We start from the raw sequence: 57671 nt of genomic DNA, 5'->3' as shown, positions 1-57671 counted from the left end.
TTTCAACGCCGTCAACCATGCCCTGACCACCGTATCCACCGGGGGCTACTCCACCTCGGACAGCTCCATGGGGCAGTACGACCAGTTGTCGATACTGTTCGCCTCATCGATTTTCATGATGCTGGGCGCGGTGCCCTTCTTCCTCTTCGTGCGGTTGCTGAACGGACACGCCCAGCCGTTATTCCGGGACCAGCAGGTTCGTTTCTTCCTCAAGGTGCTGGTGGGCGTGGCACTGGTGATCACCCTGTACCGGGTCTACAACGAGAACGCCTTTCCCGTGGACGCCTTTGTGCATGCCCTGTTCAACGTCACCTCGGTGGTCACCACCACCGGGTATGCGTCCCAGGACTATTCCCTTTGGGGGCCCTTCGTGGTGGTGATCTTCTTCTTCCTGACCTTCGTCGGGGGCTGTTCCGGGTCCACCAGCGGGGGCATGAAGATGTTCCGCTTCCAGTTGTCCATGTTGCTGCTGCGGGAGCAGGTCATACGACTGTTGCACCCCAACGCGGTGATTGCCCGGCACTACAACGGACGTTTGATCAGCAATGAGATCGTGTCGTCCAGCGTCGCCTTTTCGTTCATCTTCCTGGCGACCCTGGCGGTGGTGGCGGCGATACTGGCCCTGCTGGGCCTGGATCTGGTGACCAGCCTGACCGGCGCGGCCACGGCACTGGCGAATGTGGGGCCCGGGCTGGGCACGGTCATCGGCCCGTCGGGGAATTTCCAGACCCTGCCGGATGCCGCCAAGTGGGTGCTGATGGCCGCCATGCTGCTGGGGCGTCTGGAACTGCTGTCGGTGTTCGTGATGTTCTCGCCCCACTTCTGGCGGGGATAGGCGGGTCGATTGGAACGGGGCCACCGCCGCCCTGGAGCGACGATGGCCACTGGCAGGATCAGCCCTTGTTGTGGGCTTCCATCAGATTGGTGATTTCCTGCTGGCCCTGGGCACCGCCCATGCCGGGCACCTGGTCGCCGGTGCGGTCGGAAATCTCGGCAAAACGGGCGGCGATCTGGTCTGCCGCATCCTCGCCATCGCCGATGTAGACACCCTTGGTCAGGGTGATGTGAGCGGTTTCAAAGGAACCGGCGCCGGCAGCCAGGATGGTGCGGGTCGGCGCATCCTCGGAGCACAGGAAGACTACCCCCGGGGACACGGTTTCCGGCTTCAGCTTGTCCAGCACTTCCTGGGGCATCAGGCCTTCGGTCATCTGGGTGGCGGCGGTGGGTGCCAGGGAGTTTACGCGGATATTGTACTTCTGGCCTTCCAGGGCCAGCGTCTGCATGAAGCCCACCAGCGCCAGCTTGGCGGCACCGTAGTTGGACTGGCCAAAGTTACCGAACAGGCCGGAGGACGAGGTGGTCATCACGATGCGACCATACTGCTGGTTGCGCATGATTTCCCACACTGCCTTGGTGCAATTGACGGACCCCATCAGGTGCACGTCCAGTACGGTGGAGAAGTCGTCCAGTTCCATCTTGGCAAAGGTCTTGTCCCGCAGGATACCTGCGTTGTTCACCAGAATGTCGATCCGGCCCCACTGGTCCATTACCTTGCTGACCATGCTTTCCACCGCCGCAAAGTCCGACACGGAACAGGCGTGGCTGATGGCCTCGCCGCCAGCGCCACGGATTTCCTCGGCCACGGCTTCCGCGGGCTCGGCGCCCAGGTCATTGACGACAACTTTGGCGCCACGGGCCGCCAGGGCAAGGGCATGACAGCGGCCCAGGCCACCGCCGGCACCGGTGACGATGGCTACCTGGTCGGTTAGTTGGATGGTCATATCGGAGTCTCCTGCAATGTTGTGTTTTTCGGGTTTCCGAGAGAAGAGAGAGTATACAGAGGAAGTTTGTCTGCTGCCCTATCCGGTGATCACAGCCGCATGGGAACAAACTGGTGCCGTTCCACAGCTCGACGCCATATTGCCTGGAAAGGGGGAGTTGGCAGGGCGACGGCAAGCGCTCTATCTGAGATCAGGATGATGCCCGGCAGGTGCCTGCGACAATCATTAAGTGGTTTCGGCGAGCAAGGCGACCTGTCGGCGAATGCCCTCAAGGATGCTATGGCTGATCGCCGAGGGAAAGCCAACCGATAACCGGCTTTCAACGGCCTGAATAGCCGGTTCCGACTGCTCGATGACCTCCTGGATCAGCGAGGTCGCCCGTGCCCGGGAAAAGCCCACCTGTTGGGCCGTGCTCAGGAAATGCCGCGGCTGGATACGAGCCCAATGGTAATGGCGGCTTTTTCCTTTGAGGGACATGGCCATTTTGGCCCTGTTGGCCGGCAGACTGCCTTGGGCCATTAACGGATAGGCGGAGATTACGTCGTAGAGGGGCGTCATGCGATAGGCTGAACCGGGTTCGATAAACAGGCTGAAGTTCTTGGCGTGGCCATCGATAGCCGCCAGTAGCCAGAACAGGATCTGGGTCTTGAAAAAATGCGCCCGGTCATCGCCGGCTTGCTGGGAGCCCAACAGGAGTTCCATGCCGTCACGAATCCCCGGGCCGCCTTCGCTTTCATACTTGAGCGCTGGTGCAATGCCAAGGGCCTGACAAAAGTCCTCCTGCGGCAAACGTACCAACCATGAACCGTCGGCAGACCACCGTCGGTCAAAGCGATCCACGATCAGGACGGTCTGCCGGCCAAACTGTGCCAGGTTGGCCCTGGCTGTCGGTAAACCGAAGGCGGCGAGTAACTGGAGGCATAGCCACTCGTTCTCACTGCTTTCCCGCAGGTCGATATTACTGTGTTCCAGGTAGCCGATGGGCAACTTGAAGATATGGCTGGTTGGCGTACTGCCGGTAGGGCGGTGCCACTGCTCGTTGTGCCACAGCAGCGCTGTTTTTTCCTGGGCACCGGCCAGGGAGATGCGGAAATCGTGGTCCCTCTCCATTCCCAGAGGTGCGGCCTGATAGCTCCCCAGTAGATACTCAATCTCCAGGTCATTCACCGGCTCGGCTGATACAGTTCTCACGTCAGGCACTGCCTGGTTTTCGGGATAGAGCTGGATCGCGCCAATGCAGTCACGACCAACGCTGGCCAGCAGGTCGAAAGGATGGCTAGTGGGCGTCTGGAACCGAGCCTGCATACGGGCCCGAATGGCTTCGGAATCCGGCAACAGATTGTCGAAAAAGTTGTATACCCGCTCGCCCTTATACGGTTTGGAAGATAACGGCAATGACAGGGAAATAGCCCGGGCGCCGGGCTGCTCCACCCAATCCGGATGATATTGAAAGGTCATGGCGCCAGACCTTTCCAGCGTCAGGCGGCCAACCTCCATGCCGTTCATGGCAACGGTGAGACTCGACATTCGCTACCACTCCTGTTCCCAGCCGGTGCCCTGGGGCGACTTGTTACGCTCGGTAATACTCAATTCGAGGTTGAGGGCAGACAGCAATCGGAACAGGGTCTCTACCCTGCTCTTCTCCGGATGATTCTCGAAACTGGATACGGTGTTCTGTTTGATGCCAACCAGCTCGGCCACGGATTGCTGACTGAGTTGATGGTCTATTCTGGCATTCTTCAGGACCTGGGCCAGCAGGTCCGGCGATGTAATCTTCATGTTTACCCCCTATAGCGGATAAAGATAAGGTTATCCCCTGCAGGGGGTAAAGTAAAGTTTATCCTCTGTGGAGGGTAAGTTCGATTCTATCCCCTGTAGGGGGGGAAACATAGGGCCGACCTGGACTGCTCACTCCCACAACCGCTCCGCCAGCCCGGACGCCCGCACTACCCGCTGCGCCACGCTCTCCTTCAGCACCACTTCATCCCCGGCGATCAGGCTGAACCAGTGCCGTGCCCGGGTGATGCCGGTGTAGACCAGCTCCCGGGTCAGCACCGGGCTGAGGCGGTCCGGCAGGATCAGGCAGGTGTGGGTGAACTCCGAACCCTGGGACTTGTGCACCGTCATGGCGTACACGGTTTCCAGTTGCTGCAGCCGGCTGGGAGAGATCCAGCGGATATCGTTGCTGCCGTCGCTGGTGGGGAAGGCCACCCGCAGGGTGTGCCGGGGCTGGCTGTGGTCGTCCTCGTCCCAGGGCAGGCTGAAGGTGATGCCGATGTCGCCGTTCATCAGGCCCAGGTTGTAGTCATTGCCGGTGACCAGTACCGGTCGCCCGGCGTACCAGCCTTCGGCCCGGGGGATCAGTTTTTCGCTTAACAACTGGTGGGCAATGCGGTCGTTCAGACCTTCCACGCCCCAGGGGCCCTTGCGCAGGGCGCAAAGCACCTGGAAATCGGCAAAATCTGCCAGTACCTGCCGGGCCAGGTCGTCCCAGTCCTCGCGGGAACTGGCGGCATCCAGGCCATGGTCCCGCATGCGAGTCAGGTAGTGCTGGTAGCCGGTGGGCGGTGGCAGCGTTCTACCGTTCATCGAGCGCCCTTCACCCCGATCGTGGAAGGCAGCGGGGGAGCCGGTCATGGCATGGTGGCAGATCAGGCGTTGGGTATCCTCGGGCGCCGGGCCGGCGGGCAGTATGGCCACATCCTCGAACCCGCCACTGCGCGCTTTCGCCAGCAGGGCGTCATCCAGGGCGTTGCCGTTCACCGCATCCGCCAGCTTGCGGATGCCGCTGTCTTCGTGGAACCGGTAGCTCTTGCGCAGCATGGCCACGGCCTGGTCCATAGCGCTGCCGTTCTCATCCCGTAAAGATTCCGTCACCTGCATGCCGGTGACGGCTGTCAGCCAGTCCGTAGTCGCGGCTGTGTAATGGGCCGGTCCGGCGCGCTGGCACAGTTCCCCGAGCACCGCGCCGGCGTCCACCGAGGCGAGCTGGTCCCGATCCCCCAGCAGGATCAGGTGGGCGCTGGCAGGCAGGGCGTCGATCACCGATGCCATCAGGTCCACGTCCACCATGGAGGCCTCGTCGATCACCAGGATATCCACCAGCAGCGGGTTGTCCCGGTTATGGCGGAACCGGCGGGAGTCCGGGCGGCTGCCCAGCAGCCGGTGCAGGGTGGTGACCCGGGTGGGGATGTCGTCCTGGCCGACCTGGCCGGGCAGTTTTGCCAGTGGCAGCCGGCTGGCGGCACCGCCGATGGATTCGTTGAGCCGGGCCGCGGCCTTGCCGGTGGGGGCGGCCAGGCGGATGCGATATTTACGGCCCTGGCGTTGCGGCGAGGTGCCGGCCACCGCCTGCAATGCCGCCAGCAGGTTGACCACGGTGGTGGTCTTGCCGGTGCCGGGGCCGCCGGTGATCACGGCAAAGCGGTTACGGGCGGCCAGGGCGCAGGCCAGCTTCTGGTAATCCACGTCATCCCGGGCCGGGAACAGGGTGTCCAGGGTAGTGCGCAGGGTCTGGGTCTCCGGGGAGGCGGGGTCCGCCAGCGCTGAGGGTTGCTCCAGCCGCTGCCGGATGCCGTCGGCAATACGCTGTTCGTAGCGCCAGAAACGGCGCAGATAGAGGCGGTTGCCATCCAGCACCAGCGGCGTGGGCTGGTCGCCCTGGCTGGCGGCGCCGGATAAGGCCAGCGCCTGGTGGCATTCGTCCAGGGTGATCCGGGCCAGCAACTGATCTGGCTTTGGCAGTGCTGGCAGTTCGTCCCCGGTACCCCTGCTGACGGATTCTTCCGGTGGCAGTGACAGGGTCTGGCTGGCATCGTCCAGCAGTGTGCCGAGATCAATGCAGACGTGGCCCCGGCCGACCTGATGGGACACCAGGGCCGCCAGCAGGATCAGTAGCGGTTGGGGGTGTTCCCCCTGTTCCTCGCTCAGGGTGCGGATCAGGTGGGCGAACTCCCGGTCCAGGGGGCGTATCCAGTCCTGCGCCTGCCAATTGGCCAGCAGGTGTTCCATGGCGTCCAGGTTGGCGAAGGGGGTTGTGACATCCATGGGAGGCGTAGTTTCCTGGATAGCGTCTTTGGTGGTCTCGGCCTGCTCCCGAACGGTGGCTTCCGTGGTTTCGTCCAGATCCAGGGAGAACTGCTGGTCGTGGTTGCGCTTCCGACTCATGCCGCTTCCCCCTTGTCCGCATCGCCATCGAACAGGGCGTCCAGGGAGTCGATCAGTGCCCGGGGTGGCTTGTCGGCGAACACCCCGGCGGAGGGTGCCTCGATGCCCCGTAGGAACAGGTACACGGCACCGCCGATATGGGTGTCGTAGTCGTAGTCCGGCAGCCGGGCCTTCAGCAACCGGTGCAGGGCCAGCAGGTAGAGCACGTACTGCAGGTCGTAGCGTTTCTCCAGGATGACTTCCCCCATGGCCTGGCGGGTGTAGGCGCTGTCGTCCTCCCCCAGGGTGTTGGACTTGTAGTCCAGCACGTAATAGCGGCCGTTGTGTTCGAACACCAGGTCGATAAAGCCCTTCACCATGCCGTTGAACGGCTGGTCGTCCACCGCCGGTCGGTCAGCGCCGTTGAGGGTGTGGCGGGTCACCTGGGCGTCCAGCCGTCGGGTGCTGACGTTGCGGCTCTCGAACCAGAATTCCAGCTCCGGGCGCAGGCTGGCGAGGTCGGCCAGGCTGGCGTTTTCCCGGCCGTCCCGGTCCAGGGGCAGCGGCTGGCGGATAATGGCCAGCAGCCACTGCTCCAGGGGTTCGACCCACTCGCTCCAGCCCCGGGTGCGGCAGCGTCGGGCGAGTTGATCCCGCAGCAGCGCCGGGTCGGCGGCAAGTTCAGCCATGCCTTGGGCGGTACACCATTCCAGCAGTTCGTGGAGGAAGGTGCCGGGGCCGGCCCCCTTCGGGAAGTGATGCTGGTTGAGGGCTGTCGGTGGCGTACTGGTTTCTTCCGCTGGCTGGCGGCTCTCCTCCAGCAGGTTCTGGGCTTCGGCGTCTTCCACCTCGTCCACAAAGGGGATGCCGGTGCCGCTCAGGCCGCCGTATTCGATGGAGGAGTAACTGGCAATCCACCAGTCCTCCCGGGCCTCGCGGGTGGAGACCAGGGCCGGGCCGAGGGTTTCCGGGGATTCCTCGGTGTAGTGGGTTTCCTCCGCCTGCGGCAGGGGCGTGACGGTGATTTCCGGATGGTCTTCCGCCAGGGTGTGCAGGCGCGGGCCCAGTTCGCCGCTGGCCTCGCCCTGCGCATCCAGCAGGTAGCCCAGGCCGCTCAGGTGCCAGTCGGACAGGGCGGTGGCGCCCACCCAGGTGGCGTGGCGGGCCCGGGTCAGGGCCACGTAGAGTTTGCGGATGTCCTCCCCGAGGCGTTCCCGGTCGGCCCGGTTGACGTCGTCCGGTTCCGGGTCGAACACGGTGATTAGCTGGCCATTGTCATCGTGGTAGCGAACGAAGGCCTGCTTCTGGTCCTCGGCACGGAACGCGGTGCCAAAGGGCAGGAACACCAGCGGGTATTCCAGGCCCTTGGACTTGTGCACGGTGATCACCTTCACCAGTCCGGCGTCGCTCTCCAGGCGCAGGGTACGGTGCTCGTCCTCGGTGTCGGCAGCCCGCAGGATCTGGGTGTAGTGGTGCACCAGGGCGTGTTCGCCGTCCAGTTGCAAGCTGTCCTGTTGTAGCAGTTCGGCAATGTGGAGGATGTCAGTGAGCCGACGCTCACCATCCGGGCGTTGTAGCAGCCGGCCCGGCACCTGGAAGTCCATCAGGAAACGGCGCAGGGTGGGCAGAACGCCCTGGCTCTGCCATTGCTGCTGGTAGCCCATGAAACGCTCGATTTCCCGCTCCAGGGCGATTTCGTCGGTGAGCAACTGGTCCAGTTTGTGCCACGGCAATCCCAGGGTGGGCGTTGCCAGGGCAGCCCGGGCCAGGGCCAGTTGCCGGGGCTCGGCGAAGGCTCGCAGCCAGCACAGGATTTCCTGGGCTTCCGGGGAGGTGAGCACCGAGTCACGGTCCGACAGGTAGACGCTGCGGACACGCCGCTGGCGCAGGGCATCGCGAACGGCGGCGGCCTCGTTACGGTTGTTGACCAGGATGGCGATATCGCCGGGGCGCACGGGGTCCAGGTCCGCGGGGTTGTCGTTGGCGGCAAAGCCGGCCTGTCCCGCCTGACCCAGGGTGAGCAGGCGGGCGACCTCGCTGGCGCAGGTGTCCGCCACCCGGTCCGTCGCCGTGCCCTTGGCCGGGTGCTTGCCGTTGTCGTCCTCGCTTTCCAGGGTCCAGAAACTCAGGCTGGGCCGGGCCTCGCCGCTGACCGTCCAGGCGCGTTTGGTGCCATTGGCCTGCACCGGCTGGAAGGGCAGCGGGGTGGTGTCCCCCTTGCCGAACAGGAAGGCGCCGTCCCGGGCATGCTGGTCGCCGTACTGGAACACGCGGTTGACTGCCTTCACCATGGCTTGCGACGAGCGGAAGTTGCGGCCCAGTGTGAAGGTACGGTCCTGCACGCCCCGGCGGGCCTCCAGGTAGGTGTAGATGTCCGCGCCCCGGAAGCCATAGATGGCCTGCTTGGGGTCGCCGATCATCAGCAGGCAGGTGTCGGCATCGTTGTCGGCGACCTGATAGATGCGATCGAAGATACGGTACTGCACCGGGTCTGTGTCCTGGAATTCGTCAATCAGCGCCGCCGGGAACTGACGGCGGATGGTGGCAGCCAATTGCGGGCCCCGGGGGCCTTGAAGGGCGTCGTCCAGCCGGGTCAGCAGGTCGTCGAAACCCATTTCCGAACGTTTCTGTTTTTCCGATTCCAGGCGCTGGCTGACCCAGTGGCTGGCGTGGCGCAGGATATCCGCCCGGGCGCTGGGCAGGTCGGCGCTGAAGGCCATCAGTTCGGTAATGGCGTCAAAGGCCGGATGTTCGGGCAGTGGGCCGTCGCCTTTCACTTTTTCCGCCAGGCCTTCCGGGGTCTGGTTCTTCAGGCCGGCCTTGTCCAGCCCTTCCGGCAGCAGGTCGTCCGAGTCTACCCAGGCCAGCAGGGTGTCCCAGGCGGTGACCATGGATTTGCGGCTGCTGCCATGGAGACGCTTGCCCAGGCCTTCCAGCAGGGCAATCACCTCGTCTTTCCACTGCGACCAGGGCCGGACCTTGAGGTCATCGGAGCGTTCACGGCGTTTTTTAACCGCGTATTCAATGGCGCCCTGGATGTCGGTTCCCGGTGAGTGCAGCCGGTGACTGTCGTTGAGCAGGTTGCGGACGGACTTGCGCAGGTCCTCCGGGGTTTTCCAGTGGCCGAGGATTTCCTCCATCTGTGCGGGCGGCAGCGGGTAGGCAAAGGTGCGCCAGTAGTCCCGCACCACCTCGTCCAGCAGCTCGGTCTGGTCGGTTTCCAGGGTCAGGCGGAACAGGCTGCCACTGTCGAAGGCGTGCTCGCTGAGCATGCGGTGGCACCAGCCGTGGATGGTGGACACGGCGGCCTCGTCCATCCATTCCGCCGCCAGCAACAGGCGCTTGCGACAGGCGGGCCAGGTGGCCGGGTCCGGGTAGCTCTCGTCCCGCAACTGGTAGATCAGGGCGGTTTCCGGTGGTGGATTGGTGTCGTCCGCCGCGTCCGAGAACACCTCCGCCGCCTGGGTCAGGCGGGCGCGGATACGGTCCCGCAGCTCCTTGGTGGCGGCCTCGGTGAAGGTGACCACCAGCAGGTTGGGCGGGTCGATGCCCTGGCTGAGTGGTCCGTCTGCTGGCTGGCCATGGCCCAGCACCAGCCTCACGTAGAGGATGGCAATGGTGAAGGTCTTGCCGGTACCGGCACTGGCCTCGATCAGGGTGCTGCCGTTGAGAGGCAGGGACAGCGGGTTGAGGGTGGTGCTGTGCTGGCTCATGCTTCTCCCCCGATCTGTTCCGCAGCGGCCTTGTCCTGCTCCGCTTCCCACAGCGGCAGGTAGATCTGGTGCAGCCAGCCTTCGAAGGCCTCGCTCACCAGTTGTTCCGGTGTTTCAAAGGCGCTGCGCAGGTAGCCGGTGTCCCGTTGCAGGGCGATGTCATAGGCCGCGAGGGCATCCTCGATGGCCTTGTCGTGGTCTGCCCGGTACTTCTTGCTTTGATAGAAACTGTAGATCCAGGCAAAGGCGGCCTCGCAGTGCAGGGGCAGGGTCCGGGTGGTGGCCTGCATCCAGCCGGTGAGTATGTTGTCCAGATGCTTACGGGCCTGCTCCGCTGGCAGGGGCGCGAAGGTGATATTTCGCTTCTCTTCCTTGCCCAGGATCAGGGTGGTGAATGGTGTGTCGGTGAGCTGGCCGGCCAGGTGGATCACCCAGTCGGTCATCAGGTTGGCATAGCGCACCTTGCGGGTGCTGCCGGAGCCGGACAGCAGGCTGGAACGGGACACCACCAGCCGGCAGAAACCACCATCGGGGCCGGTTCGCAGGCCGTCGATCAGGTCCAGAAGCTCCACGGAACCCAGGTCGCCGGTAGCGGTATGCTGGAAGGTGACGGGCTCCGCCAGTGCTTCCGGCCACTCACCCAGTGCCTGTCGATAGCGGCCGTGCAGGTCCGGCAGACGTTCGGATAAATCCGAGCGCAACCGATGCTCGGTCAGGCCCATGCCCAGGTCGCCCCGGCGGGCCATGCGGTCCAGGGTGGTGTGGATACGGTCCTGCAGTTCATCGTCGCCATCGGCCTTGAGTACTGCCTCGCCAATCAGTTCGTTGTCCAGGCGCCAGCGGTCCAGGCCGTTGAGGTCGAAATTCTCGTTATCCGTGTCGTCTTCCTCCACCCCTTCAAAGCGCACCTGTAGCCGTCGCTGGAAGAAGGTCTCGATGGGGCGTTTGAGGAACGCGGCCAGCTCCGCGAAGGTGATGGGTTCCTCCGGCGGCTGCCAGGGCAGGGCGGCCTGTTCAGACTCGTCCGGGCGGCTGCCATGGGCACTGCGCCACTCCTGCTCATAGGTGAACAGGTGTCGTTCCCGCAGGATGTCCTCCAGGGGGCGCGGCAGGCTGTCCGGCTCCGGTTGCAGGCCGTTGGCCTGGGGGAAATAGGCCCGGCTGAACGGCTGCAACGGGTGTTCGGTGGTGAGGGCGCGGGTGACGTGCTGGTCCGGGTGACCGGCCACCTGCCACAGGCTGTCGAGATGGTCCTGCAACTGGCTGACCAGTACCGAGGGCGGTCGTTCCGAGTCGTCCTTGATACTGCGTCCCACCCAACTGATGTAGAGCTGCTCCCGGGCGGAGAGCAGTGCCTCCAGGAAAAGGTAGCGGTCGTCCTCCCGCCGTGAGCGGTCCCCCGGCCGATAGTCGTTGGCCATCAGGTCGAAGTCCACCGGTGGCCGGGAACGGGGATAGTCACCATCGTTCATGCCCAGCAGGCACACCTTGCGGAAGGGAATGGCCCGCATTGGCATCAGGGTGGCGAAGTTGACCTTGCCCGCCAGGAAGCGCTGGTTCAGACCGCCCTCATCCAGCCCGTCCAGCAGCACATCCCTGACGATGTTCAGGGGCAGCGGGGTGTCCTGCAGGCCGGCGGCCAGGGCATCCTCCAGCCACTGCTCCAGGTGCCGGCGAAAACGGTTCAGCAACAGCAGGTCGTGGCCTTCCAGGTCCTTGAAGAACTGCTCCAGCATATCCGAGAACAGGGCTTCCCACCCGGTGGGTGTGCGGGGCTGTTGCAGGGCGTTCCACAGGTTTTCGAGCCGGGAGACAAAATCCGACAGCCGGCCCGCCAGGCTGGCCTGCAGGCCGCCGATTTCGGCATAGGGTTCGACCCCGGCCCAGGGCTCGTCGTCCCCCATGCCATAGCCCAGCAGCATGGCCCGCAGGCCCGACTGCCAGGTGTTGCGGGCCAGGTCGCCGGGCAGTTCCAGGGTCTCCCGCTGCTGGCGGTTCAGACCCCAGCGGATATTGGCGCCTTCCACCCAGCGCCGGGCCAGGGGGATGTCGTCCTCGCCAATGTTGAAGCGCTGGCGGATGCCCGGCACTTCAAGCAGGCTGATGATCTCGCTCACCGCAAAGCGGCTGCGGGGCAGGCCCATCAGGGTTTCCAGGGCGATCAGCACCGGTTCGTGGTGGCGCTGACCCTGGTCGGAAATGGTGAAGGGGATATAGCGGGTGCTACCCGCCTGGTAGCGGCTGAAGACCGCCTGGATATGGGGTGCATAGACGTTGATATCCGGTACCATCACGATCACGTCCCGGGGCCGCAGGGTGTCGTCCGCGTTGAAGGCGGCCAGCAACTGGTCGTGGAGGATCTCCACTTCCCGCTGGGGGCTGTGGGCATCGTGGAAGGCTAGGGAGTGGTCGATAGCCGGGTCCACGGTTCGCTGTTGTTCGCGGATTTCCTGCAGGGGCGTCAGCTGGTAGATGTCATTCTGCAACTGGTGCAGCAGGCGGCGCAGCTCCGGATCACCGTGCTCGGAGAAGATGTCGATCTTCTGGTCCGGAGTCTGGAACCGGTGCTGGTATTCGTCCGGATTATCGAATTCGTCCAGCAGCCTTATATAGTCGCGGCCCTGTTTGCCCCAGGCAGCCAGCAGCGGGTTGGCGTGCTGGTGCAGTTGTTCCGGGTCGGCGACCTTCATCAGGGTGGGGTGTTCACGACCCCGGCGGCGCTGGGCGTTGAGCAGGTCCCGGTCGCTGATGATATCGGCCCAGTAGAACTGGCTGGGGTTATGGACGCACAGCACCACCTGGCAGAACCGGCTCAGTACATGCAGGGCCTCCAGCGCCTGCCGGGGCAGGGACGACACCCCGAACACCACGATGCGTTGAGGCAGCCGCCCGGGGTTGGCGGGGCGTTGCAGGCGCTCGCCTTCTTCCATGAACCGGGTGTGGATGCGTGAACGGCTGGTCTGGGACAGCTCACCCACATCCGCCACCAGCGCCCTCCACAGCCTGGGCTGCCAGAGGGTTTCGGCATCCAGAAGCTTTTCCTCGCCCCGGGCAGTGATCATCACCTCGTGGCCCTGCTCCCAGGCACTGAGCCAGTCGGCCCGGAATACCTGGTACTGATCGAACAGGTCGGCCACCTTCTCCGCCAGTTGGAAGGCCCGCAGGTCCGGGTCGGTGCCTTCCAGGAAACGGGCCAGGGGGGCGAACACCTCGTCCGTGGGCACCAACTCCGGCAGCAGACGGTACAGCCGCCATACCAGCCGCCGCTTGTCGAAGGGGGACTGCTCCGGCACTTCGCCGTCCGGCAGCACGGCCCGGTAGGCCTGCCAGATAAAGCGGGCCGGGAACAGGAAGTCCATGCCGGCGGCAATACCCAGCCCACCGTCAACGCCGTCGTCGGAACGCTTCTCCGCCAGGGCCAGCTTCAGCCATTGCGCGATGCCGTTGCTCTGCACCAGGAAGGTCTCGCTGTCCAGGGGTGGCACCGGGGTCTGACGGCACAGGTACACCACCGCCCGGCGCAGGTCCTCCAGGTGGTTGGCGTGGATGGCGTGGAAGCCGGGCTGTAGGTGGGCGGTCTGGGTCATCTTGCTCCCGGTTCGGGTACGTCGTTTGATCCTGTACAGGTTACCGCAACTGACCCCGGAAAACCGATCCGGCGATCGACCCGGCTATTGGGTGACGGGCGAAATCTGTCCTGGCGGTCTACAATTGATTACTAAGTAGTCAGTTTGGTCCATCCATCGTCGGCTCACGACCGTATCCACCGGTAGTGTCGGTCCCTGCGGAGGGCTCCAAGATGGCGAAAAGACGACGAACTGTCCATGTCGGGCTGCCGGTTCTGCTGGTGGCCCTGGGGCTGCTCGCCCTGGTCTCCGTTTCGCCGCTGGCTGACGAGACGGACGCGGCCATCCGCGATGTCATCCTCACTCAGATCGAAGCCTTTGCCAACGATGACGAACTGGGCGCCTGGGTCCATGCCTCCCGGGGTATCCAGAGGCGTTTGCGTTCCCCCGAAATGCTGCTCTATGTAGTACAGAACGCCTACCCACCGGTACACCGGGCTGCGTCAATCCGTTTTGGGCAACGCATTCCCCACGACGAGTTCGAAATCCAGGTGGTGCGCCTGGAAGGGCCGGAAGGCAAACTCTGGGATGCCTATTACCGCATGGTCCGCAAGGACAGTGAATGGAAGGTGGGCGGTGTCACCCTGCAGCGGGCGGATTTTGGCATCTGATCCTCAGGGACACCAGATGCCTTGAGCCCCGCCTGGACTCATCGTAGAGTTGGGTCCTCGATGCCATCCGCCACAGGTTGCTTTCGTCAGTGATGAACACCCCCGACAGGCAGGATTCGCGACCACAGGCTGCGGACCTGACCAACCCCCTGTACTACCTGGAAAACATGGAAACCGTGGTGAACTGGGTCGACGATCACCACGGCGACCTGCTGACGGCCGACGAGCGCCGTCGGCTGGCGGATTTCCGCCTGCTGTCGGTGTCTGCCCGGGCCCTGCTGACCCGGATGATTATGCGTACCGGTGAGCTGTTCCGTGCCGACAAGCTGAGTTACCCGGAACTGCCGGAGCCGGAACCGGTTGCCCTCGCGGAACTGGCGGCGGGTGGATGGGTGCAGACAGCGGATCTGGTCCGCCTTGATGACCTGTTCCGCCTGTTCACCCTGGCGGAATTGCGACCGGCGTTTGCGGCCACCCTGTCGGATCTCGGATATACCCGGACGCTTCCCAAGGCTGGCATGAAAGCGGTGCTGGCGGGTCAGCTGGACGATGCTATCCGTCTTTCGGACTGGCTGCCGGCGCATCACGATAACGTGGTCCACCTGCCCCATATGCCACTGTTCGACCGTATCCGCCTGATGTTCTTTGGCAACCTGCGCCAGAACTGGTCGGATTTCGTGCTGGTGGAACTGGGCTACCAGCAGTACGAACAGGTCCCCTTCACGCCGGAGTCCCGGGCGTTCCAGCACCGGGAGGAGGTGGACTGTTACCTGGTCATGCACCAGTGCCGGGAGCAACTGGACGAGGGCGTGCCCGCTGCGGATCTCTGGCCGCAAGTACCTGCACCCACTGAAAATACCTGGCTGGCCAGCCGCCGTGACCGGTTGCTGCTGGAGCTGGGCCGGCAGGCGGAACGCCAGGGCGAGCGGGAACTGGCGCTGGAGGTGCTGGCACAAAGCACCCACCGGGAGGCGCGGCTGAAACAGCTGCGGTTGCTGGAGCGGATGAAGCGCTTTGACGACGCCTGGGCCATTGCCCGGGACTGGCATACCACGGAACTCAGCGATGCCGAGGCCCAGGGCCTGGCTCGCATCCTCAAGCGGGTGGCCCGCAAGGTGGGGCAGCCGGTTCCGGAGCTGCCCGCCGAGCCCGCGCCGGACGACTTCCTGCTAACCCTGCCCCACACGGGCGTGCCGGTGGAGGTGGCCGTCCAGCAGCACCTGTGGCAGGACCACCAGCCAGTGTTCTACGTGGAAAATACCCTGATCAACGGCCTGTTCGGACTGCTGTGCTGGGACGTGGTCTTCGCCCCGGTGCCGGGGGCCTTCTTTCACCCCTTCCATATGGGGCCGGTGGACCTGACCCGTGAGGATTTCGTACCCCGTCGTCGGGAACCGCTGGAAGAGTGCTTTGCCCACCTGGAGGACGGTGATTACGGTGACATCATCCTGGCGAACTACCGGCGCAAGCAGGGGCTCGCCAACCCCTTCGTCAACTGGCTGGTGGTGAACGAAGACCTGCTGGAACTGGCACTGGACTGCATCCCCGCCGACCATCTGGAGGTGCTGTTCCGGCGGCTGCTCCACAACCTGAAGGAACACCGCAGCGGTTTCCCGGACCTGATCCGTTTCCTGCCCCATGAGGCGGCCCCGGCCCGGCGCTATGAGATGATCGAGGTGAAGGGCCCCGGTGACCGCCTGCAGGACCATCAGCGGCGATGGCTGGCGTTCTTCCACCACCAGGGCATCGCGGCGCGGGTCTGCTACGTGCGCTGGCAGGGTGACGGCACGTGAAGGTTGCAGTACGCACCCTCTGCGAGTTTGCCGCCCGCCGGGGCGACCTGGATTTCCGCTATACCCCCGCGCCCTCGTCAGAGGAGGGCATTGCAGGTCATCAGTTGGTGCAGTCCCGCCGTGGCTACGGCTACCAGAGTGAATACCTGCTTACCGGTGAATGCCTGGGCCTGGAGCTTTCCGGTCGCGCCGACCTGTACAACCCCCACAAGGGCCTGCTGGAAGAGATCAAGACCCACCGGGGTGACTTGTCCCGTATCCGCGACCACCAGCGTGCCCTGCACCGGGCCCAGTTGCGGGCCTATGGCGCGTTACTGTGCCGCCAGGAAGACCGTCGCAAGATCACCCTGTCACTGGTCTATTACGATACCGGGCGGGACAGGGAATCGCCGGTCACGGAAACCGCCACCGCGGACGAACTGTGGCAGGAACTGGAAACCCTGTGCCGCGCCTACAGACACTGGGCCGAGCAGGAAGAACACCATCGCGAACAGCGGGATCAGCGGCTGGGGGAAATCCGGTTTCCGTTCGCGGATTTCCGCACCGGCCAGCGGCAACTGGCGGAAACCGTCTACCGCAATGCCGTCCGGTCCCGCACCCTATTACTGGAAGCCCCCACCGGGCTGGGCAAGACCCTGGGCACCCTGTTCCCGGCGCTGATGGCCATGCCGGCCGGTGGCCAGGACCGGCTGTTTTACCTCACCTGCCGCAACACCACCCGGCAACTGGCCATTGATGGGATGAACGCCCTGCGGGCCGCCCAGCCGGAACCGGAGCACTGGTCCCTTCGCACCCTGGAACTGGTGTCCAAGGACGACGCCTGCGAACACCCGGGCAAGGCTTGTCACGGCGATTCCTGCCCCCTGGCGAAGGGCTTTTTCGACCGCCTGCCGGATGCCCGGGCCGAGGCGGCACAGGTGCGGGAACCCCTGACCCGGGAGCGGCTGGCGACCATAGCCGCCGGCCATGAACTCTGCCCCTATTTCCTGGCCCAGGAGATGGCCCGCTGGAGCGATGTGGTGGTGGCCGACGTCAACCGGCTGTTTGACCAGAGTGCGCTGCTCCATGCCCTGGTCAACCAGAACCAGTGGCGGGCCAGTGTGCTGGTGGACGAGGCCCACAACCTGGTGGACCGGGCCCGGGGCATGTACTCGGTGCGACTGGATCAGCAACGCCTGTTACGGGTGAAAAAGACAGCGCCGAAGAGCCTGAAGGCCCCCCTGAACCGGGTGGCCAGGACCTGGCAGGACGTGGGGCGGGAGCAGGAAGCGGCGGGCACCGAGCCGGTATTCCTCGAGTCGTTGCCCAACCGTCTGCCCGCAGCGCTGCAGGGTCTGGTTTCCGCCCTGACCGACTACCTGGCGGATAACCCGCCGGACCTGGCCCTGCAGGAACTGCTGTTCGAGAGCGTGGCCTTCCTGAAACTGGCGGACCAGTTCGGCGACCACTCCCTGTGCGAGTTCCACCGGCCAGGGCGGGGCAGGGCCAGCGTGACCATCCAGAACCTGATTCCGGCGGATTTCCTGCGGGAGCGTTTTACGGCGGCCGACTCGGTGTTGCTGTTCTCCGCCACCCTGACCCCGGGTGTCTACCACCGGGACCTGCTGGGGCTGCCGGATGACAGCCGCTTTACCTCACTGCCCAGTCCGTTCGATGCCGGGCAGTTGCAGGTTCGGTTCACGCCAGACATCAGCACCCGCAAACCGGACCGGGAGGCGTCCCTGGCGGACATCGCGGACCTGATCGCCCGCCAGTTCCGGGCGCGCTCGGGGCATTACCTGGCCTTCTTCAGCAGCTTCCAGTACATGCGACAGGTGTCGGAGGCCCTGGCTAACCGGGCTCCGGATCTGCCCCAGCGGTCACAACACCCCGGGATGAGTCACGAACAGCGCGCCGATTTCCTGGCGGGCTTCCGTCAGCCCGAGCCAGCGGTGGCCTTTGCGGTGCTGGGCGGGGTGTTCAGTGAAGGCATCGACCTGCCCGGTGACCAGTTGATCGGCGCCTTCGTGGCCACCCTTGGTCTGCCGCCATTCGATCCCTGGCACGAAGTGCTCAAGACCCGGCTGGACGCCCGCTTTGCCACCGGCTACGACTACACCTACCGCATCCCCGGCCTGCAGAAGGTGGCCCAGGCGGCGGGCCGGGTGATACGGACACCGGAGGACAAAGGCGTGATATGGCTGATCGACGACCGTTTCCTGCAGCCGGCGAACCGGTCGCTGTTGCCTGGGTGGTGGTTTGATCCGTCATCTGACTGAACCGGAAAACCCTCGGTCGTCTGACGAAAGGCGCAATGACGGCAGACGGAACACCTGTATACAATGCCTCGCAGGTGAGGGCGGCAATCAGGTAGCCCTCTGTTGTACCTGCTGTATATGGAATGTCCATGGTTTCAGTTCGCTGTCGGAACCTGGTGGCTGTGCTTTTGCTCGGGCTTGTCCCGGTGCTGGCCCAGGCCACCGTCAAGCAGTCTTCCTCGGGGCTTTGCCATCCGCCGCACAGTCCCTGGTATGAGCGCACCACCACCTTTACCGCCTATGACAGCCTCGACGCCTGCCTGGCCGCCGATGGGCGATTGCCGGATGGGGTGAGTGTTGCCAGCGCTGACCCGGCGGATGCGGGCTACCGGCGCAGCGCCTTCGGCCACGGCTGGGACGACCGGGACGGCGACTGCCAGGACAGTCGCGCCGAAGCGCTGATTGCTACCTCCACCACCAACGTCCGCTTTGCCGACGCGGACCGGTGCCGGGTGGTGACTGGTCGCTGGGTATCGCCGTTTACCGGCGAGGTGATCCAGAACGCCGGTGATATCGACATCGACCATGTGGTGCCCCTGGTCTGGGCCTGGCATAACGGTGCCAGTGAGTGGTCCCGGGACCGCCGGGAGGCCTTTGCCAACGACCCCCTCAACCTCTGGCCCGTGGAAGCCAGCCTGAACCGCAGCAAGGGTGGCCGGGGGCCGGACGAGTGGATGCCGCCGGCGGGAGAGTGCCAGTACATCAGCCGGTTCATGCGAATCCTGATCAAGTACGACCTCAAGCCTCCGGAATCAGAAGCCCGGGCCTTCAACCGGTTACTCGACACCTGTCGTGGCTAATGAGGTGATAACCGGAGGACGATGGTTTGTGACAAGGCGCTATACCGGATGTTGATATACCGGGTGCAATAAAATATAAGTTAAATACACAATCATTGAGATCTGAAACGTGGCCTTGTCGCCATCAACGGGAAGCCTTGTGCATGGACCCGAAAGACACCATCCCGAGGGGCGACGGATTCGTCCTGCCGCGGGGTCCGGAGGCGCCGGATGACAGCGCCATCAGCGAGCGGGATTTCATCGGTTACAGTCAACTGGTGGCCTCGCTGTATCGCTGCCTCAACGATAACAGCGGGTTCCAGCCCTTTTTCGATGCCTTCCAGTCTCACTTCCGGTGCCTCCAGGGCGGTATCCTGGGGCTCACACTGGCTCCCATCCACATGATGTATGGCTGGACCTTCGGATATCCGGAGGGGTTCGAGCAGTGGTTTATCAACAGTGGCCTACCCCGGAAGGATGAGGCCCTGAAAACATTCGCCGCCCTTCCTCCCCGTCATTTCGACAGCCTGCTCGGTGGCGATGCCTCGATGGAGATCCTCGACCTCCTCACCGAGGAGACCCGGGCCTGGGCGGCGGAAGCCGGCCTTGGAGACAGTGCCGGCATGCTGGTGACCCGGGGGCGTGATGCCCAGATCGTGTTCCTGGCAAACCGCCATCGCAGCGAAGGCCCGTACAGCCGTCAGGAAATCCTGCAGATGAACCTACTGGCGCCCCATATTGAGAATGCCATCAACCTTCACCACAAGCTGTACCACACCCGGGCGGATAACAGCAGCCTGTCGGCAGCGCTGGACCTGGTGGGCAAGCCCATGCTGGTGTTCAACGAACTGGCCCAGGTGGCACAGCTCAATGCGTCGGCCAGGGAGGTATTGCGGGATCATCCCCGGCTGTTTGTGACCGACGGTCCGGCACCCGTTCTGCGGAGTCGTCATGCGGGCTTCAACGAGGAACTGATGGCGGCCATTGCCACCAGTGTCTTCAATGCTCGCTTGAACGTTCACGACACCGTCACGCTGGTGGATGGCTCGGGAGACGAGCGTCTGGCCCTGTGCTTTACGCCCCTTCAGGATGACGGCGGCCATGGCCAGGGAGCCCTGGCGGAACTGATCTGTTTCTCCTCCTCCCGCGACGTTGACGAGGACAGGCTCAGGGCCCTGTTCGACTGCACGGTGGCGGAATCGCGCACGGCGGCGTTGCTGATGCGGGGCCTGACATCGGACCAGATTGCCGGGGCCGAAGCCCTGTCCATCCACACGGTTCGCCAATACATCAAGAGCCTGCTATCGAAGAATGGCTACCGGCGCCAGGCGGAGTTGGTGGCTGCGCTGGTGCGGGCCCTGGGGTAGCTGGAGCGACGGCCGAGCGCGGGCAGGGGACCTTCTGTTAGGCTTGGGGAATATGAACGAGGAGCCCCTGATGCCTGAAGATCCCCTGAAAACCCTGTCGGATATGGCCAGCGACGCCCATGCCCGCATCCAGCAGGCCCACGAGCACATCAACCCGGTGGTGGAAGTTCGTCGTGGCATGCGGGATGCCGGTATTCCGGCGGATGTGATGACCATCGACTGTCTGCGGACCCGCCGGCGAATCCTGCTGATCCTGCACGATGAGGAGCCAGGCACCCTGCTGTACCAGTTCGTGACGCTGGAAGAGGAAATGGGGGGGGAATTTCGCCGGACTCCCCTGTCGGAGGTCAGCACCGATACCCTGGTGGACTGGATCAAGGACTACTTCAGTCCGGATGCCTGAGATCGCGTTCATCCGGTCATGGCGGGCAGGATTATGCATGGTATGAATAGTCGATCATCAAAATCATGCATTTGTCAGATCCGGCCGGTCTGCTTAGTCTTCCAGATCCACTGATCCAGATTCCGATAACAACACCCGGAGGCCTTATGGCTTTACCTACCCTTGAAACGACCCAGTACAGCGTGGACCAGGGCATTGCCACCATCACCCTGAACCGCCCCGACAGGCTCAACGCCTACAACGCGAAGATGCGTGAGGAACTGCTGGCCCTGTTCGACGAGACCGACGCCGATGACAATGTGAAAGCGGTGGTGATCACCGGTGCGGGCCGCGGCTTCTGTGCCGGGGCGGACCTCGCCTCCGGCGGTTCCACCTTTGACCGCAACGCCCAGTCCGGCGACCTGTCCCGGGAGTCCCTCAGGGTTGGGGATGTCTATCGTGATGGCGGCGGCACCAATACCCTGCGCATCTACGAGAGCCTCAAGCCCGTGATCGGGGCGATCAATGGCCCGGCGGTGGGCATCGGCGCCACCATGCAGCTGCCCATGGATTTCCGCCTGGCGTCCACCCAGGCCAAGTTCGGCTTTGTCTTCGCCCGTCGCGGCATCACCATGGAAGCGGCATCGTCCTGGTTCCTGCCCCGCCTGGTGGGCATGCAGACCGCCATGGAGTGGTGCATGACCGGTCGGGTATTCGGTGCCGAAGAGGCCCTGCAGAAGGGGCTGGTCCGCTCGCTCCATGAGCCCGACGACCTGCTGCCGGCAGCCTACGAACTGGCCCGTGAGATTGCCGATAACACTGCACCGGTGTCCGTTGCCCTGACCCGTCAGATGCTGTGGCGCATGTCCGCGGCACCGCACCCGATGTACGCCCACCGCATCGACAGCCGCTCCATCCAGGCCCGGGGCGAATCGGCGGATGCGAAGGAAGGGGTGACCTCGTTCCTGGAGAAGCGTCCGGCGGAGTTCCCCAACAAGGTATCCACCGACATGCCCGCGTTCTTCCCCTGGTGGGATGAGCCGCCGTTCGAGTAAGCCTTCCGGTAGGAGTCTGTGCGGTAGACATCGCGCAGGCTCCTGGGGCTACGGTTGCGTAGCCCTGTCTTCCGCATCAATCAGCACTTCCTGCAACTGCACTGCCGCCTCCCGTAACAATGGCTCGTGGGCCTTCAGCTCTTCCAGGCTGCTGCGGATAACCGGGGCGTGGCAGAACAGGCAGGCGGCCAGCCGTCCGTCCCGGTGGGTGACCGGTACCGAGATGGCGACCATGCCGTCGATGAATTCCTCGTTGTCGATACCCAGATCGGTCTGGCGAATCTGCTCCAGCTCTTCTTCCAGTTGGTCCGCGTCGACGATGGTGTTGCGGGCCAGTTTGACCAGGGGCAGGTTCCTGAGGACCCGGCGGCGAGTGGCCTTGGGCAGGCGGGCCAAGTAGAGCTTGCCGCTGGCCGATCCCCAGATGGGCACATGACTGCCGATGGGCAGGTGAACCTGTAGCGGCCAGTTGGCCTGCACCCGGTCGTAGTAGATCATCTCGGTGCCGTCGGGAATGGAAATGCCGCAGGTTTCATCGATCCGGTGTGACAGGCCCTGGAGGATGGCCTGGCGCTGCACCTTGATCTCGTTGCTGTTCATGACCCCCAGGGCAATCGCACGCATGGCGGGCCCGGGGACCAGGTTGCCGCGCATATTGGTCTGGAAGAAGCGTTGTTCCTCCAGTTGCTGGACCAGCCGGTGGGCGGTGGCCTTGGGAATGTTGAGTTCGGCGATCAGCTCGGGCAGGGGCGTCGCCTTTTCAGCGGTGCAGACATGGTGAAGGATGTCCAGCACCCGCAGGATCGAGGAACCTTTTTCACGGCGGGACGCCGCTTGGTGGTCGCGAGAGGTGGTCATGAATCCCTATCCAGACATTGTTAACAGGAGGCCGATGCTACCATGACATCGGTCGGGCATCGGCCTCCATCGCCGGTTACAGCGTGGGCATGTTGAAGTCGGGATTCTGGCGAATGCCGGTCGGCCAGCGACTGGTGATGGTCTTCATGCGGGTGAAGAAACGCACCCCGTCCGGCCCGTGCATATGCAATGGCCCGAACAGTGACCGTTTCCAGCCCCCGAAGCAGTGATAGGCCATGGGCACCGGAATGGGCACGTTGATGCCCACCATCCCCACCTGGATGTCGTCGCCAAAGTTGCGGGCGGTATCCCCATCCCGGGTAAAGATCGCGGTGCCGTTGCCGTACTCATGATCGTTGATCAGGGACACCGCCGACTCATAGTCAGGCACCCGCACCACCGACAGCACCGGCCCGAAGATTTCCTGCTGGTAGATGTCCATGGCTGGCGTGACATCGTCGAACAAGGTGCCGCCGATAAAGTAACCGGTCTCATGGCCTGGAACCTCAACGCCACGGCCATCGACCACCAGGCTGGCGCCCTGGGCTACCCCTGAGTCGATAAAGCCCCGCACCCGGTCCCGGTGCTCGCCGGAGATCAGCGGTCCCATGTCGTTCTCGGTGTCGACGCCGTAGCCCGGTCCAACTCGCAGTGCCTGCACCTTCTCCTTTAAGCGTTTGACCAGCGCATCCCCCACCTCATCGGTTACCGCCACCGCCACCGAGATGGCCATGCAGCGTTCACCGGCGGCGCCGTAGGCCGCGCCCATCAGGGCGTTGACCGCCTGGTCCAGGTCCGCATCCGGCATCACCACCAGGTGATTCTTGGCCCCACCCAGGGCCTGCACTCGCTTACCATGGGCGCTGCCGGTGGCATAGATGTACTCGGCCACCGGGGTTGAGCCGACAAAGCTGACGGCCTCGACCCTGGGGTCGGTGAGCAGCACATCGACGGCTTCCTTGTCGCCGTTGATGACGTTGAAGACGCCTTCGGGCAGGCCCGCCTCGGCAAGCAGTTCGGCGATGCGCAGGGCGACCGAGGGATCCTTCTCCGAGGGCTTGAGGATAAAGGTATTGCCGGCTGCAATCGACACCGGGAACATCCACATGGGCACCATGGCCGGGAAATTGAACGGCGAGATACCGGCACACACGCCCAGAGGCATCATCAGTGAATGGGTGTCCACCTCGCTGCCCACATTGCGGCTGTGTTCTCCCTTGAGCAGGTGGGGCATGCCGCAGGCGAATTCCACCACTTCCTTGCCCCGGGTCAGTTCCCCCCTGGCATCCGACAGGACCTTGCCGTGTTCACGGGAGATCAGTTCCGCCAGCTCGTCCTCGTGTTCTTCCAGCAGGGCCTTGAACCGGAACAGGATGCGCGCCCGGCTCAGTGGCGGCGTCCGGGACCAGGCAGAAAAGGCCTCATGGGCGGCCTGGATACCGCGCTCGGTGTCGGCCTTTGAGGCCAGGGCGACCTGGCAGCGGACTTCGCCGGTGGCCGGGTCATGGACCGGGGCCGTGCGCCCGCCGTCGCCGGCATTGTGGGTGTTGTTGATAAAATGTCCGAGAATGTTCTGCATCCTGATTTACTCCTGGTTCCACACCTGTTCGTAAAGTTCGACCATTTCCGCCTGGCTGGGTACCCGGGGGTTGTTGCCCGGTGATCCGGATGCCTGGGCCTGTTCCGACATCAGTTCCCGCAGCTCCATGAAACGGGCCTCGTCGATGCCAAAGGCCGCCATGCTGGGCACTTCCAGCTCCCGGTTCAGGGCGCGCAATTCCGCCAGCAACTTGTCGTTGGCGGCGTCATCCGAATCTTCCGCCCCGGCAATGCCCATGGCCCGGGCACAGCGGGCATACCGGTCCGGCGCCCCGGGCAGGGAAAATCGGGTGATTGCGGGCAGCAGCATGGCGTTGCTGAGCCCGTGGGGCACATGGAAGTGGGCGCCGATGGGGCGGCTCATGCCATGGACCAGGGCGACGGACGCGTTGGAGAAGGCAATGCCCGCCAGGGTGGAGCCCATCATCATCGCCTCCCGCGCTTCCCGGTCCTCGGGGTTGTGGTAGACCCGGCGCAGGTTGGGCGCGATCAGCGCGATGGCGGCCAGGGCCTGCTGGTCGCTGAATGGGCCGGCCTTCCGGCTGACGTAGGCCTCGATGCCATGGGTCAGGGCGTCAATGCCGGTATCCGCGGTAACCCGGGCGGGTACGGACAGGGTCAGTTCGTAATCCACAATCGCGGCGTAGGGCATGAAGGCCAGGCCCATGCACAGCATTTTTTCATCGGAATCGCCGTCGGTGATGATGGTGAAGCGGGTGGCCTCGGACCCCGTACCAGCGGTGGTGGGAATGGCCACCACGGGCAGTGCCGGCTCGGATACATCCCTTGGCACCTTGTAGTCGGCCATGCGACCGCCATGGAGACCCAGTACCGAGATGGCCTTGGCGCTGTCGATGGCACTGCCTCCGCCCAACGCCACCACGGCATCGAAGCTGCCTTGCCGGAGCTGTTCCACCGCTGGCAGGAGGGAGCTTTCGGTGGGCTCAGGCTCGGTGTCGGCAAAGAGCCCCCAGGTCATGCCAGCTGTCTTCAGAATATCGGTGAGCCGGTCAGCGTAGCCGAGGGACATCATCACCTGGTCGGTCACGATCAGTGGGTTGCGGCATGCCAGGGTGGACAGGATGTCCGGCAGGCGCTGGAGGGTGCCGGGTCCGGTTTCCAGGATGCGCGGCAGGACGACTCGTTGGGTCATGGCTTGATCCTCTTGTTGGTATAGGGCGTTTGGGAAAGGGTGTTATCGATCTTGTTATTCGATAATGAGACAAAAAGTATCGTTATTGCAATATAAGAATTAAAAAAAGTGCTTGACGGTTTGAATAATTCGAATCTAGTCTATTTCCAGATCGAGTGGTCAGACCATCAGTCCATTGATCCAGTGAAGCGTCCTTATCCGATTCGTCGAGGCATGTTGCGTAATGAGTATTGAACCCCTGGAAAGAAAGAGCTTGAGCGACCTGGTGGTTGAGAAGATCAAGCAGCTGATTCTCAAGGGTGAGCTGAAGGAAGGCGACCGGATTCCCGGTGAAAGGGAGCTCTGCGAGCAGTTTGCCGTCAGCCGGGCATCGGTGCGGGAGGGTCTCAAGATCCTCTCGCTCCAGGGGCTGCTGAAGCGCACGAATGCCGGTACCGTCATTACCACCAGCTTTTCCTCGATCCTGGAGGAGACGCTGACCCTGAAGATCCTGCTGGATGACACCAGCTACGAGGACATCACCGAAGCGCGGCTGTTCCTGGAGAAGACCATGGTGAGCCTGGCGGCGGAGCGGATCACCGACGAGGACATCGATCTGATGGAGCAGCACCTGGCCTCAATGATCGATGCCGACGAGCGGGAGAACAACAACGATTTCGTGATCGCCGATATCGCGTTCCACCAGCAGATTGCCAAGGCCTCCCGCAGCAGCGTCCTGATCATTCTCTACAACTCCATCATCATGCTGATCTTCAAGGTGCAGACCCGGGTCGGCTATGACGCCACGGTGATGAAGGAGTCCATCAAGTATCACCGCCGGATCCTGGACGCCCTGAAGCGGGGCGATGTGCCGGAGTCCGAACACGAAATGCAGTCCCACCTGCTGGATGTACAGGAAAGGCTCGATCACATGACCGGGATCGATAAACTCAAAGCTGGAGAATAAAAAGATGTACGTGCGTTTTAACGACAACAACAACGAAATCCATGAAGGCTACCTGGAAGGGGATAAGGTCTTCTATCTCAACGGTCCCATGCTGGAGGGCGGCAGCGCCAGTGAGCGCTCCGTGGACCTGGCCAGTGTTCGCCTGCTGGCACCCTGCGAGCCGAGCAAGGTGGTCTGTGTGGGGCTGAACTACCGGGACCACGCGGCGGAAATGAACGAGACCCTGCCCAAGGAACCGCTGCTGTTCATGAAGCCCTCCACCTCGGTGATTGGCCACCAGGAGGCGATTGTCGCTCCGGCCCACAGCAAACGCCTGGACTATGAAGGGGAGCTGGGCATTGTCATCGCCAAGCGCGCCAAGAACGTGTCGGTGGAAGAGGCCAGCGGCTACATCTTCGGTTACACCTGCGCCAACGACTTTACCGCCCGTGACCTGCAACTGGGCGACAAGCAATGGACCCGGGGCAAGTCCTTCGACACCTTCTGCCCGATTGGACCGGGCATCGTCCCCACCATCAATCAGAAGGATACGACCATCGAGCTGACCGTGAATGGCGAGGTGCGGCAACGGTCCAACCTCAACCAGCTGATCTTCAACGTGCATGAAGTGGTCAGCTACATCTCGGCCCACATGACCCTGCTCCCGGGGGACGTGATCCTGACCGGCACGCCCCACGGCGTTGGTCCCGTTACGCCCGGCGATTCCATGACCGTCACCATCGACGGCATTGGCTCGCTGACCAATCAACTGGTGGCCGGTTAAGCAACGGACCAGACGCCGCCGGCCTTATGTGGCCGGCGTTTCCCCGATTTCTGAAAGGAGCAGACCGTGGCCAAGTATTCTGTATTCATGACCGATAGTATCTTCCCCGACACGGCCATCGAGCGGGACGAACTGGGGCTCGCCGATGCGGAGCTGACGTTTTCCAGCGCCCCGGATGTCGACACCCTGATCCGCGAGGGCCGTGACTGCGATGCCATGCTGGTGGTCTACGCCAAGGTGGATGCCAGCGTCATTAATAGCCTCACCCGCTGCAAGGTCATCGTGCGAGCCGGCATCGGCTTCAACAATGTGGACCTGGAAGCGGCCACCAAAGCCGGGATCATGGTGGCTAACGTTCCCGACTACTGTCTGGATGAAGTGGCCGATCACACCATGGCCCTGGCGTTGTCCGTGATCCGTCGCACCTGCCTGCTGAACCGTAAAGTGGCCGATGGGGTCTGGAGCATCGCCGATGCCAAACCCATGCCCCCGCTGCGGGGCGCCGTGTTCGGGCTGTTTGGCTGTGGCGCGATCGGCCAGCAGGTGGGCCGGCGGGCCGCCGCCTTCGGTATGGACGTGGTTGGCTATGACCCCTACGCGCCGGAATCCACCTTCAGCGACAATGGTATTCGTCGCGTCACCGACTTTGACGACTTCCTGGGCAGCGTCGATGTGCTGTCCCTGCATGTGCCGCTGACCGACGACACCCACCACATCATCGACCGGGAAAACCTGGAGAAGATGAAGCCCTCCGCGTATGTCATCAACACCTCAAGGGGTGGGCTGATCAATGAGCAGGACCTGCAGGAGGTTCTGGAGGAGGGTCGACTGGCCGGTGCCGGCATTGACGTGCTGGAGACTGAACCGCCGGAGCAGGCCCCGCCGCTGTCCCGGCTTGCCAACACGGTCATCACACCCCATGCCGCGTTCTACTCCGAGGCCTCCGTGGTCGAGCTGAGGAAGAAGGCGTCCCGGGAGATCATCCGCACCCTCCAGGAGGGGCAGCCGAAGTTCTGGGTCAACCGGAGCTAGCGGCAGCCCGATAACAACGATAACGAACCGGCCCGTCCCATGAGGGATGGTCATTTCCCAGAAAACGGATCCAACCTGATCCGAACACGGCGTCACTCGTCTGATCGCCAATGCAAAACAACAACAAGGAGTACCACATGCACCGTAAACTGTCTGCCATAACCGCAGCGTTCGTCATGATGGCCGGCGCGATGTCACTGACCGTGCCAGTCGTGGCATCCGCCGCCGATGTCACCATCAAGTTTGCCCACAATGGCAATACCGATCCCAAGGACCCCCAGAACGTTGGCGTGGCTGCCTTCAAGGAGATGGTGGAAGAGCGCTCCGACGGGGCCATTGAGGTCAACATCTATCCCGCCGGACAACTCGGCGATGCCAGGACCATCGTCGAGAGCGTCCAGATGGGCAGCCTGGAAATGGGCGACGTCGAAAACGGCCCCATGGGTCGGTTCGTGCCGGAAGCCATGCTCTGGGACCTGCCGTTTATCTTCCGGGACATTGACCATGCCCACAAGGTGCTGGACGGCGAGATCGGCCAGCAGGTCCAGGAAGCGTACCTGGACGTGGGCATCCGACACCTGGCCTACAACGATGGCGGCTTCCGCTACTTCACCAATGACGAGCGCCCCATCGAGACCATGGCAGACCTGGAGGGCCTGAAGATCCGGGTGATGGAAAGCGAAGTCATGATCGATACGGTGAACGCGTTTGGTGCCTCAGCGGTTCCCATGTCGTTCGGCGAACTCTACTCGGCGTTGCAGCAAGGTGTTGTCGATGGGCAGGAAAACCCGATGAACCTCATCTACAGCCAGCGCTTCTATGAGGTCCAGCAATACCTGTCCCTGAGCGGCCACTTCTACTATCCCCGTCAGTTCATCGCCTCCGAGCGCTGGTGGCAGGGTCTGAGTGAGGAACACCAGGCCATTATCGCCAAAGCCGCCAAGGAAGCCTGTGATATCCAGCGGGCGGAGCTGGCCAGCTACGAGCAGGAGATCCGTGGCGTTCTGGAAGAGAAGGGCATGGTGATCAATGAGGTGGACAAGTCCGACTTCATCGAGGTCGCCAAGCAGGACATCTATCCCATGTCCTATGAAACCATCGGCGAGGGCGATGCCGACAAGGCCAGGGAACTGGTCCAGCGCATCCTCAACACCAAGTAATACTGAAGCCGGGGGGAGTTCACGCTTCCCCCGGCTTCATCTCCAATAATAAGCGGTGACGATGTCGGGATGGCAAACGTGAAGACAACAAACGATTCGGGCCTGGTTCACTACTTCAATACCCTGGTCAAGTGGCAGTTGGTCGCCATGATGATGGCGATTGCCGGCCTTACCTTCTATCAGGTGATCATGCGCTATGTGTTCAGTAGCGCGTCCTCCTGGAGTGAGGAGCTTATCCGGTTCATCTTTATCTGGTGCAGCTTCATGGCCGCCGCGATTGGTGTGCGTGAAGGGATACACATCGGCATCACTATATTCGTTGATCTGCTGCCCCGTAAATTCGCTCCCCTGATGCACATTTTGGTGAATCTGGCCATCCTGATCTTTGCCGGATTCATGGTTTATTACGGCTGGCAGAACGTCAAGATTGCGGATGGCCAACCGTCACCGGCCCTGGGCATTCCCATGAGCTGGGTGTACCTGTCGATTCCGGTGATGGGCGCTATGATGGTGTTCTACTGCACCCTGGAAATCGGCGATGCCTGGAAGCGCTTCACCGCGTCGGGGAGTCACTGACCATGCTGTTTGCCCTCGTTGCGACACTGTTGATTGCGTTTCTGATCAATGTTCCCATCGGTTTCGCCCTGGCCATTGCCGCCCTGGCGAGCCTGGTGGCCTCGGGCATGGCACCCATCGGTATCCTTCCCCAGCGGATGATTGCCGGCGTGAATTCCTTTCCCCTGTTGGCGATCCCCCTGTTCATGCTGGTGGGGTCGATCATGGAGCGGGGCGGGATTTCCCGTCGTATCGTCCGCCTGGCGAGCTCGCTGCTGGGTCATGTGTCCGGTGGGCTGGCGGCCGTGTCCATCCTGGCGTGCACTTTTTTCGCGGCCATTTCCGGTTCGGCCCCCGGCACGGCTGCCGCCGTGGGTGAGCTGACCATCCCGGAGATGGAAAAGCGGGGTTACTCCAAGGCCTATGCGTCGGCCGTGGTGTCGTCCGCCTCCTGCCTGGGGGTGATCATTCCTCCCAGCATTACCTTTATCATCTTCGGTATCGTGGCCAACGTCTCCATTGGCCAGCTCTTTGTCGCCGCGATTATCCCCGGGATATTCCTTGCGGTCCTGCTGATCGGTGTGAACCTGATCTGGTCCCGCAAGCACGGCTACCCGACGGAAGACAGGCGGACCTGGAAAGAGCGCTGGCAACCCTTCCTCGAGTCGGTCTGGGGGTTGCTGCTGCCGATCATTATCCTTGGCGGGATCATGACGGGGGCGTTCACGCCAACGGAATCCGCCGCGATTGCCGTGGTCTACGGACTGATCATCAGCTTCTTCGTCTACAAGGAACTCAGGCTGGGTGACCTGGTGCCCATCTTCTACAAGGCCTCCCTGAACTCCGCGATGATCATGCTGCTGATTGCTGCGGCAAGTCCGTTCGGCTGGGTGATGATCATCGAGCAGGTGCCGCAGATGGCCTCCAGCGCGATTCTGGGTATATCGACCAACATGTACATCATCCTGATGCTGATCATCATCATGTACCTGATCCTGGGCACCTTCATGGAAACCGGTGCCATTATTCTGTTGGCGGTGCCGATCTTTGCGCCGATTGCCCAACAGCTTGGTATTGATATGGTGCATTTCGGGGTGGTGACGGTGGTCGCCCTGGCCATAGGCATGGCAACGCCGCCGGTGGGCATCACGCTGTTTGCCACCTGTGGCATCTCGGGGGTATCCATTGGTCGGTTGAGTCGCGCAATCGTACCGTTCCTGATAGCACTGATCCTGGGGTTGATCGTGCTGGCCTACGTGCCCTTCCTGTCGACCTTCCTGCCTGGGCTACTGTTCTAGTGTTCCGTCTGGCCGGCCCCTTGGGGGGAGGGTAGTGCCCCTCACACTGTCGTCGCATCCTCCCGCCGGTGCCGCAAGGTATGGGGGGCTGGTCGCTCCGCCGGTGCGGTGGCGACGATATTGCGGCCCAGGCTCCTTGCCTGGACCAGGCCCTGATCGACCCGGTACAGGACCTCGTCCAGGTCCCGCTCCGGATGATACTGGGCCACACCGAAGGTGGCGGTAACGGTCAGACCCGCGATGGGCAACTGCTCCATCCGCCACCGGCAATGTTCGGCACTGTGCAGGGCCTCCCCTTCCGTCATCCCGGGGCTGACCACCAGGAACTCATCGCTGCCCCACCGGGCCACCAGGCTGTCACGCCCCATGGCCTCTGTCAGTAATTCCCCCACCAGGGCCATGACCCGGTCACCGGTCTCATGGCCCTGGTGGTGATTGATCCGGCGGAAATGATCCAGGTTCGCCAGGGCCAGCGACAATGGTTGGTCCTTGCGTCTGGCGATACGGGTGGCTTTCTTCAGGTAATCGAGGGCGCCCTGCCGGTTGGCCAGGCCCGTCAGGTCGTCGGTGACGTTCACGCGCTCCAGCAATTCGGTACGGGCGATGGCGGAGAAGGTGCGGTCCCGTAGCAGGGTGCCCGCGCTGGTGAGGGCCAGCAGCGTCAGCAGGAAAAAGTGGATACGCAGGAAATACATGGCATCTGAACAGCCCGCCGATCCGTCCAGGGCACAGCTCAGGGAGGCACCGGTGGCCAGCAGGGCCGAGAACGAAAAGGTCACCAGGGCAACCGCCATCCCGGCCCGGAAGCCCAGGGCGATAAAGGCCACGACGATCAGCATCCCCACGGCCCAGTAATGGCCGGACACCAGTGGCATGAAGTTGGCGCCGAACGGATCACCGGCGATGAAATGCCAGGCAAGCCGGCTGAGCACGATCACAGCGATCAGGGATACCAGGCCGACTTCCAGCAGCCGCAGGCGCACACGCCCATGAATCAGCAGGACGCAGGAAACACCATAGATCACCGAAAAGATCGGGTAGCCGATGGCGATAAAAAAGTCATGGGGATGCCGGAACAGCCAGCTGACGAAGAATATGGCCATGGCCATGAGGCACGCCACTGCGTAGGTGTAGCGGCGGTAGTCGGTAAGGCGGGACAACTCCTGTCGTGCGCTGGCGGGCGTCCTGCCCGGAGAGTCTTCCATGATGCCATCCTCGTTGGGAGTTTGTAGCCCGTCTGACCAATGGCCGGTGTGGACGGGCGAGTCGCGTAACCTACCCCCTCAAGGAATTGAAAAATATAGTCTGCGTCACGTTATGTCGCTTTTTATCATCCTTCTCAACACGTCCTCGTGGTTTGGTGAGCGGCTGGCCTGGGGCCCACTCTGGGCCTGCCTGAACTTCGCCGGGGAGAGTCCTGTCCAGCGCTTGAAGGCGTGGGAGAAACTGGAGGTTTCCGTGTAGCCCAGTTGTTCCGCCACCTGTTCCACCGTGTAGTGCGCCGAGCCCAGGAGTCTTCGGGCCCGGCGTTCCAGCACCTCATCCCGCAACTGGCGCCAGCCGGTACCTTCCAGGCTGAGCTGGCGGCGCAGGCTGCGGGTCGACTGGTGGAACACCCCGGCTACTTCCGTCAGGGTCGGCAGGTTATCGCCCTGGTTTCGCAGGAAGTCCCGTACCCGGTCTGAAAGCGCCAGGCGCTGTTTGCGCTGGCTGATCAGCTCTCGGCAGTAGCGTTCGCACTGGGCCTGGGTAACACGGTTGGCCCCGCTGAACGGTTGCTGGAAGGTGGCCGGGTCGAGCGTCATGCCGGTATGGGCCTGCCGGGTGCGGACGGGGCAGGGGTACAGGTCCCGCAGCATGTCCATGCCGTTCATCTCCGGCAGGGTCAGGCGTAGCTCGTTGACGCCCATGGAATGCCCCGGGAGCAGTTCCCGGTGCAGGCTCCACAGGCAGGCCAGGTCCCTGGCAACGATGAACGGTGATACATCGTCCGGCAGGTGGTCATCGTCCATCAGCAGCAGCGGGCCCCGGCGACCCAGCCGCCAGCGGTAGCGGACAAAGGGAAAGGCGACGGACGCGAACCGGCCGCCCCACTGCAGGGCCACAATGCCATTGGCGGAACTCATCACGCCTAGCCCCCATACCCCATGGGCGGTGAGCCCCTGGCGACCGCCTACCTGCAGGCCATGATGAAAGGCGGAGCCGCATTCCCGGACCAGCAGGCGAATCAGGGCCAGTTCCTGGCTGGCGTCGATAACGGTGTCCGGGTTGTCGAGGGCATCCGGGGTGACACCGGCGCGTTGCAGGCACCGGACCCGGTCCAGCCCCTGTTCCCGGGCATAGCTGAGCAGGATATCGAAGGTGCCGATACCCAGCCGGTGTTGGCTGCCCCTTTCCACGGATACGTGATCGGACATCTGGCGTCCTGTCTCTTCCTGAGGTGGTTCTTGTTCTTGGCCCGGTGTTCGTCCCGGGTGGTTTGCCTACACGGTGCCTATATGACCATGTCGCCCAATGGTTATGATTTTCATGTTTCCTGGACGTGATCTGATTCACGTTTTTCGGGTTTGGCCGTTTCGCCCAAGAGGGTAGCCGGTACTGGCATGGTCTGAAGCGGGAGGGGTGAACAGACTGCCTGGCCGTGGCCTGAGGCTTTCAGGCTGCGGTTCAACAACAAGGAGCAACAATAATGAACAATACAGACCTTACCAGGCACACGACTTTACTCCTCAACACCGGAAACCTCCTGCGTATCCTGACAATGGCGGCCCTGGCGCTGGTCATGACCGGTTGTGGCCAGTTGGGGCAGTTGCTGAGCAACGACCAGGTAGCGGATGCCGACAACGATCAGGTGGTCTTCCTGGGCGACTCCATCTTCGCGCTGTCCGGCGGTATCCAGGATGAACTGGAAGGCAAGGCCGGCGAAACCTTCCGGCGCTATACGGTCTCCGGAGCGGAACTGACCGGTGGCGTATTGGCACCGTCGGTGGTCGAGCAACTGGACACCGCAGTCAACGACAATCCGGATATCGACACCCTGGTGACCGATGGCGGTGGCAACGACATCCTGATCCCGGCCATTGCGCTGGACCCCCACCACTGCAAGACCCACTGGTACCAGTTCGGTCGCCTGAGCGATAGCTGCAAGTCGCTGATCGACGATGTCTACGTGGATGCCGTGGACTACCTCAACGGTGCCGCCGCAGCCGGCGTGGATAAGGCCATCTTCCTGGGCTACTACTACACCAAGAACGGGCTGTTCCGTCTGGAGAGCATGAAAGAGGCCGTGGATTACGGCAATCAGTCACTGGCCCGGGCCTGCGCTAACTCCGTCCTGGAGTGCACCTTTGTGGACCCGCGTTCCAGCATTGTTAACAGCGATATCATCTTCGACGGTATCCACCCCTCGGACAGCGGTTCCCGCAAGATTGCCAATCTGATCTGGCCCAAGCTGCAGCCCTTGCTGTAACCGTGGTTGCGGATAACTGACCCGGCGGTGGCGGCGCTCCGGGCGTTGTCACCGCTTTTACCAGAACAGGACGCATTGCCATGAAACCAACGACGTTGATCGCCGGTTTGCTGGCCCTGATCGTGATTGGGGGCGTCGCGGGCTACTCCACCATCCTGTCCGATGATCCGGATTCCCCGGTCGCGGAGAAACGCGCTGGGCCCGTCCCGGCGAACGTGCCGACAGCCCCGGGCTCCGGGGAGGCCGTCGAAACCGATGCCTCAACCTCCTGGGACCAGCGAGTGAGCCGGTTGGCAGCCCGACTGCGGAACGACTACGGCGACACCATTGATGAACCGGCCACCCAGGCATACCTGTTCGTGGAGCGGGAAAAACTGGCCGACACCCATCCCCGGGACGGGCGGGCCCTGTTCGAGACCGCCGTGGCTATGGCCTTCCCCGACCGCTCGGCATCCATCCTGGCGCTGATGGCGGGCATGGACCGCTATCACCAGTGGCTGTCGGACAACGAACTGACCCTGCGGGAGATGCCACTGTTGCAGCGGCGGGCGGCGATCTGGAAGCAGCGGCAGGCGATCTTTGGCGCCAGGGCCTCGGAAATCTGGGGTGAGGAGGAAACCGTTGCCAGCAAGAATGCCGATGCGGTGAGGGAGGAACTGACCCGTCTCGACCAGGCCCACGAACTCACCCCGGAAGAGGTGGCCCACCAGCTCAGCACCACAGTGGATGACCTCTATGGCCTGGAAGCGGCCAGCCAACTGGTCACCCCCCAGGCACTGGGCCAGGCCCTGTTTGCCATGGAGTCGGTACAGACGGACCTGGCGGCCATGTCTGCGGAGGAACGGCAGCAGCGCATTGACAGCCTGCGCCGGCAGATGGGCTACAGCGAGGAGGACGTTCGCCGACTGGAGCAACTGGACCGTCAGCGGAACCAGCGCTGGCAGGAGGGCGAGGCCTATATGGCCGAACGCCGGGAGCTTGGCCGGCAATACCAGGGGGAACAGTTGGAGCAGGCTCTGGACCGTCTCCGGCAGGCGCACTTTGGCGATACCGCGCCCACCATCGCCAGGGAGGAAGAGCAGGGTTTCTTCCGTTTCCAGCGGGAACGGCGTTATGGCCTGAACTAGTGTTCCGGGGGTGGACTACACTGGGGATAGGGAAAGAAATCTGAGAAAAACATATATAAGCGGCTTGTCAGGATCCAACCTGTGGCTATATCGTATGGGTTCAAAATAAAGCGGTTGCTCGCCGACCTGACACCGAAACCATAACAACCCGATATCAAACCATAACAACAAAGGAGACGCCCGATGCATGGCCTCATGATGCAACGCCCCCTGCTCATTTCCCAGATCCTGGAGTTCGCGGCCGGGAACTACCCCGATCAGGAGATCGTATCCCGCACCACCGAGGGCCCCATCCACCGGTACACCTACCCGGAACTGGCCCAGCGTACCCGCAAACTGGCCAATGCCCTGAAGAAGCTGGGCGTCACCGAGGAAGACCGGATCGGCACCATCGCCTGGAATACCTACCGGCACCTTGAGATCTATTACGCCAGCTCCGGCATGGGGGCCATCTGCCACACCATGAACCCGCGCCTGCCGGCGGAGCAGTTCATCTACATCATCAATCACGCCAAGGACAAGTTCATCTTCGTGGACCTGACCTTCCTGCCGCTGATGGAAAAGCTCCACGAGCATTTCCCGGATGTGGAAGGCTACATCGTGATGACCGATGAGGAACACATGCCGCAGACGGACCTGCCCCGGGTCTATTGCTACGAAACCCTGATCAAGGACGAGCCCGACCAGTTCGAGTGGCCGGAGTTCGACGAGAACACCGCTTCATCCCTGTGCTACACCTCCGGCACCACCGGCAACCCGAAGGGCGTGCTCTACAGCCACCGCTCCAACGTGCTCCATGCCCTGTTTGCGCTGACGGTGTCCGGCCTGCCACTGGACGAGCGCTCCACCATTCTGCCGGTGGTGCCCATGTTCCATGTAAACGCCTGGGGCACGCCGTATTTCGGCCTGATCGCCGGCACCAAGCTGGTGTTCCCGGGCCCGGGGCTTGATGGTGAGAATCTGGCGAATCTGATCGAAGATGAAAAGGTCACTGACGCCTGGGGCGTTCCCACGGTCTGGCTGGGTCTGCTGGGTTACATGAAAAAGGCCGGCAAGAAGTTCAGCACCCTCACGCGTACCCTGATCGGCGGCTCCGCCGTGCCCAAGTCCATGATTGAGGACTTCCGCGACAACTTTGGCGTCGAGGCCATCCAGGGCTGGGGCATGACGGAAATGAGCCCGTTGGGTACCGTCGCAACACCGCGACCGAGCCAGCGTGACGGCGACTGGAATGAGGAACTGCGCCTGCGGGCCTCCCAGGGCCGACTGGTGTTCGGCGTGGAGATGAAGATCGTCGATGCCGAGGGCAAGGAACTGCCTCATGATGGCGAGTCCCAGGGCGAGTTGCTGGTGCGCGGCAACGCGGTCATCAGCGGTTACTACGAGAACCCGGAAGCCACCAAGAAGGCCCTGGACAAGGACGGCTGGTTCCATACTGGCGACGTGTCCGTGATCACCCCGGACGGTTTCATGGAAATCGTTGACCGGGTGAAGGACGTGATCAAGTCCGGTGGCGAATGGATCAGCTCCATCGATCTGGAGAACGAAGCCATCGCCCATCCGGGTCTGGCGGAAGCGGCGGTGATCGGTGTTCGCCACGAGAAGTGGCAGGAGCGTCCGCTGCTGGTGGCGGTGAAGAACGAGGATGCGGACGTCACCCGCGAGGATGTGCTCAAGTTCCTGGAAGAGCGGGTCGCCAAGTGGTGGCTGCCGGATGACGTGGTGTTCGTGGATGAGCTGCCCCACGGTGCCACCGGCAAGCTGCAGAAGGCCAAGCTCCGCGACGACTTCAAGGATTACAGGCTGCCGACGGAGTAAAACCTGCGCCCCGTCATAAGGAAGATCATGAGCCGTTAGGGTGTCCCTAACGGCTCATTTTTTTGGGAAAAGTGAGCCGATAGATCCTATTTGAGATCAAAGCCCCGCTTCTTCAGAAACTCCCGCATATGGGCGCGCAGCTTGGCGTTGAACAGCGGGCTGAGCTGCTGGGACCAGTTGGTGTCCTTGGTGCCGCCGGTGCGCTGGCGGTAGTAGGTACGCATGGTGTCGTCGAAGCGGTTGACGGAATCCTCGTCCTCCCGGTAGACGTCTTCCATCAGGATGCTCTCCACCGGCAGGCGGGGTTTCACTTCCGGGTTCTGGTCCGGGTAGCCCAGGCACAGGCCGAACACCGGGAAGACATGGTCGGGGAGCTGCAGCAATTCACTGATTTCGGAGGGATTGTTGCGAATGCCGCCGATATAGCAGATGCCCAGCCCGGCGGACTCGGCGGCCACCACCACGTTCTGCGCCATCAGCGCGGTGTCCACGCTGGCCACCAGGAACTGTTCGGTCATGCCCCGGACCACCTCGGCACCGGTGCGCTCCGCCGAGTCCGTGGGGCGCTTCATGTCGGCACAGAACACCAGGAAATCCGAACAGGTGGCGATATACGGCTGCCCGCCGGCCAGTTCGGCAATTTTCTCGCGGTTGTCCGGGTTCCTGACATGAATAATGGAGTAGGCCTGCACATGGCTGGAGGTGGCCGCGCTCTGGCCGGCACGGATCAGCTCCAGGAACAGGTCCCGGGGAATGCTCTGGTCAGTGAACTTGCGGATCGAACGGTGGGATTTGAGTAGATCGATAACCTGGTTCATGGCGCCTCTCTTTACTGCTGGTAACCCGGCCACCTGCCGGACAGGGCCTGGGGGCTGCGCGGTGGAAAGTCGCAGACCCCTGGCCCTGTCCGGATGTTCCGGAAAGAGAGCATTCTACACGTTTTGCCGCGGAGACTCCCGGGTTCAGGCCTCCGGGTAGGCGGTCCAGCCCTCCAGCCAGTCGCCAGGACTACGGGGGTTGATGGCGCCTGAGAAAGTAGCTGATTCGTCAAAAAACTCGCTCTTGGGTGGTGTGGTTGCCGGCATATCGCTCAGGGGGATCCGGGGACGGAAATCCGGTGACGTCGGGTTACGGGCTGCCGGGTGCAGGGCGCTTTCCAGTCTGATCAGGTTCACGCTTTCCGCTGCCTTCAGCCAGGCTTGCTCGTCAAAGCCGAAATCATCGTCACTGTCACCCCGCTCCTGCTGCTGGCCGGCGATACTGCCGGTGCTGGCCAGGATGTTGTGGCTGAAGGTCAGCTTGCCACTGGCCACCAGGGCACGGGCTTCGTCACGGGTATCCACGGCTTCGATGGCATAGCTGTCGATGATCATGTTGTGGAAGTGCCCGCCGGTGCCCTCGCGCAGCACCATGCCCCGATGGGTCTTGGCGCTCTGTCCGGTACCGGCCAGGGTCACGTTGTAGAACACTGGCTCCGAGCGTGGCGTTGCCTCGTGCTGGTTGCCGTTGTTGTCCCCCTCGAAAGCATTGTCGCCGACATCCGCGTGCTGCTGGATCACCGCAAACTGGACCCGGCCGCGCCAGCCCCAGTCCCAGTCAATGCTGTCATCCGCCGCACCGGTTACCAGGATATGCTGCAGGTCCACGGTGCCACCGAACATTTCTATACCGTCGTCCAGCGCCCGGTGCACCTGCACATGGCGGATAATGGTATTGCTGCCACAGCCCCCCAGGGTCAGGCCGTTCAGCTCGTTGTTCTGGTACACCTCGAAGCCGGCGAACTCGATACGGGTGTATTCCACCACGCCACAGCTGTCCGTGGCGTTGGTGCCGCCAAAGCTGCCCCGCTGGTCGCTGTCGGGGATGCCTTCGATCTGGGGGGATGGCTGGTTGACCGGGGCGCTGCCCAGCAGAACCACGCCTCCCCAGTCACCCCGTGATCGGGCACCTGCGTCCTGGGCGCTGGTGAACACCACGGGCTTGTCGGGGCGCCCGCGGGAGAAAAGCTGGCTGTCCCGGGTTACGATCAGGGCGGCACCGTTCTCCCCCTTGATGGTGGCGCCCGCCTCGATGGTGAGGCTGGCGTTTTCCACAAATATGATGTCTTCCAACACGTAGGTTTTGTCACCTTCCCAGGTGGTGGCGGTGGTGATGTCGTCGGTGATGCGGATGGTCTGGGGCTCCAGGGCCGTGAACCCCACGGTGGCCACGGCACCGGCCACCAGGACCGGCGCAATCCAGGTCAGGTGGCGGCGACGCTTACGGGGCTTCTCCTCGTCGGGCTCCCGGAACGGCGCCTGGCGGTTGTCCGGGTTGGCCATCAGGGCTTTGCCCGGGTCGTTGTCCCGGATGTCCTTCACCAGCTTGCGGACCTTGTCCGAACCGGAGCTCTCCGCCCGACGCAATACATCGGCCCGGTAGTTGGGTTCCCGCAGCAGATTGTTGAGGTGGACAAACTGGATATCGCTGCATTCGCCGCGATCCACCAGCCGCTTGAGTTGCCAGAGTTGTTCTACCAGGAGGGAGGCATTTTCGGACATTACTGCATCTCCGAAGAAATAAATGTGGTCGCATTTATAACTTATGGTGATTACAGCTTCATGACAGTTGGGCTCACGGTGTTTTGCGGAGATTGACCAGTACCGGGGTGCCACTGGCCGGGTCCTGGATGACATCGCAGTGGACGCCGTACAGCCGGTGAATCAGTGACTGGTCCAGGATGTCACCGGGGGCTCCCTGGGCCTGGATGGTGCCGTCCGTCATTGCAATGAGGTGGTCGGCATAGCGACAGGCACTGACCAGGTCGTGCACCACCATCACCACGGTCTTGCCCTGGTGGGCAAGCTGGCGGATCAGTTCGAACACCTCGATCTGGTGCCCCAGGTCCAGGGCGGAGGTGGGCTCGTCCAGCAACAGCAGGGGCGTTTGCTGGGCAATGCTCATGGCGATCCAGGCCCGTTGCCGCTGGCCACCGGACAGGGTGTCCAGGGGGCGGTCGGCCAGTGGCAACAGGTCTGCCGCCGCCAGGGCCTGCTCCAGGACAGCCTGGTCGTCGGCGGTCCAGCGCTGCAGCCAGCCCTGGTGAGGCTGGCGACCGAAGCGGATCAGGTCGGTCACGGTCAGCCCTTCCGGCGCCGAGTTGTCCTGGGGCAGCAGGGCCAGCTTGCGGGCCACCTCGCGGCTGGGCTGGCTGTGGATATCGCCGCCATCCAGCAGCACCGCGCCGCCAGCGGGCGCGTGCACCCGGGCGAGTCCGTTCAGCAGGGTGGACTTGCCGCAACCGTTGGGGCCGACAATGGCGGTCACCTGACCCGGGGGCAGCGTCAGGTTGAGCTGGTTGATCACCGGCGTATGGCGATGGGCCAGGGTCAGGTCCTGGGCTTCCAGTCGGGGCATTGGGGTGGCATCGGTCATGACAGGCTCCGGGTGGAAGGTTTGACAAGAATCCAGATCAGGTACGGGCTGCCGGCGATGGCGGTCACCAGTCCCACCGGCAGTTCCAGGGGCGCCAGGGCCAGCCGGCCCACCAGGTCCGCCGCCACCATGAAGGCCGCACCGGCCAGGGCCGACGCGGTCAGCGGCACCTTGCCGGCACGGCTCAGGGCACGGGCCAGTTCCGGTGCCAGCAGGGCCACCATGCCCACGGGGCCGGCGACGGCGACCGCCAGGCCGGTGAGCAACACCGCGCAGGCCAGGCTCAGGGCGCGGATCCGCTTCAGGCGGGTGCCCAGGTTGATGGCCACCGGATCCGAAAACTGCAGGGTGGTCAGTGCCGGGCCCAGGGCGATGGCCAGACCGTAGCCGATCGCCAAGCCGAGGGCGAGCACCTGCACGGCGGTTGCCGACCGGGCGTTCAGGCTGCCCACGGTCCACGGGAAGGCGGCATTGGCGGCGTCAATGGCCACGCGGCTGAGCATCACCTGGGTGACGGCCCCGGCAATGGCGCCGATGCCCAGACCGGCAATAATGAAGCGGTAGCCACGGGTGCCGTTGGCACCGGCCAACCCGAAGGCCAGGGCGGTGGCGGCGGCCGCGCCGGTGAGGGCCATGGCCGATGGCGCCACGGCGATACCGGTGCCGACCACCGAGGCCACGGCAAAGGCGGTGGCGGCGTTATCAATGCCGATGATGCCCGGGGTTGCCAGGCGGTTGCGGGCCACGGTCTGCATCATGCAGCCGGCCAGGGCAAAGGCGGCGCCGGTCAGGGCACCGGCAAGCACCCGGGGCAGCCGCAGTTCCCGGATAACAAACTGGTGGATGGCATCGCCGCCGCCTGCCAGCACATCCAGTATCGCTTCAGGGGGAACCGCCACCGTTCCCAGCGCCAGGGAGGCGGTAACCGCCGCCACCAGGGCCAGGGCGAGGGCCAGGTTGGTGGAGGCGTTGCGTTGGCGGGTGGTCAGCAGGGTCATGGCAGTGGTTCTCATAGCGTTGGCATACGCCCGGAACGGACAATCATCAGCAGCACCGGTGCGCCGATCAGCGCGGTAATCACGCCCAGCGGCAACTCCGAGGGGGCCGCGACCACCCGTGCCATGGTATCCGCCAGGAGCAGCAGCCCCGGGCCGATGGGCAGGCACAGCCAGAGGGTCTTGCGGATATCCGGGCCGGCCAGGGCGCGGGCGATAAAGGGCACCACCAGGCCGATAAAGGCCAGGGGGCCGGCCAGGGCCGTGGCGCCGCCCACCAGCAGGGCAACCGCAATGATCACCAGCAGCCGGATGCGGCCCGGCTTGTGGCCCAGCCCCATGGCGGCCCGTTCCCCCAGCGACATGGCCGCCAGTGGTGAGGCCACCAAAACCACCAGTACGCCGGCGACCAACAGGGACGGTCCCACTGCCCTGAGGTGGGACAGCGGTGTACCGGCGATACTGCCGGTGATCCAGAAGCGTATCTCGTCCGCAGCCCGCTGATCCGCCAGCATCAGCACCGATGTCAGCGACAGCAGCAGGCCGGTCACCGTGGCGCCAGCCAGCACCAGCCGCACGGGGTCGGCCGCCAGACCCCGGGAACGGGTGGCCAGCATAACCAGGGAACAGCCGGCCAGGGCGCCGGTCTGGGCCACCAGCGTGGTCATGGTGGCGGAACTGGCCCCCAGCAGGATGGCAATGGCCACGGCAAAGGCGCTGCCGCCACTGACCCCCAGCAGGCCGGGTTCCGCCAGCGGGTTGCGGGTCAGGGACTGAAGCAGGGCACCGCTTACAGCCAGGGCAATGCCGGCGACAATACCGGTGGCAAGACGGGGCAGCCGCAGTTCCGTGACCACAAAGCGGGCTTCCTCGGTACCTTGCCCGAACAGCACCGGCAGGGCTTCGATGGCCGACACCGGGCCGGCGCCCCAGAGCAGGCTGGCGAGAGCGGTGGCCATAACGAAAAAAACCGCCACGGCAAGTGGCGGTGCAAAGGCACAAGATGCAAGGGTGCTTCTGAGGGTGACTGCCATGGATTACTTCAGTGCGGCCTCGATGTCGTCCAGAATGGCCAGGGCGGCAAGGGGGCCGGACGCGCTGGTCCACAGGGTGCCATCCACCGGTACGATCTGGTCGGTGTCGTTGGCCTCCAGGCGCTGGAAGGCCGGCGCCTCACGGGCGGCTGCCAGGGCCTCGCGGCCATCCTCGTTCAGGGTGGCCAGGAAGATCCAGCTATGGTCCATCAGCGACAGGTTTTCCTGGCTCAGGGGCTGGCTGTGGGGGCGGCCTTCCTTCACCAGGTCGGCGTCGTCCACCTCGAAGCCGGCGGATGCCAGCACGGTGGCGGAGAACAGGCCTTCGGCCATCACCAGCGGGCCCTGGGGCATCCAGCGCACCAGGGCGGTATCACGCTGGCCTTCGTCGGCAGCGGCTTCAGCCCGGGCACGAACCTCCGCGGCCCGTTGCTCCACCCTGGCAATCACTTCCGAGGCGCGGTCCTCACGGCCCAGGGCGCGGGCGAACAGGGTCAGTTCGCGCTTCCAGGTATCGTTCTGGTAGGCCGGAACGTCCAGCACAATGGTCGGCGCGATACGGGACAGTAGCTGGTACTGCTCCTCGCTGGTCCAGGCGGAGGCCAGAATGATGTCCGGCTGCAGGGCGATGACCGCTTCCAGGTTGGTCTCGCCGGGGGTGCCCACAATCTCGATATCGCCAGCGGCTTCCTGGATGTAGTTGGCGACGTTCTGGCCACCACGGGTGATCACCGCACCCACGGGCTGGGCACCAACGGCAATGGCGGAGTCCAGGGCGCCCTCGTACAGGGTGACAACGGTCTCCGGCTGGCCTTCCACCTCCACCTCACCAAAGGCGGTGGTGATGGTACGGGTATTCGCGTGCAGTGGTCCGCTCAGGGCACCGATGACAAGGGTTGAGAGCAGGGCGGTCAACACCCGTGGGCGTTTCAGGTACGACATAGTGAGGGACTCTCCGACAGAAGACCGCCGCAACAGGCGGCCATGGCAAGAAGTCGGGTAATGATAATTGTTCGCATTAATTTAATAAAGCTGATAGATTGGCACGACCTGTTGCATAACCTGGAACGATCGCCGCCATGTACGACCTCAAAGAGCTGGAAGCCTTTGTCTCCGTTGTGAAAACCGGAAGCCTCACCGCCAGCACCCGGGACCTGGACCTGCCCAAGTCCACCCTCAGTCGCCGTATCCGTCAGTTGGAGGAGGCCGTGGGTCAGCCCCTGCTGCTGCGGCAGTCGAAGCGCATCTTCCCCAACGATGCCGGCAGGGTGTTCTACCGCTACAGCAATGAAATCCTGGAACTGGTCTCGCAGGGGTTCGACGCACTGGATGAACTGCGGGCGGGTGTTAGCGGCACACTGGAGCTCTTTTGCCACGAAGCCTTCGTGCGGGGCTGGTTTGCCCGGATGGTGGAGCGATTCCGGGATCAGCACGCGGGTCTGAGTGTGTCTGTCCGGACCCAGCGGGCCGTGCCGGAAGAACTGGTGGAAGGGGTTTGCGTCTGGCTGGGCACGCCACCGGAGGGCAATTTCCGGTGCGAGTTGCTGGGCCACCTGACCCAGGGGGTGTATGGCAGCCGGGAGTATTTCAGCAAGCATGGTTGCCCGGAATCGCCGGCGGACCTGGATACCCACGCCTGGATTGACATGCTGGGAGCCGATAACGCCGGCGTGGTACTGAATCACCCGGTACACGGCTCCTATCCGATCATGCCCCGGGCCGGCCGGTTCAGTGTCGACCAGTACACGGTCCAGGGTGATGCCATTGCCGCCGGTCGTGGGGTCGGACTGATTCCCCACTGGCTGGCGGAAAAACGCCTGCAGGCCCACCCCGGGGCCTTTGAACTCTGTATGGCGGACTGGCAGGGGCCGGTCCTGCCGGTCAGCATGCTCTATCCCCACGGCATATTGCCCAGGCGCACCCGCCTGTTCATGCAGAATGTACGGTCCGCCACGCCGGCGCAGTGGAAGCGGCAGACGATGTCGGGGGAGTCCGATGCCATCGTTCCATGAAACGGAACGCATCATACCGCGCAGTCAATGATGGCCTTGTGTTAATGTTCGCCGCAAATGATATTGATTTGCATTTAGGTGCGGGTCTTCGATAAACAGCGAACCATTCAGACACAAGGAGTTTTCCATGCATCGCCGTATGACGCTGCTGGCATCCGCCGTGGCCCTGGCTAACGCCGGATCCGCCATGGCTCAGACCGAATCCACCGAACTCGACGAGATCGTCGTCACGGCCTCGGGTTTCGAGCAGAACATTTCGGATGCGCCGGCCAGCATTTCCGTGATTCCGGCGGAGGAACTGGAAAAGCATTCCTACACCGACATTACCGATGCCGTGAGCAACATTCCCGGCGTCTACGTCAACGGTGGTGGCAATGCCAGGGACATCACCATCCGGGGCATGACCGAAGGCTACACCCTGTACCTGGTGGACGGCCGCCCGGTGTCGGCGGGCCGGAACATCAACACCAACGGCAGCGACGGTGGCAAGCAGATAGCCCTGCCGCCCATCTCCGCCATCGAGCGGATTGAGGTGATCCGTGGCCCCATGTCGTCCCTGTACGGCTCCGAAGCCATGGGTGGTGTGATCAACATCATCACCAAAAAGAACACCGAGGAATGGCACGGCTCGGTAACCACGGAATACACCAAGTCCCTCAGTGACCTGAACGAAGACTCGCAACTGGTCAGCGCCTACGCCAGCGGCGCCATCGTGCCGGGCCTGCTGGGGCTGCAGTTTGACGGTTCCTGGCAGGGTACCGAAGAGAGCCATTACATCGGCGGTGACGACAACGCCGAAAGTACCCCGGACAGCGACCGTCGCCAGGGCGGGGCAAAACTGATCTTCACCCCCAACGACCGGAATGAGATCGAGCTGGGCTACAACACGGCGGAACTGGAGTACACCCACAATCCTGGGGTGAGTATTGCAGAAGGCGAGGACCCCAGCACCTACACCTACCACAAGGATGTTTACCTGCTTGGCCACCGGGGCACCTACAACAACCTGACCCTGGACACCTACCTGCAGCACGATGTGTCCGAGCGTGAGCAGGACCTGGAGAAGCGGGAAGAGATCACCACCTTCAATACCCAGGGCACCACCCTGATGGGACGGCATATCGTGACCTTTGGCGGCCAGTACCGATACGAAGACCTGACCGATGAAACCAATGGTCTGCTGGGCACCGACATACCAACAGCCACCGCGTCGGTGGACCGATGGATTGGAGCCCTTTACGCTGAAGTCGAGTGGTCGGTCCTGGACGACCTGAATGTCACCACCGGCATTCGCTACAACGACGACGAACTGTTTGGTGGCCACTGGACGCCCCGAGTCTACGCCAACTACCACATCACACCGGAGTGGACCCTGAAGGGTGGCGTGTCCACGGGTTATAAACAGCCCAGCCTGCCGGAAGCCACCGAAGGCTTTGGCCGTGGCACCGGTGGTCGCGGTTCCCCCGCCCCCCATCCCCGGGCGCTGATCATCGGCAACGAGGATCTGGAGCCGGAAACCAGCGTCAGCTATGAAGCTGGCTTTGTCTTCAACAGCCTGGCCACGGACCTGGACGCCAGTGCGATGGTGTTTTACACCGAATTCGACGACAAGATCGCCGAAGACCGGTTCTGTGATCCGGGTGGCGACAGCAACGATCCGTCCACCTGGCAGTGTGCCTACCAGGGCAACAACTACCTGTTCCTGAGTACCCGTGACAACATTGATGAAGCCTCCATGCAGGGCGTGGAGCTGTCCCTGGACTATGGCATCACGCCGGCACTGACCTTCAGTTCCAGTTACACCTACACGGATTCCGAGCAGAAATCCGGCGAGTTCGAGGGCGAGCCCCTCAACAAGATTCCCAAACACATGGCCAACGCCGGCCTGGACTGGCAGAGCACCAACCGGCTGAACCTGTGGCTTGACGCCAACTACCGGGGCGAAACCACCGACTACCTGAGCCGCACCAGCATGGAAGACGGTACGCCGGACTACACCTTTGTGGACGTCGGCATGGTGTACGCGCTGAACGATAGCGCGCGGGTGAAGGCGGGCCTCTACAATGTGGCCGATAAAGAGGTGACCAACGATACCTACGGTGTCGTCCTGGATGGCCGTCGCGTTAACCTCGGCCTGACGGTCGATTTCTGAAGCGGGAGAACCCCATGAACACGATTCGAACCTGTTTACTGGCCCTGGCGGGCGCGGCGATCCTGTCTGGTTGCAGCACCCTGTCGAAGGATGTTGCGGGCCCCACGGTGATCAGCTTTGACCACGGTGCCACCGATACCCTGGTGGAACTGGGTCTTGAGGACAAGATCCTGGCGGTGCCGAAGACCGGACTGCCGGACTACCTGGGTGAGCTGGCGGATGACCGCCCCGATGCCGGCAACCTGAAGACCCCGGATCTGGATGTGGTGGCCGACGTGGCACCGGACCTGGTGCTGGTCACCGGTCGTCAGGGCGACAGCCTTGAGGCCCTCGAGGAAATCGTTCAGGTACAGGATGTGTCCCTGCTGGGGGACGACTACCGCGAAGCGGTCCAGGTTCGCGTGCTGGGACTGGCCACCCTGTACGGCCTGTACAATGAAGCGGACGAAGACCTGCGGGAACTCTGGGATTTCGTCGACCAGCAACGGGCCGGGATCGCCGGTAATCCGCAGGTGGTGGTGGTCACCCATAACGATGGCAACTTCTCACTGCGGGACGAGGCGGTCGTGTTCCAGTTGCTGGACCTGGAACAGCCGCCGGTGCCGGAAGGTGTTGAGTCGGTCACTCGTGGTACCCGGGTGTTCACCCCGGTGACGCCGGAGGTCTTGTCTGACATGGCACCGGAGCACCTGTTCGTGGTGGACCGCAGTGCCGCCATCGGCGCCGGGGCACTGGATGCGGACCAGCTTCGCAGTGACCTGGCGGCTGTCGGTGGGGCGGACATCAGGGTGACGGTACTGTCCCCGCGCCTGTGGTACTTGTCCGGCGGTGGCCTGCAGAGTGTTCGCCTGCAGGTTGAGGAAATCGTCGACGCACTCTGACGGGCGTTTACGCCCGGGCCTACATGGCCCGGGCAAACAGGCCAAAGGGCATCGCCTTGAGCACGTAGCTGAGCGGTGTCCAGGGCCACCAGGGCACATAGGCCCGGCGCTTCTCACTGTCGATGGCCTTGACCAGGGCTTTGACGCCGGTTTCCAGGTCCACCCGGAAGGGGGCGTTCTTCACCTCCCGGTTGATGTCGGTGAGGATATAGCCGGGCAGTATGCTGGTCACCCGGATCGGCGTGCCCCGGGTATCCAGTTGCAGTCCCTCGGCCAGGGCGGCCACGGCTGCCTTGGTCGCCGCATAGACATTAAACGGCCCCCTGAACCCCCGCACACCGCTTACCGACGACATCAGCACCAGATGGCCGCTGTTCTGTTCACGGAAGATTTCCATGGCGGCCTCGCACTGGGCGATGGCGGCCACGAAATTGGTCTCCGCCGCCTGACGGTTGGAGGCGAAGTCGCCATGGCCGATGGCCGACTTGCTGCCCATCCCCGCGTTCACCACCACCCGGTCCAGGGTGCCCAGCTCCCGCTGGAATTCCCGGAAAACCTCGAACACCTGATCGTGGTTGCACACATCCAGTGAGCGCACCACCACCTGTATGCCGGGATGGGCGGCCAGCAGTTCACTCTGCAACTGCACCAGATTTTCGGTGCGGCGGGCGCACAGGGCCAGGTTGCAGCCTTTTGCCGCCCAGCTCCGGGCCATGCCTTCGCCAAGGCCGCTACTGGCGCCGGTAATCAATATGTTGCGTCGCATCGGTGACTCCCCTGTAACCACTTTGACATGTAGCTTTTGTAACATCTTCGTTGGCGCGTCACTACTGTGGGCCCGTCAGGAGTATGGCCAGTGGATGGTGTTCCGTCATTTTTCGCAACCCGGGCCCCATTTGAGACAGATCCTCCATGGCTATCACCCACGGACCAGCTTCCAGCCGCGTCCAGCAGGCCACTATCCTGCTGGGGCTGCTGATTGTCATCTTTATCTGGGCCCTGTTTCTATACCAGGTGACCAGTTCCCGTCAGGAAATCCTCTCCACCCGGAAAGTGGAACACCGTAACCTGGCTCTGATTTCCTCGGAAAGCATGAAGCAGATGATCGACCGTGCCAGTGCCCTGGCGGGACTGATTGACAAGGGCATCGAGCCCGGGCGTCGGCGGGGGGACATGGTGGTTAACCTTCTGGCGGAGGATCCGCTGTTTAATCGACTGGCGCTCTACAGTCCCGCTGGCGAGGTTCAGTATGCCTCCCACCCGACCTCCCGCGATACGCTGGCCGGTGCCTGGCTGATGCAGTTCCGGGAGCACCAGCAAAGGTTTGGTGATGTGCCCATGATTCCTCAGCGCCTGGGTGACGAGGCCAGCAGCATGGACAGGCCGGTCTGGCGGTTGCCGGTATTGATTCCGGCCCGTACCGGAGATCGCATTTTCCTGATGGAACTGGATGTGGGCTACCTGGTCGGATTGCTGCAGCGCGTGTCGATGGGTGATACCACCTTCATACAGATCCTGGACGAGACCGGCCGGGAGTGGATACGGGCCGACAGTGGCGGGGTCATTACCGGCGGCGAGGGCGTCGGGAGAATCCAGGCGACCGGTGATGCTGAGATGCAACTGGGTGGCATGATCACGGGCACTGGCGGGCAGGAACTGCAAAGGCAGTATGTCAGCCGTCTGGACCGGGGATTCACCCTGGTGGTCAACCAGTCGGTGGACGAAATACTGCGTCCATTGCAGGCCGGACACGTCCGCCAGTTGATACTGAATGTCCTGATGACACTGCTGGTGACGGCCATCATCCTTTGGCTAAGGCGTACCCTGATTGGCCAGCAACAGGCCTTCCAGGCCCTGCAGGCATCAGAGGCCACCAAGCGGCAACTGATCGAGCGACTGGAGATGGAACACGCGCGCAGCAGTCGGGCTGCCGCCATTGATCACCTGAGCGGGCTGCTTAACCGGCGCCAGTTCATGGAGGTGGCAAACGGTCTGCTGGAGGAGCAGCGTCGCAATCGGCGGCTATCGTCATTGATCTTTATCGACCTGGACCGTTTCAAGGCGGTGAACGATTCCCTGGGCCACAAAGTGGGGGACCTGCTGCTTCAGGCGGTAGCCGGGCGCATACAGCGATCGTTGGAGCCGGCGGACCTGGCGGCCCGCTTCGGTGGTGATGAGTTCGTGGTCATGCTGGCCGGCCAGCGGCGGGAGGAGGATATCGAGCATTGGGTGCTGTCCCTCAGTCAGCACCTGTCCGCCACCTATGAACTGGATGGCGTGGAAATCAATAACAGCCCGAGTATCGGTATCGCCATCTGCCCACGGGATGGCCAGTCCCTGGAGGACCTGGTGCAGGCGGCGGATGCCGCCATGTACTCAGCCAAGAAGGCCGGTCGCGGCCACTACCGGTTCTTCGACCAGTCCCTGAACCTGAAGGATGTGGAAGGGTTCCTGCTGGAACAGTCCTTCGCCGAGGCGCTGCGCAACCACGACTTCATCCTTCATTATCAGCCCCAGGTGGATCTGGAAACCCAGGAGGTGGTCAGCTATGAGGCCCTGGTGCGTTGGCAGCATCGGGAGTTCGGGCTGTTGTTCCCGGACCGGTTCATCGACCTGGCGGAAAGCAGCGGCTTTATCCTCCCCCTGGGCATTGAGGTCATCCGCCTTGCCTGCGAGCAGATGCGCCGCTGGCGCCATGAGGGCCTGCCGGTGACGCCGGTGGCGGTCAACGTCTCTCCCCACCAGCTTGCCCAGAGTGACTTCCCGGCCAAGGTGATGAACCTGCTGGCGGAGTACCACCTCAAACCTGGACAGCTGGAGCTGGAAATCACCGAGACGGCCATGCTCGATGAGCAGGCGGTTGAACAATTGCATGTGCTACGCAAGGCGGGTATACGCCTGGCCCTGGACGATTTCGGCACCGGATACGCCGGTTTTGCCCATCTGGAAGCGGTGCCGGTGGACAAGCTCAAGATCGATCGCAGCTTGATTGCCAGTATCTGCAACACCCATGACGACAGTCCTATTGTGTCGTCCACCATCATCCTGGCCAAACGAATGTCTCTCAAGGTGGTGGCGGAGGGGGTGGAAACCCGGGAGCAACTGGTCCACCTCAAGGTGGCCGGTTGCGATGTGGCCCAGGGCTATCACCTCGGTCGCCCCATGCCGGCGCAGGATATCCCGGCCTTTATCGAACGGTTTGGAGAAACGGAATCCCTGGTATGACCCTGAAATCAACCTGGTTTGTACTCCTCCTGTCGCTATCGCTGGATGCCCTGGCCGACAGACACCCGGTGACGGCCTGTGGTATCGACCGTTTCCAGTTTACCCTGATCCCCAAGAAGGATGTGCAGGAGCAGGTGCGGGAATTCCGGCCGCTGGCGGACCTGCTGGCGGAGGGGCTGGGAGTGCCGGTGGATATCCTGCCGGCCAGTTCCTACGACAGTGTGATGGACGCCGTGACCACCGGCGCAGCCGATATGGGGGTGATGGGGCCGGCGGCCTACATCCTGGCGGTGCGACGGGAGCCGGGATTAATGCCGTTCGCGTCGCTGGCAATGGAGGGTGGTCCGTTCACGACGGAAGGAAGCTTCTATTATTCAATGTTGCTGGTTCGAGCCGACGGTGACTTCCACGAGCCCCCGGACCTTCGTGGCGCCAGTGTGGCATTGGGTGATCCGGCCAGCACCTCCGGTAACCTGATTCCCCGGGCCCTGTTTCCCGTTACGTCCGGTGATGGATTTGACGCTTTCTTTGGCACCCTGACCTATACCGGCGGTCATGACCGGGCGCTGGATGCCTTGATTGCCGGGCGGGTCGATGGTGCCTTTGTCTCCAGTTCCCGGGTCGACGAATACGTGCGGCGGGGAAAGGTCTCCGTCGACGAGCTCCGGGTTATCTGGCGGTCCGGCCCGCTCCACTACGATCCGTTTGTGTTTTCGGCCCGGCTTTGCGAGCCGGTCAGGGCACGTGTCCGGGAACTGATGATGACACCGTCACCACAACTTTCACGCTATCTGAAAAATGTCGGGGCAAAGAGAGTGACACCGGTTGCCCACCAGGACTATCAGATTCTGGCCCCCCTGATTGCCCCGAGATAGCCCGAATAGGCCGGCTGTCCGGTGATTCCAGGTTTTGACACGGCAACCGGATCGTCGCATGGTTGATGGCATCCAGTGGTCAACCGGAAGTCACCTTATGCCCCAGGTCCATATCCCCTTCGATAATCTTGTGTCGCTGCTGACGGCTGCTTTTCAGCGCCATGGCACCTCAGAGGCCGTGGCCGCTGTATTGGCCCGCAACTGCGCCAGCGCCCAGCGGGACGGCTCCGACAGTCATGGCGTGTTCCGCATACCCGGGTACCTGTCCACACTGGCGAGCGGGTGGGTGGACGGCAGGGCCGAACCGCGGGTGGAGGACTGCGCCCCCGGTTTTGTGGCGGTGGACGCCGGTAACGGTTTTGCCCAGCCGGCGCTGGAAGCCGGGCGTGGACTGCTGATGGAGAAAGTGCGGCAAAATGGCATTGCCCTGATGGCCATCCGCAACTCCCACCATTTCGCCGCGCTCTGGCCGGACGTGGAGCCCTTTGCCCGGGAGGGGCTGGTGGCCCTGGCGCTGGTCAACAGCATGGCCTGCGTGGTGCCCGCCGGTGGACGCAAGCCGCTGTTTGGTACCAACCCCATCAGTTTTGCGGCACCCCGCGCCGGCCATGACCCACTGGTGTTTGACCTGGCCACCAGTGCCATTGCCCACGGTGATGTGCAGATTGCCGCGAAGGAGGGGAAAACCCTGCCGGAAGGTTACGGGGTGGACGCCGACGGTCAGCCTACCCGTGATCCGCAACGGATTCTGGACGGCGGCGCCCTGTTGCCGTTCGGCGGCTACAAGGGCTCGGCCCTGTCCATGATGGTGGAATTGCTGGCGGCGGCGCTGACCGGCGGCAACTTTTCCTTCGAGTTCGACTGGTCGGGCCACCCGGGGGCCAAGACGCCCTGGACCGGGGAGCTGATTATCGTGATCGATCCGGCCCGGGGCGCCGGCAGCAACTTTGCCGATCGCACCGAAGCCCTGGTACAAGCCATGGTGGGTGCCGGCCAGCAGCGCCAGCCCGGGGACCGACGTTACCGGCAACGGGCCGAGGCGGAACAGTTGGGGGTTGCCATCAACGAGGACGACCTGGCCTACCTGAAAGGACTGGTGAGCTGACGTCGGGAACCGTCAGTCGTTGTCGGCGGCCGCCTGGGCCGCCTTGCGCCGCTCCAGCCGGTGATGGATCTCGCCGATGATGCCCCGGCGGAACACCAGCACCACCACCACGAAGATGGTGCCCAGGATCACCTGCACCCAGGAGCCGAAGGAGCCCAGCTCGTGGGTCAGGGTGGCCACCGTGATCGCGCCCAACACTGGCCCGAACACCGTGCCGAGTCCGCCCACCAGGGTCATCAGCACCACCTCACCGGAGGTCTGCCAGTGGGCCGAGGTCAGCGAGGCGAACTGGAACACCAGCGCCTTGGTGGACCCCGCCAGTCCCGCCATGGTGGCTGACAGCACGAACGCCAGCAGCTTGAAGCGGTCCACGTCGTACCCCAGGGACAGGGCCCGGGATTCGTTTTCCCGGATGGCCTGCAGCACTTCCCCGAAAGGCGAGTGAATGGTCCGGTAGATAATGCCGAAACCTACCAGGAAGATGGCGAACACCAGGTAGTACATACTGATCTCATTGCCCAGGTCGATCAGCCCGAACAGCTTACCCCGGGGAATGCCCTGAAGGCCGTTCTCGCCGCCGGTGAACGGCAGTTGCAGGCACAGGAAGTAGATGATCTGGGCCAGGGCCAGGGTGACCATGGCGAAATAGATACCCTGGCGGCGGATGGCCAGGAAACCGAACACCACCCCGATCAGGAAGGCAAAGCCGGTGCCGGCCAGGATGCCCAGCAGCGGCGGAAAGCCCCACTCCTTGAGGGTGTAGCCTGCAATGTAGGCAGCGCCGCCAAAGAAGGCGGCATGGCCAAAGGAGAGCAGCCCGGCGTAGCCCAGCAGCAGGTTGAAGGCGCAGGCGAACAGGGCAAAGCAGAGCAGGTCCATGACAAACACGGGGTAGGCCAGGAAAGGCGCAATCAACCCCAGCATCAGCATGATGGCAAACAGCACTTTATTCATCATGGGGTTACTTCTCCTTGCCAAACAGACCGGCCGGGCGGAACAGCAGCACCAGCACCATCAGGAAGAAAATCACGGTATTGGCCGCCGGTGGATAGAACACCTTGGTCAGGCCTTCCACCAGCCCCAGGGCAAGCCCGGACAGGATCGCCCCCATGATGGACCCCATGCCGCCGATCACCACCACCGCGAACACCACGATGATCAGGTCCGCCCCCATCAGCGGGCTGACCGAGTAGATGGGCGCCGCCAGTACCCCGGCCAGGCCCGCCAGGGCGGCGCCGAAGCCGAAGGTGAGGGTGACCATCAGCGGCACATTAAGGCCGAAGGCCTGGGTCAGTTGCGGGTTCTCGACACCCGCCCGCAGCCGTGACCCCAGTCGCGTGTGTTCGATGACGTACCAGGTGGCGAAACACACCACCAGGGAGAAGACGATGGCGAACATGCGGTAGGTGGGGAAATACATGAACCCCAGGTTGAGCACGCCGCCAAGCACCTCCGGCTGGCCCGGGTAAGGGGTGCCGGAGACGTTGAAATAGTTGGCAAACAGCCCTTGCAGGATAAGGGTGATACCAAAGGTCAGCAGCAGGCCGTAGATATGGTCCAGGTCCGCCAGTCGCTTGAGCATGGTGCGCTCGATGAGAATGCCCAGCAGGCCGACCACCAGGGGCGCCACGATCAGCGACCCCCAGAAGCCGATCTGCAGGCTGATACCGAACCATTGTTCCAGGTAGGAATAACCGATCAGTGCGACGAACGCCCCCAGCATGTACATGGCGCCGTGGGCGAAGTTGATGATATTCAGCAGACCGAATATCACCGCCAGGCCAAGACTCAGCATGGCGTAGAACACACCTACGTTCAGCCCAAGCAGTGCCTGGGCCATGAGGACCTGCATCGACACGTCGGTTATCCCCTCTTGTTCTTATTGGTTAAGGGCGTTGCCCGTTACTGGTTAACCAGGCTGCACTTGGTCTCTTCCATGGTGATGTAGGCCTGATCCGCCGGAATCCGGGAGACCACTTCCAGCAGGTCCCACTCGCTCTCGGACTCGTCCGGGGATTTCACTTCCACCAGGAACATGTCGTGCAGCATGGAGCCGTTGGGGGCGATCTTGCCGTTCTTCACGAAGAAGTCGTTCAGCTCCATTTCACCCAGTTTCGCCCGTACCGCATCGCTGTCGTCGGTGCCCACGTCGTCCACCGCCTTCAGGTAGTTGCTGACGGCGGAATAGACACCCGCCTGCACCATGGTGGGCATGGCGCCGTGGCGCTCATAGAAGCGGTTGGACCACTCCAGGGCTTCCTCGTCCTGGTTCCACACGAAGGCGGTGGTGAATTGCAGGCCCTGGGCGATATCCAGGCCCATGCTGTGCACATCGGTGATGAACACCAGCATGCCGGCCAGTTTCTGTCCGCCCTGCACAATCTGGAACTGGTTGGCCTGCTTGATGGCGTTGACCGTGTCCTGGCCGGCATTGGCCAGGCCGATGACTTCCGCACCGGAGGACTGGGCTTGCAGCAGGTAGGACGAGAAGTCATTGGTGGACAGCGGGTGTTCGATGCTGCCGACCACTTCGCCGCCCAGCTCCTTCACCACGGCGCCGGTGTTGTCCCGCAGGGAGTGGCCGAAGGCGTAGTCAGCGGTGAGGAAGAACCACTTCTCGCCGCCGTTCTTCACCATGGCGGTGGCGGTCCCCACCGGCAGGGCGTGGGTGTCGTACACATAGTGGATGCCATAGGGCGTGCACTGTTCCTCGGTCAGGGCGGTGGTGCCGGCACCGGTGTTCATGGTGATCACCTTGCGCTCCGAGGCCAGCCCCTGCACCGCCAGGGCCACGGACGAGTTGTCCAGGGCCGTCAGCATATCCACCTCGTCGTCATCGATCCACTCCCGGGCGGTGCTGGCAGCGATGTCCGCCTTGTTCTGGTGATCCGCCGAGACAATCTCGATGGGGGTACCCATGATGGAACCGCCGAAATCCTCAACGGCCATCTCCGCGGCAACCACGGCGCCGGGGCCCTCCAGGGTCTTGTAGACACCGGACATGTCACTGAGGACGCCGATCTTCAGTACGTCGTCCGACAGCTCCGCGCTGGCGGCCATGGGGAGTGAGACCGCTGCGGCAGCGGCCACGGTGGTGATACCTGTCTTCCAGTTCTTGAGCATGTTGTTTCCCCTTCTTGTTGTATTGGGTGGGGGCGTGTCCCTCACCTTTGATCAGACACTCAGGTGCCTGTTCAACTGGTCCTGTTTGGCGTCAAGCTCGTCGGCGGCGATCTGTTCCACCACACGCCCGTGCTCGATCACGTAATGCCGGTCCGCCAGCGGTGCCGCGAAGCGGAAGTTCTGTTCCACCAGGATGATGGTGAAGCCCCTGGCCCGCAGTTTGCGGATCACATCGTCCAGGGATTTGAGGATGACCGGCGCCAACCCCTCGGTGATCTCGTCCAACAGCAGCAAGGTGGCCCCGGTACGCAGGATGCGGGCAATGGCCAGCATCTGCTGCTCGCCCCCGGACAACTTGGAGCCCTGGCTCTTGCGACGTTCCCTGAGGTTCGGGAACATCTGGTAGATCTCGTCGGTCGATAGGCCGCCCTCGGCAATCACCGGTGGCAACACCAGGTTTTCGTCCACGTTGAGGGAGGCATAGATACCCCGCTCCTCCGGGCAATAACCCAGTTTGCCGACCCGGGCGATCTGATGGGTGGGCAGGTTGATCAGTTCAGTACCGTTGACCCTGATGGACCCGGTACGCTTGCCCACCAGGCCCAGGATGGCCTTCAGGGTGGTGGTACGACCGGAGCCGTTGCGCCCCAGCAGGGTGATGACTTCACCCTCGTGTACGGTCAGGTCCAGGCCATGGAGGATGTGGGACTCGCCATACCAGGCGTGCAGGTTGTCGATCTTCAGCAGCTCTCTGGCGTTCTCAGGCGGCATCGGTGGTCCCCATGTAGGCTTCCATTACGGCAGGGTTGGTGGACACGGCCTCGTAGTCACCCTCGGCCAGCACCTGCCCCCGGTTGAGTACGGTAATGCGGTCGGCAAGCGTTGAGACCACATTGAGGTTGTGTTCCACCATCACGATGGTTCGGTCCTTCACCACCTCGCGGATCAGGTCGGTGACCGTGCCGACATCCTCGGCGCTCATGCCCTGTGTAGGCTCATCCAGCAGCATCAGGCGCGGTTTCAGGGCAATGGTGGTGGCAATTTCCAGCGCCCGCTTGCGGCCATAGGCCAGCTCCACCGCCGGGGTGTCACCAAAGTCCCCGAGGCCCACCTGTTCCAGCAGGTGCTGGGCTTCCTCGTTGAGCTGGTCGAGCACCCGGATGGACCGCCAGAATTTATAGGACACGCCCAGCTTGCGTTGCAGGGCAATCCGTACGTTCTCCCGGGCGGAGAGATGCGGAAATACCGCGGAGATCTGGAACGAACGGATCAGGCCGTGCTGGGCAATGTCCGCCGGACGGTGTCGCGTGATGTCGTCACCGTTATAGAGAATTCTGCCCGAAGTGGGTGTCAGGAACTTGGTCAGCAGATTGAAGAAGGTGGTCTTCCCGGCCCCGTTGGGACCGATCAGCGCATGGATGTGCCCGGTCTGCACCTGCACATTGATGTCTTCGATAGCCTTGAAACCCTTGAAGTCCTTGGTCAGGCCCCGGGTTTCAAGGATTACGGATGAAGTGGGCTGGTTTT

Annotated in this window: 46 protein-coding genes (2 of these 46 cut by a window edge); 23 read left to right on the top strand and 23 right to left on the bottom strand. The window is 63.1% G+C overall.

All coding sequences use genetic code 11. The features are described 5' to 3' along the window. Positions 1-835, top strand: the 3' portion of a protein-coding gene (locus ACJO3T_RS15460; RefSeq protein WP_406965552.1) for a TrkH family potassium uptake protein. It extends 605 nt beyond the left edge of the window; the window shows 835 of its 1440 coding nt (coding positions 606-1440); its start codon lies off the left edge, out of view; the stop codon is at positions 833-835. Positions 836-893: 58 nt separating this feature from the next. On the opposite strand, the gene ACJO3T_RS15455 is transcribed toward ACJO3T_RS15460, so the two are convergent. The 6 genes from ACJO3T_RS15455 to recC form a co-directional block, all read right to left on the bottom strand. Next, a complete protein-coding gene (locus ACJO3T_RS15455; protein ID WP_406965553.1) occupies positions 894-1781 on the bottom strand; it encodes an SDR family NAD(P)-dependent oxidoreductase in 888 nt (295 codons plus the stop codon). A gap of 225 nt (positions 1782-2006) precedes the next feature. Continuing rightward, a complete protein-coding gene (locus ACJO3T_RS15450) occupies positions 2007-3308 on the bottom strand; it encodes a type II toxin-antitoxin system HipA family toxin (protein WP_406965555.1) in 1302 nt (433 codons plus the stop codon). Between the two features lie 3 nt (positions 3309-3311). Continuing rightward, positions 3312-3560: a helix-turn-helix domain-containing protein gene (locus ACJO3T_RS15445; RefSeq protein WP_406965556.1), complete on the bottom strand. Its 249-nt coding sequence runs from the start codon at positions 3558-3560 to the stop codon at positions 3312-3314. A 129-nt stretch (positions 3561-3689) separates the two neighbouring features. Beyond that, positions 3690-5948: an exodeoxyribonuclease V subunit alpha gene (gene recD / locus ACJO3T_RS15440; RefSeq protein WP_406979045.1), complete on the bottom strand. Its 2259-nt coding sequence runs from the start codon at positions 5946-5948 to the stop codon at positions 3690-3692. After that, positions 5945-9640 carry an exodeoxyribonuclease V subunit beta gene (gene recB, locus ACJO3T_RS15435; protein ID WP_406979043.1) on the bottom strand — a complete coding sequence of 1232 codons (3696 nt, stop codon included), beginning with the start codon at positions 9638-9640 and terminating at the stop codon, positions 5945-5947. The genes recD and recB overlap by 4 nt, the downstream gene beginning before the upstream one ends. Beyond that, the gene (recC, locus tag ACJO3T_RS15430; RefSeq protein ID WP_406979042.1) at positions 9637-13227 is read right to left on the bottom strand and encodes an exodeoxyribonuclease V subunit gamma; all 3591 of its coding nucleotides are present in this window, start codon (positions 13225-13227) and stop codon (positions 9637-9639) included. Before recC ends, recB begins: the two co-directional genes overlap by 4 nt. A gap of 212 nt (positions 13228-13439) precedes the next feature. On the opposite strand from recC, the gene ACJO3T_RS15425 reads away from it, so the two are divergent. From ACJO3T_RS15425 to ACJO3T_RS15395, 7 genes are all read left to right on the top strand, one after another. Continuing rightward, positions 13440-13877, top strand: coding sequence for a DUF4864 domain-containing protein (locus ACJO3T_RS15425; RefSeq protein WP_406979041.1), 438 nt, complete (start codon positions 13440-13442; stop codon positions 13875-13877). Between the two features lie 92 nt (positions 13878-13969). Next, a complete protein-coding gene (locus ACJO3T_RS15420; RefSeq protein WP_406979040.1) occupies positions 13970-15670 on the top strand; it encodes a VRR-NUC domain-containing protein in 1701 nt (566 codons plus the stop codon). Then, positions 15667-17928, top strand: a complete 2262-nt coding sequence (locus tag ACJO3T_RS15415) for a helicase C-terminal domain-containing protein (RefSeq protein WP_406979039.1) — start codon at positions 15667-15669, stop codon at positions 17926-17928. The genes ACJO3T_RS15420 and ACJO3T_RS15415 overlap by 4 nt, the downstream gene beginning before the upstream one ends. 128 nt (positions 17929-18056) lie before the next feature. After that, positions 18057-18767 carry an HNH endonuclease family protein gene (locus ACJO3T_RS15410; RefSeq protein ID WP_406979038.1) on the top strand — a complete coding sequence of 237 codons (711 nt, stop codon included), beginning with the start codon at positions 18057-18059 and terminating at the stop codon, positions 18765-18767. Positions 18768-18910: 143 nt separating this feature from the next. Further along, positions 18911-20113 (top strand): helix-turn-helix transcriptional regulator, encoded by a 1203-nt coding sequence (locus ACJO3T_RS15405; RefSeq protein WP_406979037.1) that lies wholly within the window; start codon positions 18911-18913, stop codon positions 20111-20113. A gap of 70 nt (positions 20114-20183) precedes the next feature. Beyond that, positions 20184-20516 carry a hypothetical protein gene (locus ACJO3T_RS15400; RefSeq protein WP_406979035.1) on the top strand — a complete coding sequence of 111 codons (333 nt, stop codon included), beginning with the start codon at positions 20184-20186 and terminating at the stop codon, positions 20514-20516. Between the two features lie 146 nt (positions 20517-20662). Then, positions 20663-21550, top strand: a complete 888-nt coding sequence (locus tag ACJO3T_RS15395) for a crotonase/enoyl-CoA hydratase family protein (protein ID WP_406965571.1) — start codon at positions 20663-20665, stop codon at positions 21548-21550. A 48-nt stretch (positions 21551-21598) separates the two neighbouring features. Here ACJO3T_RS15395 and ACJO3T_RS15390 read toward each other — a convergent pair whose 3' ends face one another. The 3 genes from ACJO3T_RS15390 to ACJO3T_RS15380 all read right to left on the bottom strand — a co-directional run bounded on the left by ACJO3T_RS15390 (position 21599) and on the right by ACJO3T_RS15380 (position 25160). Further along, a complete protein-coding gene (locus tag ACJO3T_RS15390) occupies positions 21599-22408 on the bottom strand; it encodes an IclR family transcriptional regulator (protein WP_406979034.1) in 810 nt (269 codons plus the stop codon). A gap of 76 nt (positions 22409-22484) precedes the next feature. After that, positions 22485-23987, bottom strand: a complete 1503-nt coding sequence (locus ACJO3T_RS15385) for a CoA-acylating methylmalonate-semialdehyde dehydrogenase (protein WP_406979033.1) — start codon at positions 23985-23987, stop codon at positions 22485-22487. A 6-nt stretch (positions 23988-23993) separates the two neighbouring features. Beyond that, positions 23994-25160 carry an iron-containing alcohol dehydrogenase gene (locus ACJO3T_RS15380; protein ID WP_406979032.1) on the bottom strand — a complete coding sequence of 389 codons (1167 nt, stop codon included), beginning with the start codon at positions 25158-25160 and terminating at the stop codon, positions 23994-23996. A gap of 223 nt (positions 25161-25383) precedes the next feature. On the opposite strand from ACJO3T_RS15380, the gene ACJO3T_RS15375 reads away from it, so the two are divergent. The 6 genes from ACJO3T_RS15375 to ACJO3T_RS15350 all read left to right on the top strand — a co-directional run bounded on the left by ACJO3T_RS15375 (position 25384) and on the right by ACJO3T_RS15350 (position 30914). Further along, a complete protein-coding gene (locus ACJO3T_RS15375) occupies positions 25384-26106 on the top strand; it encodes a FadR/GntR family transcriptional regulator (RefSeq protein WP_406965577.1) in 723 nt (240 codons plus the stop codon). 4 nt (positions 26107-26110) lie between these two features. Next, the gene (locus ACJO3T_RS15370) at positions 26111-26869 is read left to right on the top strand and encodes a fumarylacetoacetate hydrolase family protein (protein ID WP_406965579.1); all 759 of its coding nucleotides are present in this window, start codon (positions 26111-26113) and stop codon (positions 26867-26869) included. Positions 26870-26935: 66 nt separating this feature from the next. Beyond that, a complete protein-coding gene (locus tag ACJO3T_RS15365; protein WP_406979031.1) occupies positions 26936-27901 on the top strand; it encodes a C-terminal binding protein in 966 nt (321 codons plus the stop codon). A 137-nt stretch (positions 27902-28038) separates the two neighbouring features. Further along, entirely contained in the window at positions 28039-29061 is a 1023-nt protein-coding gene (locus tag ACJO3T_RS15360) for a TRAP transporter substrate-binding protein (protein ID WP_406965581.1), read from the top strand. 78 nt (positions 29062-29139) lie between these two features. Next, entirely contained in the window at positions 29140-29637 is a 498-nt protein-coding gene (locus ACJO3T_RS15355; RefSeq protein WP_406979029.1) for a TRAP transporter small permease, read from the top strand. A gap of 2 nt (positions 29638-29639) precedes the next feature. Beyond that, positions 29640-30914 carry a TRAP transporter large permease gene (locus tag ACJO3T_RS15350; protein WP_406965585.1) on the top strand — a complete coding sequence of 425 codons (1275 nt, stop codon included), beginning with the start codon at positions 29640-29642 and terminating at the stop codon, positions 30912-30914. A 41-nt stretch (positions 30915-30955) separates the two neighbouring features. On the opposite strand, the gene ACJO3T_RS15345 is transcribed toward ACJO3T_RS15350, so the two are convergent. Together ACJO3T_RS15345 and ACJO3T_RS15340 are read right to left on the bottom strand one after the other, a co-directional pair. Further along, on the bottom strand, positions 30956-32119 hold the full coding sequence (locus tag ACJO3T_RS15345) for a GGDEF domain-containing protein (protein ID WP_406979028.1): 1164 nt from the start codon (positions 32117-32119) through the stop codon (positions 30956-30958). Between the two features lie 105 nt (positions 32120-32224). Further along, complete coding sequence (locus ACJO3T_RS15340) at positions 32225-33331, bottom strand: AraC family transcriptional regulator (protein WP_406979027.1); 1107 nt, start codon at positions 33329-33331, stop codon at positions 32225-32227. Between the two features lie 272 nt (positions 33332-33603). Between ACJO3T_RS15340 and ACJO3T_RS15335 the strand changes: the two genes are divergently transcribed. The 3 genes from ACJO3T_RS15335 (at position 33604) to ACJO3T_RS15325 (ending at position 37328) form a co-directional block, all read left to right on the top strand. Beyond that, the gene (locus ACJO3T_RS15335; RefSeq protein WP_406965591.1) at positions 33604-34383 is read left to right on the top strand and encodes an SGNH/GDSL hydrolase family protein; all 780 of its coding nucleotides are present in this window, start codon (positions 33604-33606) and stop codon (positions 34381-34383) included. A gap of 80 nt (positions 34384-34463) precedes the next feature. Beyond that, positions 34464-35510 (top strand): lipase secretion chaperone, encoded by a 1047-nt coding sequence (locus ACJO3T_RS15330; protein ID WP_406965592.1) that lies wholly within the window; start codon positions 34464-34466, stop codon positions 35508-35510. Between the two features lie 183 nt (positions 35511-35693). Next, positions 35694-37328, top strand: a complete 1635-nt coding sequence (locus ACJO3T_RS15325) for a long-chain-fatty-acid--CoA ligase (RefSeq protein ID WP_406965593.1) — start codon at positions 35694-35696, stop codon at positions 37326-37328. Between the two features lie 86 nt (positions 37329-37414). On the opposite strand, the gene nfsA is transcribed toward ACJO3T_RS15325, so the two are convergent. The 6 genes from nfsA to ACJO3T_RS15295 form a co-directional block, all read right to left on the bottom strand. Beyond that, positions 37415-38146, bottom strand: coding sequence for an oxygen-insensitive NADPH nitroreductase (nfsA, locus tag ACJO3T_RS15320; RefSeq protein ID WP_406965594.1), 732 nt, complete (start codon positions 38144-38146; stop codon positions 37415-37417). 144 nt (positions 38147-38290) lie between these two features. Next, positions 38291-39868 carry a beta-helix domain-containing protein gene (locus ACJO3T_RS15315; protein ID WP_406979025.1) on the bottom strand — a complete coding sequence of 526 codons (1578 nt, stop codon included), beginning with the start codon at positions 39866-39868 and terminating at the stop codon, positions 38291-38293. A gap of 73 nt (positions 39869-39941) precedes the next feature. After that, positions 39942-40742 (bottom strand): ABC transporter ATP-binding protein, encoded by an 801-nt coding sequence (locus tag ACJO3T_RS15310; RefSeq protein WP_406979023.1) that lies wholly within the window; start codon positions 40740-40742, stop codon positions 39942-39944. After that, positions 40739-41740 (bottom strand): FecCD family ABC transporter permease, encoded by a 1002-nt coding sequence (locus ACJO3T_RS15305; protein ID WP_406965597.1) that lies wholly within the window; start codon positions 41738-41740, stop codon positions 40739-40741. Before ACJO3T_RS15305 ends, ACJO3T_RS15310 begins: the two co-directional genes overlap by 4 nt. Before the next feature lie 11 nt (positions 41741-41751). Beyond that, positions 41752-42696 (bottom strand): FecCD family ABC transporter permease, encoded by a 945-nt coding sequence (locus ACJO3T_RS15300; protein ID WP_406965598.1) that lies wholly within the window; start codon positions 42694-42696, stop codon positions 41752-41754. A 78-nt stretch (positions 42697-42774) separates the two neighbouring features. Beyond that, positions 42775-43713 carry an ABC transporter substrate-binding protein gene (locus tag ACJO3T_RS15295; protein WP_406965599.1) on the bottom strand — a complete coding sequence of 313 codons (939 nt, stop codon included), beginning with the start codon at positions 43711-43713 and terminating at the stop codon, positions 42775-42777. A 137-nt stretch (positions 43714-43850) separates the two neighbouring features. On the opposite strand from ACJO3T_RS15295, the gene ACJO3T_RS15290 reads away from it, so the two are divergent. From ACJO3T_RS15290 to ACJO3T_RS15280, 3 genes are all read left to right on the top strand, one after another. After that, positions 43851-44783 carry a LysR family transcriptional regulator gene (locus ACJO3T_RS15290; RefSeq protein ID WP_406965600.1) on the top strand — a complete coding sequence of 311 codons (933 nt, stop codon included), beginning with the start codon at positions 43851-43853 and terminating at the stop codon, positions 44781-44783. A gap of 127 nt (positions 44784-44910) precedes the next feature. Beyond that, complete coding sequence (locus ACJO3T_RS15285; RefSeq protein ID WP_406979022.1) at positions 44911-46935, top strand: TonB-dependent receptor domain-containing protein; 2025 nt, start codon at positions 44911-44913, stop codon at positions 46933-46935. A gap of 14 nt (positions 46936-46949) precedes the next feature. Beyond that, a complete protein-coding gene (locus tag ACJO3T_RS15280; protein ID WP_406979021.1) occupies positions 46950-47816 on the top strand; it encodes an ABC transporter substrate-binding protein in 867 nt (288 codons plus the stop codon). A gap of 19 nt (positions 47817-47835) precedes the next feature. On the opposite strand, the gene ACJO3T_RS15275 is transcribed toward ACJO3T_RS15280, so the two are convergent. Next, positions 47836-48582 (bottom strand): SDR family oxidoreductase, encoded by a 747-nt coding sequence (locus tag ACJO3T_RS15275; RefSeq protein ID WP_406979019.1) that lies wholly within the window; start codon positions 48580-48582, stop codon positions 47836-47838. A gap of 146 nt (positions 48583-48728) precedes the next feature. Here ACJO3T_RS15275 and ACJO3T_RS15270 point away from each other — a divergent pair, with 146 nt between their 5' ends. The 3 genes from ACJO3T_RS15270 to ACJO3T_RS15260 are packed head-to-tail and all read left to right on the top strand — an operon-like array spanning position 48729 to position 53021. Next, on the top strand, positions 48729-51041 hold the full coding sequence (locus ACJO3T_RS15270; protein WP_406979018.1) for a putative bifunctional diguanylate cyclase/phosphodiesterase: 2313 nt from the start codon (positions 48729-48731) through the stop codon (positions 51039-51041). Beyond that, positions 51038-51916 carry a phosphate/phosphite/phosphonate ABC transporter substrate-binding protein gene (locus ACJO3T_RS15265; protein WP_406979017.1) on the top strand — a complete coding sequence of 293 codons (879 nt, stop codon included), beginning with the start codon at positions 51038-51040 and terminating at the stop codon, positions 51914-51916. The genes ACJO3T_RS15270 and ACJO3T_RS15265 overlap by 4 nt, the downstream gene beginning before the upstream one ends. Positions 51917-51974: 58 nt before the next feature. Next, entirely contained in the window at positions 51975-53021 is a 1047-nt protein-coding gene (locus tag ACJO3T_RS15260) for an Ldh family oxidoreductase (RefSeq protein ID WP_406979016.1), read from the top strand. A gap of 12 nt (positions 53022-53033) precedes the next feature. Here ACJO3T_RS15260 and ACJO3T_RS15255 read toward each other — a convergent pair whose 3' ends face one another. The 5 genes in view from ACJO3T_RS15255 to ACJO3T_RS15235 are tightly spaced (at most 51 nt apart) and all read right to left on the bottom strand, a layout consistent with a single transcriptional unit that may run on beyond the window. Then, positions 53034-53978: a branched-chain amino acid ABC transporter permease gene (locus tag ACJO3T_RS15255; RefSeq protein ID WP_406979015.1), complete on the bottom strand. Its 945-nt coding sequence runs from the start codon at positions 53976-53978 to the stop codon at positions 53034-53036. 4 nt (positions 53979-53982) lie between these two features. Further along, positions 53983-54873 (bottom strand): branched-chain amino acid ABC transporter permease, encoded by an 891-nt coding sequence (locus ACJO3T_RS15250; protein ID WP_406965767.1) that lies wholly within the window; start codon positions 54871-54873, stop codon positions 53983-53985. A gap of 50 nt (positions 54874-54923) precedes the next feature. Beyond that, positions 54924-56144 carry an ABC transporter substrate-binding protein gene (locus ACJO3T_RS15245; RefSeq protein ID WP_406965611.1) on the bottom strand — a complete coding sequence of 407 codons (1221 nt, stop codon included), beginning with the start codon at positions 56142-56144 and terminating at the stop codon, positions 54924-54926. 51 nt (positions 56145-56195) lie between these two features. Further along, complete coding sequence (locus ACJO3T_RS15240) at positions 56196-56915, bottom strand: ABC transporter ATP-binding protein (protein WP_406965612.1); 720 nt, start codon at positions 56913-56915, stop codon at positions 56196-56198. Beyond that, on the bottom strand, positions 56905-57671 hold the 3' portion of the coding sequence (locus ACJO3T_RS15235) for an ABC transporter ATP-binding protein (protein WP_504362695.1). Its footprint extends 7 nt past the window's final position; only the last 767 of its 774 coding nucleotides appear in the window; its start codon lies off the right edge, out of view; the stop codon is at positions 56905-56907. Before ACJO3T_RS15235 ends, ACJO3T_RS15240 begins: the two co-directional genes overlap by 11 nt.

It is taken from the genome of Marinobacter shunpengi (assembly GCF_045449715.1).
Lineage (GTDB): Bacteria > Pseudomonadota > Gammaproteobacteria > Pseudomonadales > Oleiphilaceae > Marinobacter.
Note: the sequence above shows the minus strand (reverse complement) of the source record. Positions and strands in the feature narration are given on the sequence as shown.

What these genes read in the sequence shown, in the direction of transcription:
- ACJO3T_RS15455 (WP_406965553.1), bottom strand. Translation starts at nt 1,781, where the DNA reads ATGACCATCCAACTAACCGACCAGGTAGCCATCGTCACCGGTGCCGGC.
- ACJO3T_RS15450 (WP_406965555.1), bottom strand. Translation starts at nt 3,308, where the DNA reads ATGTCGAGTCTCACCGTTGCCATGAACGGCATGGAGGTTGGCCGCCTG.
- ACJO3T_RS15445 (WP_406965556.1), bottom strand. Translation starts at nt 3,560, where the DNA reads ATGAAGATTACATCGCCGGACCTGCTGGCCCAGGTCCTGAAGAATGCC.
- recD (WP_406979045.1), bottom strand. Translation starts at nt 5,948, where the DNA reads ATGAGTCGGAAGCGCAACCACGACCAGCAGTTCTCCCTGGATCTGGAC.
- recB (WP_406979043.1), bottom strand. Translation starts at nt 9,640, where the DNA reads ATGAGCCAGCACAGCACCACCCTCAACCCGCTGTCCCTGCCTCTCAAC.
- recC (WP_406979042.1), bottom strand. Translation starts at nt 13,227, where the DNA reads ATGACCCAGACCGCCCACCTACAGCCCGGCTTCCACGCCATCCACGCC.
- ACJO3T_RS15425 (WP_406979041.1), top strand. Translation starts at nt 13,440, where the DNA reads ATGGCGAAAAGACGACGAACTGTCCATGTCGGGCTGCCGGTTCTGCTG.
- ACJO3T_RS15420 (WP_406979040.1), top strand. Translation starts at nt 13,970, where the DNA reads ATGAACACCCCCGACAGGCAGGATTCGCGACCACAGGCTGCGGACCTG.
- ACJO3T_RS15410 (WP_406979038.1), top strand. Translation starts at nt 18,057, where the DNA reads ATGGTTTCAGTTCGCTGTCGGAACCTGGTGGCTGTGCTTTTGCTCGGG.
- ACJO3T_RS15405 (WP_406979037.1), top strand. Translation starts at nt 18,911, where the DNA reads ATGGACCCGAAAGACACCATCCCGAGGGGCGACGGATTCGTCCTGCCG.
- ACJO3T_RS15400 (WP_406979035.1), top strand. Translation starts at nt 20,184, where the DNA reads ATGCCTGAAGATCCCCTGAAAACCCTGTCGGATATGGCCAGCGACGCC.
- ACJO3T_RS15395 (WP_406965571.1), top strand. Translation starts at nt 20,663, where the DNA reads ATGGCTTTACCTACCCTTGAAACGACCCAGTACAGCGTGGACCAGGGC.
- ACJO3T_RS15390 (WP_406979034.1), bottom strand. Translation starts at nt 22,408, where the DNA reads ATGACCACCTCTCGCGACCACCAAGCGGCGTCCCGCCGTGAAAAAGGT.
- ACJO3T_RS15385 (WP_406979033.1), bottom strand. Translation starts at nt 23,987, where the DNA reads ATGCAGAACATTCTCGGACATTTTATCAACAACACCCACAATGCCGGC.
- ACJO3T_RS15380 (WP_406979032.1), bottom strand. Translation starts at nt 25,160, where the DNA reads ATGACCCAACGAGTCGTCCTGCCGCGCATCCTGGAAACCGGACCCGGC.
- ACJO3T_RS15375 (WP_406965577.1), top strand. Translation starts at nt 25,384, where the DNA reads ATGAGTATTGAACCCCTGGAAAGAAAGAGCTTGAGCGACCTGGTGGTT.
- ACJO3T_RS15370 (WP_406965579.1), top strand. Translation starts at nt 26,111, where the DNA reads ATGTACGTGCGTTTTAACGACAACAACAACGAAATCCATGAAGGCTAC.
- ACJO3T_RS15360 (WP_406965581.1), top strand. Translation starts at nt 28,039, where the DNA reads ATGCACCGTAAACTGTCTGCCATAACCGCAGCGTTCGTCATGATGGCC.
- ACJO3T_RS15350 (WP_406965585.1), top strand. Translation starts at nt 29,640, where the DNA reads ATGCTGTTTGCCCTCGTTGCGACACTGTTGATTGCGTTTCTGATCAAT.
- ACJO3T_RS15345 (WP_406979028.1), bottom strand. Translation starts at nt 32,119, where the DNA reads ATGGAAGACTCTCCGGGCAGGACGCCCGCCAGCGCACGACAGGAGTTG.
- ACJO3T_RS15340 (WP_406979027.1), bottom strand. Translation starts at nt 33,331, where the DNA reads ATGTCCGATCACGTATCCGTGGAAAGGGGCAGCCAACACCGGCTGGGT.
- ACJO3T_RS15335 (WP_406965591.1), top strand. Translation starts at nt 33,604, where the DNA reads ATGAACAATACAGACCTTACCAGGCACACGACTTTACTCCTCAACACC.
- ACJO3T_RS15330 (WP_406965592.1), top strand. Translation starts at nt 34,464, where the DNA reads ATGAAACCAACGACGTTGATCGCCGGTTTGCTGGCCCTGATCGTGATT.
- ACJO3T_RS15325 (WP_406965593.1), top strand. Translation starts at nt 35,694, where the DNA reads ATGCATGGCCTCATGATGCAACGCCCCCTGCTCATTTCCCAGATCCTG.
- nfsA (WP_406965594.1), bottom strand. Translation starts at nt 38,146, where the DNA reads ATGAACCAGGTTATCGATCTACTCAAATCCCACCGTTCGATCCGCAAG.
- ACJO3T_RS15315 (WP_406979025.1), bottom strand. Translation starts at nt 39,868, where the DNA reads ATGTCCGAAAATGCCTCCCTCCTGGTAGAACAACTCTGGCAACTCAAG.
- ACJO3T_RS15310 (WP_406979023.1), bottom strand. Translation starts at nt 40,742, where the DNA reads ATGACCGATGCCACCCCAATGCCCCGACTGGAAGCCCAGGACCTGACC.
- ACJO3T_RS15305 (WP_406965597.1), bottom strand. Translation starts at nt 41,740, where the DNA reads ATGACCCTGCTGACCACCCGCCAACGCAACGCCTCCACCAACCTGGCC.
- ACJO3T_RS15300 (WP_406965598.1), bottom strand. Translation starts at nt 42,696, where the DNA reads ATGGCCACCGCTCTCGCCAGCCTGCTCTGGGGCGCCGGCCCGGTGTCG.
- ACJO3T_RS15295 (WP_406965599.1), bottom strand. Translation starts at nt 43,713, where the DNA reads ATGTCGTACCTGAAACGCCCACGGGTGTTGACCGCCCTGCTCTCAACC.
- ACJO3T_RS15290 (WP_406965600.1), top strand. Translation starts at nt 43,851, where the DNA reads ATGTACGACCTCAAAGAGCTGGAAGCCTTTGTCTCCGTTGTGAAAACC.
- ACJO3T_RS15285 (WP_406979022.1), top strand. Translation starts at nt 44,911, where the DNA reads ATGCATCGCCGTATGACGCTGCTGGCATCCGCCGTGGCCCTGGCTAAC.
- ACJO3T_RS15280 (WP_406979021.1), top strand. Translation starts at nt 46,950, where the DNA reads ATGAACACGATTCGAACCTGTTTACTGGCCCTGGCGGGCGCGGCGATC.
- ACJO3T_RS15275 (WP_406979019.1), bottom strand. Translation starts at nt 48,582, where the DNA reads ATGCGACGCAACATATTGATTACCGGCGCCAGTAGCGGCCTTGGCGAA.
- ACJO3T_RS15270 (WP_406979018.1), top strand. Translation starts at nt 48,729, where the DNA reads ATGGCTATCACCCACGGACCAGCTTCCAGCCGCGTCCAGCAGGCCACT.
- ACJO3T_RS15265 (WP_406979017.1), top strand. Translation starts at nt 51,038, where the DNA reads ATGACCCTGAAATCAACCTGGTTTGTACTCCTCCTGTCGCTATCGCTG.
- ACJO3T_RS15260 (WP_406979016.1), top strand. Translation starts at nt 51,975, where the DNA reads ATGGTTGATGGCATCCAGTGGTCAACCGGAAGTCACCTTATGCCCCAG.
- ACJO3T_RS15255 (WP_406979015.1), bottom strand. Translation starts at nt 53,978, where the DNA reads ATGATGAATAAAGTGCTGTTTGCCATCATGCTGATGCTGGGGTTGATT.
- ACJO3T_RS15250 (WP_406965767.1), bottom strand. Translation starts at nt 54,873, where the DNA reads ATGCAGGTCCTCATGGCCCAGGCACTGCTTGGGCTGAACGTAGGTGTG.
- ACJO3T_RS15245 (WP_406965611.1), bottom strand. Translation starts at nt 56,144, where the DNA reads ATGCTCAAGAACTGGAAGACAGGTATCACCACCGTGGCCGCTGCCGCA.
- ACJO3T_RS15240 (WP_406965612.1), bottom strand. Translation starts at nt 56,915, where the DNA reads ATGCCGCCTGAGAACGCCAGAGAGCTGCTGAAGATCGACAACCTGCAC.